At 44.9% G+C, this 57,671-nt stretch carries 48 protein-coding genes (1 of these 48 cut by a window edge); 17 read left to right on the top strand and 31 right to left on the bottom strand.

Translation table 11 applies throughout. From position 1 onward, the window contains the following. Window positions 1–108: 108 nt before the first annotated feature. Entirely contained in the window at window positions 109–936 is an 828-nt protein-coding gene (locus DVG78_RS10915) for a TerC family protein (RefSeq protein ID WP_114461112.1), read from the top strand. A gap of 93 nt (window positions 937–1,029) precedes the next feature. Here DVG78_RS10915 and DVG78_RS10920 read toward each other — a convergent pair whose 3' ends face one another. The 8 genes from DVG78_RS10920 to DVG78_RS10955 form a co-directional block, all read right to left on the bottom strand. Next, the gene (locus DVG78_RS10920) at window positions 1,030–3,459 is read right to left on the bottom strand and encodes a TonB-dependent receptor (protein WP_114461113.1); all 2,430 of its coding nucleotides are present in this window, start codon (window positions 3,457–3,459) and stop codon (window positions 1,030–1,032) included. 96 nt (window positions 3,460–3,555) lie between these two features. Next, on the bottom strand, window positions 3,556–6,510 hold the full coding sequence (locus tag DVG78_RS10925) for a TonB-dependent receptor (RefSeq protein ID WP_114461114.1): 2,955 nt from the start codon (window positions 6,508–6,510) through the stop codon (window positions 3,556–3,558). Window positions 6,511–6,756: 246 nt separating this feature from the next. Next, window positions 6,757–7,194: a hypothetical protein gene (locus DVG78_RS10930; protein ID WP_147277050.1), complete on the bottom strand. Its 438-nt coding sequence runs from the start codon at window positions 7,192–7,194 to the stop codon at window positions 6,757–6,759. A gap of 34 nt (window positions 7,195–7,228) precedes the next feature. After that, window positions 7,229–8,464, bottom strand: a complete 1,236-nt coding sequence (locus DVG78_RS10935) for a sterol desaturase family protein (RefSeq protein ID WP_114461116.1) — start codon at window positions 8,462–8,464, stop codon at window positions 7,229–7,231. A 28-nt stretch (window positions 8,465–8,492) separates the two neighbouring features. Next, complete coding sequence (locus tag DVG78_RS10940; RefSeq protein ID WP_147277051.1) at window positions 8,493–8,843, bottom strand: hypothetical protein; 351 nt, start codon at window positions 8,841–8,843, stop codon at window positions 8,493–8,495. A 133-nt stretch (window positions 8,844–8,976) separates the two neighbouring features. Continuing rightward, window positions 8,977–10,638, bottom strand: coding sequence for a 7TM diverse intracellular signaling domain-containing protein (locus tag DVG78_RS10945; RefSeq protein ID WP_229598198.1), 1,662 nt, complete (start codon window positions 10,636–10,638; stop codon window positions 8,977–8,979). A 240-nt stretch (window positions 10,639–10,878) separates the two neighbouring features. Further along, window positions 10,879–11,673, bottom strand: coding sequence for a hypothetical protein (locus DVG78_RS10950; protein WP_114461118.1), 795 nt, complete (start codon window positions 11,671–11,673; stop codon window positions 10,879–10,881). A 219-nt stretch (window positions 11,674–11,892) separates the two neighbouring features. Then, on the bottom strand, window positions 11,893–14,625 hold the full coding sequence (locus DVG78_RS10955; RefSeq protein WP_229598199.1) for a TonB-dependent receptor: 2,733 nt from the start codon (window positions 14,623–14,625) through the stop codon (window positions 11,893–11,895). A 405-nt stretch (window positions 14,626–15,030) separates the two neighbouring features. On the opposite strand from DVG78_RS10955, the gene DVG78_RS10960 reads away from it, so the two are divergent. From DVG78_RS10960 to DVG78_RS10980, 5 genes are all read left to right on the top strand, one after another. After that, window positions 15,031–17,751, top strand: a complete 2,721-nt coding sequence (locus DVG78_RS10960; RefSeq protein WP_114461120.1) for a T9SS type B sorting domain-containing protein — start codon at window positions 15,031–15,033, stop codon at window positions 17,749–17,751. A 169-nt stretch (window positions 17,752–17,920) separates the two neighbouring features. Next, complete coding sequence (locus tag DVG78_RS10965; protein ID WP_147277052.1) at window positions 17,921–18,652, top strand: hypothetical protein; 732 nt, start codon at window positions 17,921–17,923, stop codon at window positions 18,650–18,652. Between the two features lie 187 nt (window positions 18,653–18,839). Then, window positions 18,840–19,238: an inner membrane protein YiaA gene (yiaA, locus tag DVG78_RS10970; protein WP_114065354.1), complete on the top strand. Its 399-nt coding sequence runs from the start codon at window positions 18,840–18,842 to the stop codon at window positions 19,236–19,238. A 105-nt stretch (window positions 19,239–19,343) separates the two neighbouring features. Beyond that, window positions 19,344–19,736 carry a VOC family protein gene (locus DVG78_RS10975; protein WP_114461238.1) on the top strand — a complete coding sequence of 131 codons (393 nt, stop codon included), beginning with the start codon at window positions 19,344–19,346 and terminating at the stop codon, window positions 19,734–19,736. Window positions 19,737–19,834: 98 nt separating this feature from the next. Beyond that, window positions 19,835–22,333, top strand: coding sequence for a bifunctional UDP-N-acetylmuramoyl-tripeptide:D-alanyl-D-alanine ligase/alanine racemase (locus tag DVG78_RS10980; RefSeq protein WP_114461122.1), 2,499 nt, complete (start codon window positions 19,835–19,837; stop codon window positions 22,331–22,333). Window positions 22,334–22,341: 8 nt separating this feature from the next. On the opposite strand, the gene DVG78_RS10985 is transcribed toward DVG78_RS10980, so the two are convergent. Continuing rightward, a complete protein-coding gene (locus DVG78_RS10985; protein WP_147277053.1) occupies window positions 22,342–22,986 on the bottom strand; it encodes a hypothetical protein in 645 nt (214 codons plus the stop codon). A gap of 197 nt (window positions 22,987–23,183) precedes the next feature. Between DVG78_RS10985 and DVG78_RS10990 the strand changes: the two genes are divergently transcribed. Continuing rightward, window positions 23,184–24,299, top strand: coding sequence for a fatty acid desaturase family protein (locus DVG78_RS10990; protein WP_114461124.1), 1,116 nt, complete (start codon window positions 23,184–23,186; stop codon window positions 24,297–24,299). A gap of 14 nt (window positions 24,300–24,313) precedes the next feature. On the opposite strand, the gene DVG78_RS10995 is transcribed toward DVG78_RS10990, so the two are convergent. The 4 genes from DVG78_RS10995 to DVG78_RS11010 all read right to left on the bottom strand — a co-directional run bounded on the left by DVG78_RS10995 (window position 24,314) and on the right by DVG78_RS11010 (window position 27,092). After that, on the bottom strand, window positions 24,314–24,964 hold the full coding sequence (locus DVG78_RS10995; protein ID WP_114065349.1) for a response regulator transcription factor: 651 nt from the start codon (window positions 24,962–24,964) through the stop codon (window positions 24,314–24,316). 41 nt (window positions 24,965–25,005) lie between these two features. Continuing rightward, window positions 25,006–25,833 (bottom strand): sensor histidine kinase, encoded by an 828-nt coding sequence (locus tag DVG78_RS11000; RefSeq protein ID WP_114461125.1) that lies wholly within the window; start codon window positions 25,831–25,833, stop codon window positions 25,006–25,008. Window positions 25,834–26,025: 192 nt separating this feature from the next. Then, entirely contained in the window at window positions 26,026–26,676 is a 651-nt protein-coding gene (locus tag DVG78_RS11005) for a hypothetical protein (RefSeq protein WP_114461126.1), read from the bottom strand. 11 nt (window positions 26,677–26,687) lie between these two features. Then, on the bottom strand, window positions 26,688–27,092 hold the full coding sequence (locus tag DVG78_RS11010; RefSeq protein ID WP_114461127.1) for a hypothetical protein: 405 nt from the start codon (window positions 27,090–27,092) through the stop codon (window positions 26,688–26,690). A gap of 455 nt (window positions 27,093–27,547) precedes the next feature. On the opposite strand from DVG78_RS11010, the gene DVG78_RS11015 reads away from it, so the two are divergent. Then, window positions 27,548–28,198, top strand: coding sequence for a hypothetical protein (locus tag DVG78_RS11015; protein ID WP_114461128.1), 651 nt, complete (start codon window positions 27,548–27,550; stop codon window positions 28,196–28,198). 169 nt (window positions 28,199–28,367) lie between these two features. Here DVG78_RS11015 and nadC read toward each other — a convergent pair whose 3' ends face one another. The 3 genes from nadC to arfB form a co-directional block, all read right to left on the bottom strand. Beyond that, window positions 28,368–29,201 (bottom strand): carboxylating nicotinate-nucleotide diphosphorylase, encoded by an 834-nt coding sequence (gene nadC, locus DVG78_RS11020; RefSeq protein WP_114461129.1) that lies wholly within the window; start codon window positions 29,199–29,201, stop codon window positions 28,368–28,370. Window positions 29,202–29,370: 169 nt separating this feature from the next. Next, the gene (locus DVG78_RS11025; RefSeq protein WP_114461130.1) at window positions 29,371–29,913 is read right to left on the bottom strand and encodes a GNAT family N-acetyltransferase; all 543 of its coding nucleotides are present in this window, start codon (window positions 29,911–29,913) and stop codon (window positions 29,371–29,373) included. Next, the gene (gene arfB, locus DVG78_RS11030) at window positions 29,914–30,318 is read right to left on the bottom strand and encodes an alternative ribosome rescue aminoacyl-tRNA hydrolase ArfB (protein WP_114461131.1); all 405 of its coding nucleotides are present in this window, start codon (window positions 30,316–30,318) and stop codon (window positions 29,914–29,916) included. A gap of 109 nt (window positions 30,319–30,427) precedes the next feature. Here arfB and DVG78_RS11035 point away from each other — a divergent pair, with 109 nt between their 5' ends. After that, the gene (locus DVG78_RS11035; protein ID WP_199563231.1) at window positions 30,428–30,565 is read left to right on the top strand and encodes a hypothetical protein; all 138 of its coding nucleotides are present in this window, start codon (window positions 30,428–30,430) and stop codon (window positions 30,563–30,565) included. On the opposite strand, the gene DVG78_RS30220 is transcribed toward DVG78_RS11035, so the two are convergent. The 3 genes from DVG78_RS30220 to uvrB form a co-directional block, all read right to left on the bottom strand. Next, complete coding sequence (locus DVG78_RS30220; protein WP_199563232.1) at window positions 30,556–30,723, bottom strand: type II toxin-antitoxin system RelE family toxin; 168 nt, start codon at window positions 30,721–30,723, stop codon at window positions 30,556–30,558. The two genes, DVG78_RS11035 and DVG78_RS30220, sit on opposite strands and share 10 nt — an antisense overlap. A 156-nt stretch (window positions 30,724–30,879) precedes the next feature. Then, window positions 30,880–31,281 carry an acyl-CoA thioesterase gene (locus DVG78_RS11045; RefSeq protein ID WP_114461133.1) on the bottom strand — a complete coding sequence of 134 codons (402 nt, stop codon included), beginning with the start codon at window positions 31,279–31,281 and terminating at the stop codon, window positions 30,880–30,882. Window positions 31,282–31,304: 23 nt separating this feature from the next. Then, entirely contained in the window at window positions 31,305–33,323 is a 2,019-nt protein-coding gene (uvrB, locus tag DVG78_RS11050) for an excinuclease ABC subunit UvrB (RefSeq protein ID WP_114461134.1), read from the bottom strand. Window positions 33,324–33,786: 463 nt separating this feature from the next. Between uvrB and DVG78_RS11060 the strand changes: the two genes are divergently transcribed. The 3 genes from DVG78_RS11060 to DVG78_RS11070 all read left to right on the top strand — a co-directional run bounded on the left by DVG78_RS11060 (window position 33,787) and on the right by DVG78_RS11070 (window position 38,229). Further along, window positions 33,787–34,701, top strand: a complete 915-nt coding sequence (locus DVG78_RS11060; RefSeq protein ID WP_114461136.1) for a TIGR01777 family oxidoreductase — start codon at window positions 33,787–33,789, stop codon at window positions 34,699–34,701. A gap of 95 nt (window positions 34,702–34,796) precedes the next feature. Next, window positions 34,797–36,734, top strand: coding sequence for a polysaccharide biosynthesis protein (locus tag DVG78_RS11065; RefSeq protein ID WP_114461137.1), 1,938 nt, complete (start codon window positions 34,797–34,799; stop codon window positions 36,732–36,734). A gap of 10 nt (window positions 36,735–36,744) precedes the next feature. Further along, a complete protein-coding gene (locus DVG78_RS11070) occupies window positions 36,745–38,229 on the top strand; it encodes an NAD(P)H-hydrate dehydratase (protein WP_114461138.1) in 1,485 nt (494 codons plus the stop codon). Between the two features lie 33 nt (window positions 38,230–38,262). Here the strand turns inward: DVG78_RS11070 and trmD are convergent, their stop codons facing one another. The 6 genes from trmD to DVG78_RS11100 all read right to left on the bottom strand — a co-directional run bounded on the left by trmD (window position 38,263) and on the right by DVG78_RS11100 (window position 43,447). Then, complete coding sequence (gene trmD, locus DVG78_RS11075; protein WP_114461139.1) at window positions 38,263–38,937, bottom strand: tRNA (guanosine(37)-N1)-methyltransferase TrmD; 675 nt, start codon at window positions 38,935–38,937, stop codon at window positions 38,263–38,265. A gap of 2 nt (window positions 38,938–38,939) precedes the next feature. Continuing rightward, window positions 38,940–39,509 (bottom strand): ribosome maturation factor RimM, encoded by a 570-nt coding sequence (gene rimM / locus DVG78_RS11080; RefSeq protein WP_114461140.1) that lies wholly within the window; start codon window positions 39,507–39,509, stop codon window positions 38,940–38,942. Between the two features lie 70 nt (window positions 39,510–39,579). Further along, window positions 39,580–40,104 (bottom strand): 30S ribosomal protein S16, encoded by a 525-nt coding sequence (locus DVG78_RS11085; RefSeq protein ID WP_114461141.1) that lies wholly within the window; start codon window positions 40,102–40,104, stop codon window positions 39,580–39,582. Window positions 40,105–40,217: 113 nt separating this feature from the next. Beyond that, window positions 40,218–40,919, bottom strand: coding sequence for a DsbA family oxidoreductase (locus DVG78_RS11090; protein ID WP_114461142.1), 702 nt, complete (start codon window positions 40,917–40,919; stop codon window positions 40,218–40,220). 16 nt (window positions 40,920–40,935) lie between these two features. Next, window positions 40,936–42,636: a S8 family serine peptidase gene (locus tag DVG78_RS11095; RefSeq protein ID WP_114461143.1), complete on the bottom strand. Its 1,701-nt coding sequence runs from the start codon at window positions 42,634–42,636 to the stop codon at window positions 40,936–40,938. A gap of 67 nt (window positions 42,637–42,703) precedes the next feature. Continuing rightward, the gene (locus tag DVG78_RS11100) at window positions 42,704–43,447 is read right to left on the bottom strand and encodes a hypothetical protein (protein ID WP_114461144.1); all 744 of its coding nucleotides are present in this window, start codon (window positions 43,445–43,447) and stop codon (window positions 42,704–42,706) included. Between the two features lie 176 nt (window positions 43,448–43,623). On the opposite strand from DVG78_RS11100, the gene DVG78_RS11105 reads away from it, so the two are divergent. Genes DVG78_RS11105 through DVG78_RS11115 form a run of 3 tightly spaced genes read left to right on the top strand, consistent with a single transcriptional unit; the run spans window position 43,624 to window position 48,644 of the window. Beyond that, the gene (locus DVG78_RS11105) at window positions 43,624–45,810 is read left to right on the top strand and encodes a peptidase domain-containing ABC transporter (protein ID WP_114461145.1); all 2,187 of its coding nucleotides are present in this window, start codon (window positions 43,624–43,626) and stop codon (window positions 45,808–45,810) included. A 26-nt stretch (window positions 45,811–45,836) separates the two neighbouring features. Next, a complete protein-coding gene (locus DVG78_RS11110; RefSeq protein WP_114461146.1) occupies window positions 45,837–47,204 on the top strand; it encodes an HlyD family secretion protein in 1,368 nt (455 codons plus the stop codon). Window positions 47,205–47,237: 33 nt separating this feature from the next. Next, window positions 47,238–48,644: a TolC family protein gene (locus DVG78_RS11115; protein ID WP_158550005.1), complete on the top strand. Its 1,407-nt coding sequence runs from the start codon at window positions 47,238–47,240 to the stop codon at window positions 48,642–48,644. Window positions 48,645–48,813: 169 nt separating this feature from the next. On the opposite strand, the gene tamL is transcribed toward DVG78_RS11115, so the two are convergent. Then, window positions 48,814–51,552 (bottom strand): translocation and assembly module lipoprotein TamL, encoded by a 2,739-nt coding sequence (gene tamL / locus DVG78_RS11120; protein WP_114461148.1) that lies wholly within the window; start codon window positions 51,550–51,552, stop codon window positions 48,814–48,816. A 35-nt stretch (window positions 51,553–51,587) separates the two neighbouring features. On the opposite strand from tamL, the gene DVG78_RS11125 reads away from it, so the two are divergent. Further along, window positions 51,588–52,343, top strand: a complete 756-nt coding sequence (locus DVG78_RS11125) for a TrmH family RNA methyltransferase (RefSeq protein ID WP_114461149.1) — start codon at window positions 51,588–51,590, stop codon at window positions 52,341–52,343. Between the two features lie 517 nt (window positions 52,344–52,860). Beyond that, window positions 52,861–53,703, top strand: coding sequence for a ChbG/HpnK family deacetylase (locus DVG78_RS11135; protein WP_114461151.1), 843 nt, complete (start codon window positions 52,861–52,863; stop codon window positions 53,701–53,703). A 75-nt stretch (window positions 53,704–53,778) separates the two neighbouring features. Here DVG78_RS11135 and DVG78_RS11140 read toward each other — a convergent pair whose 3' ends face one another. The 5 genes in view from DVG78_RS11140 to DVG78_RS11160 are tightly spaced (at most 45 nt apart) and all read right to left on the bottom strand, a layout consistent with a single transcriptional unit that may run on beyond the window. Continuing rightward, window positions 53,779–54,984 carry an acyltransferase family protein gene (locus DVG78_RS11140; RefSeq protein ID WP_114461152.1) on the bottom strand — a complete coding sequence of 402 codons (1,206 nt, stop codon included), beginning with the start codon at window positions 54,982–54,984 and terminating at the stop codon, window positions 53,779–53,781. 39 nt (window positions 54,985–55,023) lie between these two features. After that, entirely contained in the window at window positions 55,024–56,490 is a 1,467-nt protein-coding gene (locus DVG78_RS11145) for a Kelch repeat-containing protein (protein WP_114461153.1), read from the bottom strand. 20 nt (window positions 56,491–56,510) lie between these two features. Further along, window positions 56,511–57,212 (bottom strand): hypothetical protein, encoded by a 702-nt coding sequence (locus DVG78_RS11150; RefSeq protein ID WP_114461154.1) that lies wholly within the window; start codon window positions 57,210–57,212, stop codon window positions 56,511–56,513. A 45-nt stretch (window positions 57,213–57,257) separates the two neighbouring features. Beyond that, window positions 57,258–57,578 (bottom strand): hypothetical protein, encoded by a 321-nt coding sequence (locus tag DVG78_RS11155; protein ID WP_114461155.1) that lies wholly within the window; start codon window positions 57,576–57,578, stop codon window positions 57,258–57,260. Between the two features lie 42 nt (window positions 57,579–57,620). Beyond that, window positions 57,621–57,671, bottom strand: the 3' portion of a protein-coding gene (locus tag DVG78_RS11160; protein ID WP_114461156.1) for a 3-coathanger stack domain-containing protein. 1,722 nt of this gene lie beyond the right edge of the window; 51 of the gene's 1,773 nt are visible here — the last part of the coding sequence; its start codon lies off the right edge, out of view; the stop codon is at window positions 57,621–57,623.

Genomic DNA, 57,671 nt, shown 5'->3' on the forward strand with positions numbered 1-57,671 from the left:
TATTCATGTTTAAAAATCGCCCATTTTTGCATTTCTATTGCTTTATTTGTTGTTAGTATTGCCATTATTAGCAACCTTTTCATTTATCGCTCATTTATTCATTCAACGATGGAATCATTATTTACGGCTGAAGCACTCATCAGTTTATTAACCCTGACGTTTTTAGAAATCGTTTTAGGTATTGACAACATTATCTTTATTTCCATTGCGGCCAACAAACTTTCCCGCAAAGACCAACCCAAAGCCCGCAATATAGGCTTGATTCTCGCCATGGTTTTTCGGGTCAGTTTACTTTTTGGAATTTCGTTTATTATTTCACTTTCTGAACCTTTTACCCACGTAGATGCAGGATGGTTTAAGGCCGCATTTTCGGGGCAAAGTGTTATCTTAGTGATTGGAGGAATCTTCCTGCTTTATAAAAGTACGTCAGAGATTCACCACAAACTGGAAGGAGCCAATGATGAAGTACAAAAGCCAAAAGGTAGTGCCAGCAACAAACTTACCAACGTAGTGTTGCAAATCGCCCTTATCAATGTTGTGTTTTCGATTGACTCCATTTTGACGGCCATCGGTCTCACCAACAATATTCCCGTTATGATTGTAGCCGTAATCATCTCGGTCATCATCATGATGCTTTTCTCAGGTCCCGTCGGTGACTTTGTCAACCGTCACCCATCCGTTCAAATGCTCGGGCTGGCCTTCTTGATTGCCATAGGATTTATGCTCATTGCCGAGGGCGCACACTTGGCCGAAGTTTCTATCTTTAACTCCGAAGTGGGTTCTGTCCCTAAAGGCTACCTATATTTTGCCATTGCGTTCTCGCTTTTGGTCGAAGTGCTCAACATCAATATGCGCAAAAGCGCCCAGCCCGTCAAATTGCACGATTATAAGTCGCAAGCTGAGCGCGAAGGTATATTGGGTAAACAGGAGGAATAATTCAATCCACTTTCCTGCAAAAAATCAAAAAAGGCTAATCCGATGATTAGCCTTTTTTGATTGAATTGTTCCTCCCACCAGAATACGGTTTTCTCAAAAATTAATCCGATAAAAGAACACGGGTAAAAAGCCCAGTTGGTACTCCTGCTTTACGTAAGGAGCCTGCGGTACATAGCTCAGACTCAGCAGATTCTGAATCCCGAGCACGTTGACCAAATCAACGGCGATGGTATGCGTAAGACGGTTACGGTTTATTTTATATTCTGTTTTGATGTCGAAGCGATTGTAAGGACTGAATTGCAGCGAGTTGCGGGTCGCATCGGCATAAATCACTTCCTGACTTTGGCGCGAAGCCGTAATATCTGCCGGACCGTACCAACGCCCGCCAGTGGCGGTATATTTGGCACCGATGTTCAACGATTTACGTTTTTTGAAGGTAAATTCTTTAGAAAACAACGCATTGAAAGCGTATTTTCCGTTGAAATCAGTATTTCGCCAAACCCCGTCTGACCCTTGGTATTTGGCGTCAAAAATGGAAGCTGTCACCAGAAAATAATAGTTGTTGCTGAAAAACTTCTCCAGCGTCAGCTCTACGCCGTAGTTGCGCCCTTTGCCCGCATTTTGGAGGGGATTTGGAAAAAATCGTGAGAATCCCGCACCACTGTTTAGGATAGAAAATGACGATTTTTGAATTTCTACGGGCACATCATACAAACGCTGATAATAGACTTCAGCCAACAATCGCAGGTTTTCGGCCAACATTTTACTGTATCCTGCCACAAAATGCCAGCTTTTCATCAAACCCACGTTTTTGGCGGGAAAAGCATTGTCCGCACCGGTATTTGCGGGATTATAAAAGTACAAATAGGTTGGTAATCCTTGACTGTGAAGGCCCGTTGCAAACGTAATCTTCTGACGATTAGGCAATTCCCACGAAAGTCCCGCCCGTGGTTCAATCGGAGAATAACTGTTTTTATTGATAGAACTGTAAAAACTGCTCAATCCGACGTTCAACGCAACATTTTGGGTCAGGTAATGTTTGAACTGAATGTAAGGCTGCAACTGAATAAAACCTTCGGCATCGGCGTTCCAACGTCGGCGCCAAGGTGTCAGTTGATTGGTGGTTTCATTTAAGTTTCGAACATCATCAAAGGCCGTAAAACGTATCATATCGGCATTCACTCCCACTTTCAGCGTGCTCTTAGCCCCCCATTTCTTGTTCAGGGCCGTGGCCAATGAATACTTGGTATCCGAAAATTTATAGTCCAGAATTGGTCGCAGCGAATCAATCACGTATTTTTGGTTCTGCACGAGCGGATTGCCAGCGGCGTCTTTCTGGAGGAATAGAAAATCGTGGTTGGCATCCTGTATATTGTTGGAAACCGCCAGCGTTGCCTTAAAAAACGTGCTTTTATTCAGCGGTTGGTTATACGTAATTCCACCCAGCGCCATCTTGGACGTAAAATACTGGTCACGGTCGTTTTGGCCAAAAATATTACGGTCGCTTACTTCCTGCTCACTCACTAAAATATCAATAGTACTCGTGCCGCCAATCCCCCACAAGGCCACATTCCCGCCGTTTTTGAGCGGAAAATTAAATCGGGCAAAACCGTCAGCGTACGACGGCACTGCCTGCGTACCGATGTCGATGCCTGCTTTGTTGAACAGCCAAAGGTTGGCGTAGCGCCCCGTGACCAAATAGGACGATTTCGATTTTTTGGAAAGAGGGCCTTCGGCGGTGGCTTCGGTTCCCAAAAAACCAAACTGAGCGCCAAATTCGTGTTTTTCATTGTTTCCGTTTCGTAATTTCAGGTCAAAAACCCCCGCGGTGGTGTTGCCAAATTCGGCGGGGAAAGCGCCCGTAAAAAAGTCTGAATTAGCCAGATATTTATTGTTGATAATACTCACCGGCCCACCCGACGTACCCGAAATAGCAAAGTGGTTGGGATTGGGAATGCTGACGCCTTCGAGTCGCCACAACACGCCAGAAGGGGAGTTTCCACGAATCACAATGTCATTGCGCGAATCATCGGCTCCCTGAACCCCCGCAAAATTAGAGGCCATCCGCGCGGGTTCTCCCCTGCTTCCCGCGTAGCGCTCGGTTTCCTCCACCGAAAACTGCCGCGCACTGACCATTGCCATTTCGTTGGCCGCTTCACCGCTTCGTTTGACTTTCACCACCACGGTATTGAGTTCGGTAATCGCCTCCTCCATTTCAAGGTTAAGCACCGTTTCGCGGCCCGCTTCCACCACAATGTTGTTAAGCAAAATTTCTTTGTACCCAACCAGCGTGAAGCGCAACGTTTGCCGACCAACGGCCACATTGGCCACCCGAAAAGCGCCATCTATATCAGTAACAGTTCCCACAGGTTGCGCGGCGTTGTTCATCAAAAGCGCCGTTACACCTATCAACGGAAACTTTGATTCTTTGTCCACAATTTTTCCACGAATCGTTTGGGTAGGCTGGGCAAAACCAACAAGTGAAATGATTGAGCATGTAAAGAGTAAAAGAAGATTTTTCATAAATAATGGTTTAGAGGTATCGCAAGAAGATTTTTAAACCACGCGAAGCCGCAAAAGAAGCAAAGAATTTCTAAACGGCTCCGCATGACTGAATATTTATTTGTTCAACAATTCATCAAATGTTAGAGATAAGTAAAACATTGAACCCACCTGCGGATTCCCCCAACCTGTAATATATTGCTTACCCAAAATGTTGGTGCCACCAATTTTCAGAATTGATTTCATACTCACTATCTTTTTACTGATTTGAGCATCCAGCGTACTGAAAGCAGGAATTACTATTTGGGAATTATTTTGCGGACCACGCGCCAGAACTGGCAATAGCAAATCAGCCCAATTGAACTCATTTTGCCCACGCCAAACCAGATTGAACCCCCAACCGCTACCGCCAAGATTGCGATTGCCGAAGCTCAAATTGTAGCGATATTTGGGCGTATTGAAACCTACTTCCGTGCCGTCGTCCAATACATTTACATTTTTTTCGCTACTAAACAGCTTTACCCCACCTGCATTGAGCGTATTGTTTGACAAATTGGCTCCGAGGGTAAAGTTTTTTGGAAAAGCATAATCCACCCCAATGCCAAATCCTTGGGTTTTTACGTTGCCCGTGTAGTTGGCCGACATTGAAATGACCTGCTGAATGGTAGGAGCCGCGCTGAGTAAAACCCCGCCTTTGAAGTTTTTGAGGGTGCTGTTGTAGTAATAAATATCCAACAATAATCGCTTTGAAATCAGCCCTTTGTAGCCCACCTCATACGTCAGTACCCGTTCTGGTTTAAACTCGGGGAAGGTATATTTTTGTCCCGTCAGAATATTGACGGGGGCCAGATCGCGTAGCTTATAAAAATCCCAAAGCGCGGGCAACCCGCCAATCAACAGCGATACGGGCGTGTTGAGATTGATGTATTGGTTTTGTACACTCGGAATCCGAAAACCTGTTTGATACGATACTCGAATATTATTGGATGGATTGACGGAATACACCGCCGACAAACGCGGACTCCACTGTCCAGCAAAGTTTTCGTTTTTATCATAACGCACTGATCCCGTTAACTTTAACTTGTCAGCAATGTTTTTACTAATCTGTCCGTAGGCCCCGTATTCTCTGATGTTATATTCTTCTCCGTCCGCTTTTTTCAGAAACAATGTTCCCCCCGAGTTTAAATCATACACCCGATAGTTGGCCCCTACAATGATTTCTGCCACTTTGGGGTCAAGCAATTGGTTGAAATTGTACATGGCTTCCAGGTGATACAAATTGGTTTTATCCAAAAACTTGGCCCCGCTTGGAAGTGCTCTCGCCTTCACGGTTTCGATGGCTTGGTTGAACTCCGCCGTGCCGGGCAATAACCTACCCGCATCGGCGGTGTTTCGAGCTACATTGTGCAAAGTTCCCGCCGCACCGTTGACGGTTGCCAGCGCGGTAGCATACGCGACTTGGGGTGTTTGCCCCGCTCTGAGCGCCGCCTGAAAAGCGGGGACAAAGGTTTGGAAGGCACCACCCGCGTAGGTAAGGGCATATTGCGGGTACCAAGCTTTAGCCAATCCTGCCAACCCGTCCAGAGGATTGGGAGAACTTGACTTCCACGCTTCGTTAACGTAAGTCGCCAAAATACCCGCTGCGTAGGTATCGCCCGAATTTTCTTGGGTGGTATAACCTCTCACGAAGAAATTGGAGCCTTTGATTTCAGCTTTGTATTGCCCAATGGTAAAATTCTTTAGCTGATAGCGGTCGGATGAAGTATAAACCGTAGAACCTTGCCCCCAGTTGGCTTGCAAAATTGCCTCAACGCGGTCATTGATTCGATAGTGCAGCGAGCCGTTGAGCTTCAAACTGCGGGTGTTGTAATTCACCAAATCCAGTTCGTTATAACCCGTACGCGAAACCGCCACATTGGGCAACAATACATCGTTCATCAACTGCGTAATAGGAATTCCCGTAGCGGCCGTAAACTGATTGATGCCGCCTACCAACTGCGCCAACGATGGAGGTAACTGCCCCGGGGGCACGCCCAACACGGTTTGGAAAGGTCCCCGCAAACTGGCTAACCCTGCTCCCGAAGAGTTTTCGTCGCCGTAAATGTTTACTCCGTCAAAGCCTGGATTGCTGCGTGCTCCATTGGCAGGAGTCGTGCCACGAAAACTCTGGTCACGGTTATCGTTGGCTTGCCAATCTTCAGCCGTCAGAAATCCAAAATTGACTTTAAAAGCAAAACGATTGTTGAAGGCCTTGGCATAACGAAGCGCAAAATCGTAAAACGGCGTCGTTTTCAGCGTACGATTGTCGGCGCTCATCGTACCCACTTTAGCGTAAGCACTCAATCCTTGGTACAAAAACGGGCTTTTGCTCGTCATCAAAAGGATGCCGTTGATGGCGTTGGGACCGTACAATGCAGAGGCCGCCCCGGGCAACACTTCCACGCTTTCGAGGTCCAGTTCTGAAATACCAACTATGTTTCCCACAGAGAAATTAAGTCCGGGGGCTTGGTTGTCCATGCCATCCGTCATTTGTACAATACGGGTATTGCCGTTGCCCGAAAAGCCGCGCATGTTAGGATTGCTAAACGTGAGCGATTGGGTACTTACATCTATTCCTTTCAAATTTCTTAAAGCGTCGTAAAAGTTAGCGGAAGGTGTTTCACGAATGGTGCGAATGTCCATCTTCTCCACCGTCACGGGCGACTGCAACACGCTCTGTTCCATCCGCGAAGCAGACACGACCACTTCTTGCCCCAGAAGCACTTGTTCTTTCATCAAAATCTTGAGATCCGAGCGGTCGCCTTGAATGGCAACTTCCTGCGTTTCAAAGCCTACCGACGACACCACCAACGTAAATGGAACGGGCGTGTTTGTTGTCAATGAAAAATTACCTTTCGCATCCGAAATAGTTCCAATCACTTTGCCTTTTACCTGCACACTTACCCCCACCAATCCGCCCCCTAAAGTGGCGTCGGTGATAGTTCCCACGATTTTAGTTTGGGCCAACAGTGCTCCTGCACTCACGAGCCAAGCCGCCACGAAGAAGACGGCATGTTGTACTTGTTTTTTCATGGTATTGCGATTTAAGGTTTAAAATTTGATGTGAAATACCTAGTTTAATATCTTCAAATCAATCGCTAACTTACCTACGGTGGGTTTGAGTTTATGTGCGGAGGAAAAGGTGGTGGTGGTTACTTATCCAATTTCCGTAACTGTTGCGTAATCGTATATTTTCGCCATTTTTGAGTAATACGTTCTTGAAATCTGTATTTCGGATGGTTATAAAATTAAAGAAGAATGCATTTCCATGATTCATTTTTAAGACTGACCATAGTTTAGCAGCAGATACAATAATATCCCAGCCACTGCTACTCCTCCAACAACTGCCGCGACCGCACATCCTGGCGATGCCACACCTTCTGTCGAAGAATTTGAGGGCTTAGACTGTGGCATTTTTTTAGGCTTTTTCTGGGCAGTGAGGATTGCTAAAATAACCAATACTCCTCCAATAATAACTATCGGTATGCTCCCAGAAACCAGTCCACCAATCGTTAGTACAGTACCAGCAAACGCTGACAGCACCGAGATTACTCTTGCTCGTTTTTGTTTTTTTGAATCTTTCACAACCAAGGAATCAGCGGCATAAACAACCGCTTTGGGTATCGGAATAGGCGTGGATGTGCTACTTGCCGATTGCGTCTTGGTCGTCGTCAGCCACAATACGCACAGCAGAATGAAGGATAAATATTTCATCATTTTAGGTAGTTTAGGAATGCTTAGGGCTGATTTTTTAGGATTTACTTCTGAAAAACCTTGCCGTCCAAATCATACCATAAAGATGATATACAATGCTGATAGCCATCCAGACCGGCTTATCCATGAGATTTGTAAACAAAATCAAAACGGGCGCGGTAAGCAGAATTCGGATAATTTCGGACATCAACAACCAGCGTTTTGATTCCAAAATTCCGCTCCAATTGATAATTAAATGCCACAGCAAGCCGCTTCCGATAATCTTTTGGAGGGTTGTCCAATCAGACGCAGGATTAATGATGAGCATCATCAAAGCAATGCCAAATATTGCACTCAGAATCAGGTACACTTTGGCATGAGGGAAGGCAACCGTACTAATGCGGTGTTGGTTTTGTAATGTAATCTCCTGTAAAGGCGGCTTGGGAGGCAAATTGGCAGGCCTCCATCCCAAAGGCATAAACCAAATCCTGATTTTATCCCACCAATTGGTGGCCGCTACGGCGTCTTTCCAAAGAATACTGTAATAATGAAAGTTGATTACAATCGGATTCCAAGTTTGCGCCTGCCCATACATACCATAAATCACCTTGTCGGTTTCTTCCTCAAAAGACCCAAACAAGCGATCCCAAATGATGAGAAATTCCCCGTAGTTCTTGTCCAGATATTTAAAATTGACGCCATGATGCACACGATGATGCGAAGGTGTTGTGAAGATAAACTCCACCCAACGCCACAGCTTGGGAATCAGCTCGGTATGATGCAGGAAAGAGATAAAAAGGTGAATTCCCGTCATCATGTAAATATCAAAGGGTCGAAATCCGATGATGGTGAGGGGCCAAAAGAAAAAGAAAGAAAACAGTCGTTGGGTCACACTTGCCCGCAGTGCCACAAAAAAATTCATTTCCTGCGCACTGTGGTGCGGCGAGTGGGCCGCCCAGAGGATATTGATTTCGTGCCCCCAGCGGTGCACCCAGTAAAAGATAAAATCAATGCCCAGCAGCAAAAGTAGAAAATTGGGTACGTTCATCGGGATATTGTCAATCAACCGAAAGTTTTCCCACAAGTATCCGTACAAAACGTACACTCCTGCCGCCACCAATACATTGACGGTCTGGTTGCCCAATGCGGTCCCGAAGTTGGAAATCGCCTCGGCGAAAGTAATGAGTGTTTTTTTGTAGTAAAAACATAAACCAACTTCCACTACGATAAAAAATAATGCAAGAGGGGTGAGCAGCGTATAAATATTCTGCGTAGAAACGGGTAAATCTTCCATTGCTTTGAAGGGTTGAAATGATGAAACATCAATAGAAATATAGACCGAGGCAAAGACTAACCATGCCTAAAACAATGCCTAGCCAAGACCGTTTTTTACCAAGTCGAAGCAGTTCTTTTTCGGCAAAATCGCGGTATTTTGAGGTTAACAATTGGGTTCGTTTCCTTATTCCTCCCATGCCTAATCCAATTGAAAGTAGGCCTCCAGCCATGGCCGCATGAAATAAAAACGGAATGTTGGTCAGTAAGCCAATGATGATTAAAAGCAAACTGAAAGCGCCCAATCCAAGCGACATCCCAGCAAAATTATTCTCAGATTTTGTCGTAATATCAAGGGTATATAGCCCCAGTGAAAATCGAAAAAGTCGTTGTAAAGACATACAAGCAAGGTTGAGTGTGAATGGATTAGAATAGCGACTGCGCTTTGTTAAGACAAAGATGCTGGTTGAATGAACACCCTTTCCTACCCAATTTCTCAACGGCGGGTATCAGTGTATCTTCGGCAGAAAATGGCTAGTTTTCGAGCCCCATCGCGCGCAAAAAATCAGGTTTTACCCGACGCGCAACGTCTACTTCGCTGCCATCCTGCATAAATACGATGCCTCCGTCGCCCCTTACGTACTTGGTAACGAAGTTGAGATTTATGATGTGCGACTTATGAACCTTGAAGAAATTATCGTACTCGCCCAGTTGTTGTTCAAACTCCGCCAATGAGCGCGACGCGACCATTTTCTGATGATTGAAAAAATGGACATTGGCATAACTACCCATCGCCTCTATACGTACTATGTCTGCCACCGGAAAAAGCAAAACGCCTTCGAGTGTAGCGATAGGAATCTTTTTTATTTTTTCTCGCTCATCGCGCATTAGTTTGAGTAGTTTTTGGAGGTCATTATTGGCAATGGGCTGCTGTTCCAGTTCTTTTTCCAGCAACACGGCCTGTTCGGCCATCAAGCGTTCATTTTCAGTCAACCGCTGCATAGCCAGCTCCCGGGCTTCTAGGTTTTCACGGCGGAGCGTATTGATACGATCCATCAACGCAAAAGTGAGCAGTGCCGTTTGGAATATTACGCCAATGTGGTAGCCGTAATAGGTATAAAAATGCTCAAAGGTAAGGACATTGAAGAGGGTACAAACGATGAGCAATATTTCGAAAATGTAAATACCCCAACCTAATAAATAAAATCGGGCAGGGCCGAATCCACGTCTGTAAAGCCACATTCCCGTTGCTAGATAGGACCCAAATATGAGCAAAATCATGATGTTAAAACCCACTTCTGCCTGTTGAATACCGATTAGTTTGGTCAAAACAGCCGTCGTTGCCAAAACCCCGAGCCCCTGAAAAACACGATGTAGTTTAGGCAACACTTCCCGAAGATTCAGGAATTCGACCGAAAATCCGATACTTGTCAAAAGCGTACATAACCGTATCAGGCTGGAATTGACACCATTGTTCATAAAGGGCATATCACGCCAAAGAAAATCAAACAGATAACCTTCCAAAGAAAGCAAGGTCAAGGCGGAAAAAACAACGTGCAGGGTAAAGAGAAAATAGGTTCGTTCCTTCAAGAAAAGGAACATAAAAAAACTAAAAAGCGCCGACAAAGCCAACACACCTAATACGAAGAAATTGATCGACGTTTCTCGATACATTCTTTTCATCAGCGGCCTGATGGTTCCGACCTCAATCTGAGAAATCAACCCATTCATGTCTTTGAGCCCAATGTAGAGTTTTTGGGGCTTACGGCCTAAATTCACGACGATACTATTGAGCTCAAAGTATCGGTTTTCAAAAGGTCGTAAAGCACCCGTTTCCAAAAAAAAGGTGGTATCTTCACTCACCGCATACACATCTACGTAATCAATATCTTGCGCCAACATAATGGCGTAGAGGTTTTCGTCGGTACGGTTTTTCAAATCAAACTTGAACCAGATTCGATAAGGAGAGAAACCCATATTGATGATTTTATCGGGCACCTTCGCATACCGACTGTCCGGAATATTCTCAATATCAAGATGAGAAAGTTTGTTGGTACTATCAATAAAATACCTTGCATGACCACCAATTTCAATCAATTGATGAATGTCAGTGTAGACCACCCCAGCAGATTGTGCTTTACAACAATGGTTACATACGAACCAAATAATGGCGAGGAAATAGTGTTTATTTTTCAAGCGAGCAGTAAGGTAATAATGTGAATATCAGACTACTATTGTATTTATTAGAGCTAATTTCAACCCCAAGGAATTGCTATTTATTAGCAATTTGTACGCTTCTTCACAACTCTGTACCGAAAATAACTGCCTGCTCAATTTAACACAACCCCCATCTTACCTACGGCCCACTTCGGTTTATTAACGGCGGTTTTCCATTCTATAGATTAAGCATTCTAACGTGTAAATTCATTTGGATTTTCATTGATTCGTCAATGCTTGAATAAGTATCAATAATCCTATTGCGCCGACAGTGCCCGCCAAGGTTCTTAAATAGCGGCGTCCTTCACGTTTTCGCTCGTCACGGGTCATGTCTTTGTAAGGTTTCATATTTTGATCTATGCCCCGGCCAAAAAAGTAAAACCCGCCAGCAAGCACCCCGATTGCGAGCAAAAAAACCAGTACCGCTGCCACTCCATAACCCGAACAGGCGATATTACATGATAATACCGCTCCAAGCATCGCCAATCCTACTCCCAATAAAAATAACAGGAAATAACCCACACGATGACCCGCGTTACCATCAGCCGTACTAGCAGAACGACGGGCCATTTTTTGGTACATTTTCTCCCGAAAAGACAGTTTGGTCTCACCTGAGGTACGGTTACTTACGGTTTCAGAGGTAGACGAAAGGCTACTGTACAATGCAGTGGTTCCTTCAGGATGGGCCGTCATGCGTCCCAGAATCCCTCCTGCAATGGTATAGGTCAAGAGGTTAAGACAAAAGAGACAAAAAAAAGTTTGTTTCTGAAACACAAACCGCGCTTGCGAAGTAATATCAACCAAGCGAAGTGCCGCATAACGGCGGACGAAGACTTGAAGAAGAATCAAACCCGCAATCATCCCCATAAGTACCGCAGGGGTGCATCCATTGAGCATAGCACTGCCCACCATGATACCAAGAAGAACATTGGCAATTTCAATTACGATAATCAGAGGAATGGCCTGATGCGGGTGGCGAGAAGCCCAATACGAAAGCTGATTGGTCAATTTCATCCTAAAAATGAGGTTATGGGAGATGCAGTTTTACCAAAAGTACAAAACTACCCCCCATTTCCCCAAACCGTTAAATCATAAAATCCATCGTTTTATGATAAAAAAGACCATTAATTTGGCAAGGACATCGTTTCTCTACGCTGTGCGGTTGGCAAGCGTTTAAAAAACCAATATCCTTGCCCTAATTCAACATAACTTTTTCAAACGTCAGGTCAAAACTTAAAATCCTTCAAACGTCCAACCAAGATACACAATACGTCCAATGGAAGCCGCTCCGTACACTTGCACGGCATTGGCATTCAGCAAATTAGTACCCCCAATTTTTAAATTGCTTTTTAGTTTTGGCAAACGATAATTTACCTGCGCATCTACCGTTCCGAAGGCATCAATGTAGCCTTCATCGATGGGCATAAAATACGTATAACCACTGATGTGGCGATAATTGACGGCGTAAGTCACATTTTTGAATGGCTCTCCATTGAGTCCCACATTCACTTTATGCGTTGGTGTATTAAAGCCCAAAATCAAACCGGGCACATCGTCTTCATTGATATGCGACCATGTATAATTGGCATTTAGATTGAGTTTTTTATTCCAAAAATACTCAACACTTCCCATCAGACCCTGCGTGCGCACTTGGCGGTCGGCATTGGCCCAGGTTTGAATCAAACGGCCTCGGGTACGGTCGGTGGTGGGTTTGGCAAAATCGCCGCTGGCGCTTGGCAGCGGTGCGCCCGTGGGCACTAAGCCATCTTCACGACCATAAAACCGAAGTGTACCAATAAAGTCATTGTACCACGACCGATAATAACTCAAATCAACGTATAACCCTTTGATAAGCTGTGCTTTATAGCCAATTTCCCACGTATTGACCTGCTCAGGAGTAATTTTTTTGATGGTAACGGGTTTTAAGAAATCAGGATTTGCCTGTCCATTTGGCAATGCTGAAACGGCATTTAGTCCTTGGTAGCCATTTTCCACATTTCCAGCCACCAACAGCGTTCCAAAATCAAGGTAGATAAATTGATCTAACTGCGCGGGCTGACGGTAAGCCTGCGCGTAGTTTACCCGAAAATTATGTTGGCGATTTTCTCCCAACGATACCACCGCTGAAATACGGGGAGAAAAACGACTGCCAAAATTACGGAAACGGTCAAAACGGCCTGCCGCCGCCAGTTTCAAGCGATTCTCCCATACGGCATACCGAAGTTGCCCATACGCCCCTCCATCCCAATTGACAATGCGCTCGCGACGTTGAATATCGTTGGTATTGGCAGAAATGGGCGAATTAGGCCCGTCAGAAAACAGCGTTCCTGCTGATTGCAGCAAATGCGTCCGGTACGAGGCCCCCGCTATGACATTGAGCTTGTTTATAGTCCATTCGCGCTGGGCGCTTATATCCCAAAAACGGGCCGTATTGGCAAAAGCTGCCCCCCGTACCGTTTTGGTCCCGTTTACGTCTATCAAACCTACACCGCTAACAATCTGCTCACGAAGCTGATTAAAATGAGGACTTCCTACTGGCAATTGTACCCCCGCCGCCAACTGCGACGCCAATGCTTGCGCGGCTTCGATGCTCTGTCCACCAGCAATGGCCTGCGGTAATGTATAAGCCGATGGAATACCGCCGTTTGGATTGGCGGCAAATACGTTCGGAACCGACACTCCCGCTGCAAGCCCGTTGGTACGAGCCGCCGTAAATACCTGATTCCAAAGCGCATAGTAATTAGATGCAAAGGTAGGGTAGCGGCTTCCGTTGGCTTGGGTTCCTGAAGCCATGGGAGCATTGAGAAGACCGCCCGCGAGGGAGTTTAAATCGTAGGCTTTGCCGCCGTAATCAAAAACGGTATACGCTCTTATAAACCATTTATCGGATTTTAGCTCCATCCGATGCACATCGTACTTCATTCCGCGCTGTGCGTACCGACTTGTACTTTGAAAAATACCATTACTGACCGCCAATTTATATTCATACACCGCCCGAACTTTGGCGTTGATTTGCCAATGGAGCGAAGGATTAATCCGAAAGTTTCCTGCTTTGTAGTTACCGTTATTAAATAATTTAAACGGGTTTCCTGGCGATTCTGACCAATTGGCCATTGCTGCTTCGGAGTAGCCTTGGGTATAAATGCGGTAAGCGGCATTGTTGTTGAGCGCAGTCAAAGCAGGGTTACTGACGGTGGTCCCTACGTCACCGTACCGATTCACGGCATTCCACCCGGCGGGGTTTCCTGTCGCATTATTGACTGGGTCTGAGCCTGCCAAGCCCCCCGAAGTAACGCGTTTGATGGCGGCATCATTGGATGATAAAAATTCGTCGGCCTCAAAATAATTGGCGTTGAATTTTAGGGCCACTTTATTCCCCAACACTTTAGCGTAGCGAATTTGTCCATCAATCATCGAACGGTTCCCGCCGCGCAGTGAAGCCGAAAGTCCTTGATATTTAAAAGGGTCTTTGGAATGCATCAGCAACACCCCGTTGAAGGCATTGGAGCCATAAAGCGCCGAGTTGGCTCCAAACACAATATCTGCACTTTCTAGGTCTAGCTCCCCAATTCCTACCCAGTTTCCGTAATACAACGACGCCGTGGGAGAGGTTACGTCAACGTAATCGGCCAGCTGAATCACGCGTTCGGCCTTTGAACTGTTAAAACCCCGCGTACTGAAGCTGGTAATCAACCAACTTGACTGACTCACATCGACACCTTTGAGCCGCGATAAGGATGAAATAAACTCAGAAGAAGGTTGTTTTTGCAGCTGCGTGCCTAAAATACGCTCAACCGTGACGGGTGTTTCCATGATGGGCTCGGCAGTACGTGAAGCTGAAACAATGACTTCATTGAGGTACAATGTGTCTAATTCAAGCGATTTTTTGGGTGAAGAGATTTGTGAAAATGAAAATTCAGTAATTGTTAAAATAAGTAAAATAGGACTAAAATAACGATTTGTCATCTCTTTTTGAATGGGTTTGTTTGGCTGCAAACTTAGATAGAAAGAATTACTTTCAATAAACATCCCGATAGCTTAGGCAATATTTAACCAATAAGTATATAAATTCATATACCTTTAAATTCCTACATCTCTCCCATTAAGAATGTTTCCATCCTGTTTTGCGCACTATCATATCCATTTTAAAAAAATTTATATACTCTTACGATATTTTACAGCTAAAGTGTTGCATATCTGATTATTTATATAAACTTTTGTAAAACCTTTTGGTATATTTATATATCACTTTACCCTATTTGAAAAATATATTATCATGAAAAACCTAACGAACTCGCTTCCGTTAAGCACAATTTCTGTGCATTTTCGAAGAACAAAAACGCCATTTTACACTAATAGACCTTTCACAATATGCTGAAAGGGATATTTTTTATCCCCTATTTTTTTCTTCTGAGTACCTCTTTCTTAATTGCCCAACCTAAAAAGTGGGCAGCTAACTGGTATTTTGGGTACAATGCTGGAATCAGCTTTAGCAATGGCGCACCACAGCCATTATCAGGGGGAGTTATAAGCACGTGGGAAGGCTGCGCAAATATCAGCGACAACGAAGGAAATTTGTTGTTTTATACCGATGGAAGCACAATCCGGAACAAAAAACACCTGGTCATGCCTGGAGCCGTAGATTTGGGGGGGCACAGTTCCACTACCCAATCGTCGACTATCGTTCCGCTGCCCGAAGAGAACAACATTTACTATGTTTTTTCGATTGATTTTTCGGGAGGCGAGAAAACATTGCAATATGCTATTGTAGATATGCAATTAAATGAAGGATTAGGAGGCCTTGTTTCTAAAAACAATGTCCTCTTAACCAACTCATCAGAAGGATTGACGGTTATTAAACATTGTAATTCTATAGATTATTGGATTTTAGCAAATGAACTGGGTACCAATTCATTCAAAGCATTTAAATTGACAAATGAAGGCCTGAATCGTAAATTCGTTGAAAGTAAAATTGGTGCCCGAAAAGGCCCAGCGGGGCATTTAAAAGCTTCTCCCAATGGCCAAAAAATCGCCGTTGCACTGTTCAGTGATTCGTTTGAACTCTTTGATTTTAACCCAAATACGGGCGTCTTATCAAATCCAATGCTGATACGTCATCCTGAATTTCACCCCACGTATGGGTTGGAGTTTTCGGCCGACAACCGCTATCTCTACATGGCGGGAACCCTTGTGGATGGAAAACAAATCTATCAGTTTGACCTCACGGCTGGTTCGGCTTCGGCTGTACTGCAATCAAAGACATCAATCGGAAAAATCGCGGATTCCTACTTCGGCGCGTTACAACTGGGGCCTGACAATAAAATTTATGTAGCCATCAACGGACACAATCATCTGGCTGTCATCAACAATCCAAACCTCAAAGGCACGGAGTGCGGATTTGTCAGAGATGGGGTTAGTTTAGGTGGCAAAAAAAGCGGAATTGGCCTTCCTAATTTCATTTCTGCGCCTTTCAATGTTCAACCAAGAGTTTTTATATCCCGAACTATAGGAAAAACTTGCAAGGATATTACTTTGAAGGCCGACATCGCTCCCAACGTCGGCAATTGGCATTATCAGTGGTTTTTGGATGGAAAACCAATCCAAAAAGCTACCCAAACCAGCCTTGCACTAACTCAATATGGTAGCTATCAGGTCATTATAAATGAAATAGGCAGTTGCCACAACGATACTATCAGCTCCGAGGAACTTGATGTTGAATTTTTAAATGCAAATCCTGAATTTACCATCGCCAATTGCAACAACGTATTGCTGAAAGCCAACGCCAATGCACCATTTCAATGGGTAGGCAATGATATTCCAAGTGAACAGGAATCGCAAGATACATTGACGATTGCAGGCTATGGCGTTCAAACCTATCGGTTGAAAATGTTTTATTCAGATAACACTTCTTGTTTTGTTCAGAAAGAACTTCGTGTCGTATTTCCGCCTACGCAATCCTACAAACTTGAAAAAAACTCGCTTGTCTCCTGCGACACCGTGACACTTAATGCCCCCATCAGCCCAAATTGGGATACATACCGGTGGAAACTCCTCGACAATTCGACCGTCAGTGCCCACAAAATAACCGTACGCCAAAGCGGGCAATACATTGTTTTCGTAGAAAACAAGCAAACGCAGTGCGTGACCAAAGACACCGTCAATGTTATTATTCACCAATCACCCACCATAAAAAACAATGAAAGTTTTTGCCTTTCGGCGGCCACATTGGAACTTCAGGCAGGGGCAAACGACGAAAGTCTGATGTATGATTGGGCTCCCAATCCCTCCAAAAACGCATCATTGGTCGTTGATAAAGCAGGTAGCTATCATGTTAGGGTTACCACTCCCCAAGGCTGTAGCTCGTCGCGCTCCATCAATGTTGTCGAATTGCAAAAAGTAACCTTGGGCAGCAACATCACCCTTTGCGAAGGCGACCCCATCGAATTATCACCCACCATCACCAATGCCCCAAACCCCGTCTCCTACCGCTGGTCCTCGGGGGAAAATGCCCGAACGATTAAACCCACTAAGTCAGGCACATACACCTTAACTACAAGGCAATCGGTATGCGAAACCGTTGATTCTGTCAAGGTTATTATCCATCCTTTACCCCAAATAAAAGCAAATGAAACCGTATGTTTGGACAAGGAAATTGAAGCGGGTGGACTTGACAAAGATTTAACCTATCACTGGCTACATTCGGCAGAAACTACGCCTGTAATTACCATTTCGGCATTGGGAGTTTACAAGGTAAAAATAACAAATTCACTGGGTTGCACCGCTACCCGAACCATCAGCATCAACGCCTATTGCCCTCCGCACGTCTATGCTCCCGATGCCTTCACTCCCAACGGAGACGGCATCAATGATGTTTTCTCCCTGTTTGTTGCCAGCGGTCAACCCGTTTGCTTGGACATCTATAACCGATGGGGTCAACTTATCAAAAGAAATGAAAACGAAAGCCCGGGCTGGGATGGGCAAGTAGATGGCACACTTTCGCCAGAAGGTTCCTATCCTTATGTATTTCGTTACAAGATTCGCAACGACAATTCGATTCATGAATACCGAGGGGTGGTCATTCTTCAACGATAAATACAAGGTAATATGTAGCGCACAAAAACCCTTCTCTTTCATTTTGATAACTTTCTCCGCATTGTGTTTTTAGATTCTTTACTTTTGTAATTAAACAAACACAAAACGTTTGGCTACTGAGTGACGACAGTTTCACTGATTTCATTCAATAGATATGCAGGTAATCAACATGAAAAACTCAAAACCTCGCCCAAAAAACTTAATAAATTCGTCGGTCATCACCATTATTGTTATTTCAGTTGCCGTATGTATTCTATTGGTTGTTAGGAGCATATACATCCCTTCCTCACCCGCTGATTCCGCGGCCGACACCGCAGCGGTTGAATCAGACAACAAAGATGCAGCCCTAATTGACACCACCGCTTCGATCAAAGCGCCCAATATCACCGCCGAGCGCGCTGCTGAAAGAGCTTTTTATAAGAAAAAGTTTGCCAAAATGGCCGACAATTTCACTTTTGCAAAAGATGACTTTCAGGATAAAGGCTGGTATACACACAAGAATTTTGGCAAAAAAGCCGCTGGACGCAAAACCCTAAAAGCCCACGTCCGCGAAGATGGATTTATCTACTTAGAGTCGCAATTTTACGGGAATGATTGGATTTTTCACAACCATATCAAAGTAAAAGTGGGAAGTCTGTATTTAAGCAGTCCAAAAATTGAATCCTACAATAAAAACAATAAGCAGCAATACGCAGGCGATACCTTTTGGGAAAATGTATACTACCGCGAAACAGGCGACAATGGCATTATTCAAGCCATTGCCGACTCCACTTCCAAACCCGTAAAAGTGCGTTTTGAAGGCCGAAAATTCAACCGCGACATCGTTCTGACCGCCGAAGAAAAGCAGTCTATTAAAGATAGTTACGAACTTTCGGTGGTGCTAAAAAAAATAAATCCGTAGCCCCGTCCTCCTTCTCATCTTCTCAATCCTACCGTTTGGGGCAATTGTATTTTAAGGTATATTTTCAGAATAGACCTTAAAATAAGTAGAACGTCAGAAAATCAGGCGTTTAGTTGGGCATTTTAAGTTTTTCTTCAAACTTCGTCCCACGAATTTTACGTAAAGAAAAAACAAAATGACAACAGCCATGTATCAAAAACCGTCAAGTGCTTTTATCGGTGCCTCTTGGGTGGCATTGGGCGCAGGAATGTTAGGGTATCTCATCGGTCTTTGGAGAGCTGAGATGCTACTTAACGAAAAAGGATATTATTTTACAATTCTTATGTACGGATTATTCTCCGCCGTTTCGGTGCAAAAATGCGTCCGCGACCGTTTGGAGGGTGTCCCCGTCACCGATATTTACTACGGCATCAGTTGGTTTTCCACCATTTTGGCCGTTACGCTTTTGGCCGTCGGGCTTTGGAATGCCACCATGCTGCCCAGCGAAAAGGGCTTCTATGCCTTCGCTTTTTTGCTGAGTATGTTTGGCGCCATCGCCGTGCAGAAAAACACGCGCGACAGTCAGGATTTTAAAAAACAAGGTTAGAAAATGGAGCACTGTGCGAAGTTTTTTTAGCTTCGCACAGTCTTACCGTTGACCCTTTTCATGGACGATTGCGGTAATAGAACAACAAGCTCCACCACTATACCCATGAGAATCGGACATCTTACATTATTGGTCAACGACTACGACGAAGCCATCTTTTTCTATACCCAAAAATTAGGTTTTACCCTCCTTGAAGACATCCAGCTCACACCCGAAAAACGCTGGGTAATCGTTGCCCCTTCTGATGCCCAAGGCGCTGGCTTACTGCTGGCCAAAGCCGCTACCGATGAGCAAAAACAACACATTGGAAACCAAACTGGTGGGCGTGTATTCCTCTTTTTATACACCGATGACTTTTGGCAAACCTACAAAAATATGAAAGCACAAGGGGTTGTATTTTTGGAAGAACCACGCTCGGAGTTGTACGGATGGGTGGTGGTATTTCAGGATTTGTACGGCAATAAATGGGACCTTTTGGAAAGTAAAAGCAATGCTTAAAAAGGCTATTTGTCAAAGTTGTTCTTCATGACATTCTGAGAATAAAGCGAATAACTTCGACCAGAAACATTATTTTTGGCGGAAATTTTAGAATTAAAATGACCGCCACGATTTTTCAAAATACCCCGATTGATACCAACGCCGCTTATTTGCTCACCGACAGCAGGCAGTTGGTTTTTCCACAACAAACGATTTTTTTTGCCATCAACGGCGCCCGCCACGACGGTCATCAATTTGTAGCCGAACTGTACAAAAAAGGCGTTCGCCAATTTGTGATTGAACAAAAAAGCCTCGACGATAAGCTCTTATCCACCATTGAGTCTTTTGAAAACGCCCGAATTTGGAGCGTTGAAAACAGTTTAAAAGCGTTGCAAGACGTGGCAAAACGTCACCGCGCTCAATTCGACATACCAGTCATTGGCATTACGGGCAGCAACGGCAAAACCATCGTCAAAGAATGGCTTGGGCAACTCCTCAGTGCCGATTATCGAACCGTAAAAAGCCCTAAAAGCTATAACTCACAAATCGGCGTGCCGCTCTCGGTATGGCAAATGAATGATACCCATTCCTTGGGGATTTTTGAAGCGGGGATTTCGCAGATTCACGAAATGAAGGCGCTTCAGGAAATCATACAGCCCAGCATTGGCATTTTCACCAACATCGGTTCTGCGCACGACGAAGGTTTTAGAAGTCGGAAACAAAAAGTAACCGAAAAGCTGCGTCTTTTTACCCAATGCCAACAACTCATTTATCGCGCCGATTACACCGATATTGACGAAGAGATTAACCTTATTTTAAAATCTGTTAATCCAAAATGCGAGCTAATCAGCTGGGGTTCAGGCGAAAACTGCTTGATTCAGGCCGAGTGGCACCAAGATACCGAACAAACCTACGTGGTGCTAAAATCAGCCATTGAAACCTACGACAACCAACTTTTTGCCGTTCCTTTTACCGACGAAGCATCGGTCGAAAACGCCATACATTGCTTGATTCTACTGCTTACGCTGGGCATTCCATCGGCCGAAATCAGGCAACGAATAGGTCGTTTACGCCCCATTTCAATGCGTCTCGAGCTGAAGGAAGGGATTAATAATTGCTATTTAATTGATGATACCTACAACAACGACCTTGTAGGATTGACGATTGCGCTCAATTTTTTGAGCCAACAAGAACAGCGTACCCAAAAAGTGGCGATTTTGTCTGATTTGCTGCAAACAGGCCAAAAAGAAGACGAACTGTACACGCAAATCAACACTTTATTGCACGAAAAAGGTGTTCAAAAACTCATTGCTATCGGCGAAGCCTTTGAACGAAATGCCCAATTCATACAGGTGGAAGCCCAATATTTTACCACCACCAATGACTTTCTTGCCAAATTATCTACCCACTCCTTCCGAGATTCGTTGGTACTTATCAAAGGAGCCCGGCCCTTTCAGTTTGAACGGATTGTGCATCGTTTACAGCAAAAAGTACACGGTACTGTATTGGAAATCAACTTAGATGCCCTCACGCATAACCTTAACTTTTACCGAAATCGCGTCGGCAACGACACGCGCATTATGGTCATGGTCAAGGCGTTTGCTTACGGCAGCGGCAGCGCCGAGGTAGCGCAATTATTGCAGTTTCACCGGGTTGATTATTTGGCCGTGGCCTACACCGATGAAGGGGTTCAACTGCGCCAAAATGGCATCGAACTGCCCATTATGGTCATGAATCCATCGCCATCTACGTTTGAAAAACTCATTGAATATCAACTCGAACCTGAGATTTATAGCCACAAAATCTTGGACGAATGGCTAAGTTTTCAGCATTCAGGCCCAACCACGGAAGAGGAAATTAAAGAAGAAACGCAGGAGGTGCTGATTCACATCAAGCTCGATACAGGCATGCACCGGCTGGGTTTTACGGAAGTCGATTTACCGTTGCTCATTCATAAATTACAACAATCTCCGACCTTAAAAGTCGCTTCAGTTTTCAGCCACTTGGCGGGAGCAGATGAAGCCATTCATAATGAATTTACCCGTTTACAGTACGAGCGTTTTGTTTCGGGGGCCGCACTGCTTGAACAGGCGTTGGGTTATCGACCGCTTCGCCATATTCTCAATTCGGCGGGCATCGTGCGGTTTCCCGATTATAAACTGGATATGGTGCGGTTGGGAATCGGACTCTATGGGGTCGAAGTAAATCGGCTAGAACAACGGGCCTTGCAGCAAATCGGCACCTTCAAAACCGTGGTTTCTCAGGTGAAACACCTCCCCGCGGGCGAGACAATCGGCTACAGCCGCAACGGAATATTAGAAAAAGCCTCCTCCATCGCGACCATTGCCATTGGCTACGCCGACGGCTTTGACCGCCGTTTTAGCAAGGGAGTCGGCAAAGTACTTATCAACGGCGCTTTGTGCCCGGTAGTGGGCAATGTGTGCATGGACATGACCATGGTAGACGCAACGGGCGTTACGGTTCAGGAAGGCGATGAAGTCATTATTTTTGGGAATGACCTGCCAATCGTACAATTGGCAGATCAAATCGGGACCATTTCTTACGAACTTTTGACGGGCATCAGTGAGCGAGTCAAACGCGTTTTTTACAAAGAATAACCCAAGATTTATTGTTTGGTAGGGACTTTGGCTTTTGCGTCTTCAAACGTCTTTTTCTTTGTTTCCAAATCCGTCTGAGAAGTTGCTACGTCTTTTACGTTCACTTCTAGGTCTTTACGCAAAGAAGCGAGTTCTTTTTCGGTTTTTTCAATGTCTTTTTTAAGACTTTCGCCTTTGCGCGTCAGTTTGCTAAAGTTCTTTTCAGATTCTTTCATGGCTTCTTCGGCTACCCGGGCGTCGTCGTAGAGAATGGCATCTTCGGCAAATTTTTTCAGAAACGTTTCGGCTTCGGCGTATCCTTTGGTGCCCTGCGTCACGTACGAGCCATTGCCCAAATCGAGGTAAATAAACACCTGAGAGAGCCCCTTTTTGGAACTCACCTGACTCGCCAAATTGATGGGCGAAGATGAAATACTTGAGATACTCGCACTCGGTGCCCGGTACACCCCGCCCCGTGAGCTGCTTACCTTGCCGTACTGTTTGAGGTAGTCTTCCCAATATTTACCAAGATACTTTTCTTCGATTTTTGTCGTTACATATAAGCCTTCAAAACTTGATTTATCAATTTCACGCTTATCAGGCAAAACGGTCTGTGCTTCGCAAGTATACCCCCAAAAAACGCTCAGAGTTGCAATCAAAAAAATCTTTTTCATTTTTTTACCAGTTAAAATTACCAATCTTACAATGTTAGCATTTGACATTACGAACACAATTTAGTCCGCAATGTTACAAATAACAATGACATTTCACCGAATTCTAAAGGTCTATTTTATTAATCGTTAGAAATTTTAGCCTGTCGTCTTTATTTTTACACCACTTATGCCAGTCAGTTCACCTAACCTTATGAAAAGTGAAACAAAAAACACAAATTAGATTCGTAAACAAAGACAAAAACCAATTCTTCCCTACGTTAAAGAAAAGAGTCGATGCCTATTTTCAGGACCGCCAACTCTCAAAAAACGCCAACAGCACGCTGATTATAAAAACAGCCGTTCTGACGGCAATGTATCTACTTCCTTTTATCGTTTTGTTGTGGTTGCAACCTCCCCTTGGCATCAGCCTTGCGCTGTGGTTTATTATGGGGCTGGGATTAGCGGGGCTGGGAATGAGCGTAATGCACGACGCCAACCACGGTGCGTATTCAGAAAACCCCAAAACAAACTACTGGATTGGTAATATTTACCTCAATATGCTGGGTGGTTCTACCTTCAATTGGAACCTGCAACACAATGTGTTACACCACATGTACACCAACGTGGTTCACGTCGATGAGGACATCAATGATAAGTTGGTGCTAAAATTTTCGCCCCACACACCCGTCAAATCCTTCCATCAGCTTCAGTGGGTATATGCCTTTTTTTTCTACGGAATTTTAACGCTGTATTGGGTGTTGGCCAAAGACTATATTCAGTTTATTGGCTTCACCAGAAGCGGCGTAAATAAGGGAACCAAAGCAGAAAATGCCATGACGTTGCTCAGAATCACGCTGGTAAAAGTCATCTATTTTGCCATTATTATCGGCGTACCCACGTTGGTATTTCATTTGCCATTGGGCGAAGTAATCCTTGGATTTTTGGTGATGCACTTTGTAGGCGGCGTGATTCTAACCACGGTATTTCAACTTGCCCACGCGGTAGAAGGAACGAGTCATCCGCTTCCTAACGAAAAAGGCATCATCGAAAACGATTGGGCCATTCACCAGTTGAATACGACCGTCAATTTTTCGCGCCATAACAAATGGCTTTCGTGGTACGTAGGCGGGTTGAATTTTCAGGTAGAGCACCACCTTTTCCCCAAAATTGCGCACGTTCACTACCCAGAATTGGCTCCGATTGTCAAAGAAACCGCCGAAGAATTTGGGATTCCCTATTTAGAAAATCCGTCGTTTGGGGTGGCTTTGCGCTCACACATTGCCAATCTGCACCAACTCGGACGCCTTCCCGACCTCAACGAAGCCATTGGATAGCGTCTTTGCTGGGGCTAAAGCAAATCGTTTTTGAACGCGTATGCCACCAGCCCCGCCGTATTTTTGGTGCCCGTTTTTTCTAGCAACCGCAACCGGTGGCCTTCCACAGTACGGGGGCTCACGAATAGCTTCTCGCTGATTTCTAACGTTGAAAGTCCTTCGCAGAGCAGTTGTAATACTTCCATTTCGCGCGGAGAGATTTGCACTTTGCTGTTAAACAGCGGCGCCGGAGGCGTAGCCCGCGTGATTACTTTTCGGTGCAGGGCTTTGGATACAAAATCGCTGTAATAAAAACCATCGGACATCACGCGGCGAATGGCGTTTTCGACTTCTCCCGGCTCAGAGTCTTTCAGGAGATAGCCGTTGACGCCCTTTTCAAGCAGGTGAATAATGAAACGGTCTTCTTCGTGCATGGAAACGATAATCACCTTGACGTGCGGAAACTGCGACTGAATGTGCTCGGTCGTTTCGACCCCATCCATTACGGGCATCTGAAGGTCCAGCAGGGCAATGTCGGGCGTGACGCGGGCCAGCAAATCCAACAATTCTTTGCCATTGGCGGCCTCCCCAATCAACTCAAAATCACCGATTTGATTCAACATAGCCGTCATCCCTTTTCTGAAAAGGTTATGATCATCTGCTATTACGAGTTTAATCTTTTCCATCCGATTTTTACACTTTGTATTTATCTGCTACCGTCGTCTTATTATGCTTTTTCTACGTCTCGTTTTTTTGCTTTCTCAAACAGCACCAACTGCCTAAGTTCTACCACCGCCCGACAACCTTTTTGGGGGCCAGTTTCGTAGTTAATCTTTCCGTTGATAACCCGCAACCGCCCTTCAATGCTGTCTAGCCCCAACCCCGGCGAAGGACGCGTGTGGGCCTCCTGCAAATTAAACCCGTGGCCGTTGTCTTCCACAACCAAGCCAAAAGTTTCGGGCGGCAACGACAGCTGAACGTGAACGTTGGTTCCGCCTGAATGTTTGAGCGCGTTGTTGATAAGTTCCTGCGCCACCCGGTACAGCATCAGTTCTACTTTCGGCTCCAGACGTATATTTTCGTCTCCCGAGTAGCCAAACGTAATCCGAACCGTATGGCTGCCGATGCTTTTGGCCGCAAATTCCTGCAACGCTGCCGGCAGCCCAAAGCGCTCCAGCGTAGTAGGCACGAGTTCGCGACTGATGCGCCGCACGTGGCTGATGGTTTCGTCGAGGGCTTCTCGTACCTGCTTGGCGAGCCGCTCGGCTTGGTCTTTGGAACCCAGCTGCCCGTATAAAGCATTGAATGTCAACTTTGTAACCGACAACAACGCCCCAATATCATCGTGCAAATCTTGGGCGATGCGGCGGCGCTCGGCTTCGGTTGAGGCCATAGAAACCTCCAGAAGCTTACGTTGAAATTCGGCTTCCATGTCTTTGACGCGCATCTGTTGTTCAATCTGCTTGCGTTGATAATACATCACAAACAGCACAATGAACATTGCCATAATCAGCATGATGCCCGTCCCGATAATAATGACATAGGGATATTCCATATCCGGGCTAGATGACTGTAATATGAGCCGCTCAAAAATACGTAGAAAAACTCGGGACGCTTTATTTTTTTAGTTAACGGCACAAAAAAACCGAGCGAATGACTCGGCACGGTGTGAGATTAAACGTCGGCAAGGTTGCATTATAATTAACAAAACCTCGCCGACGATGAATACTCGTTTCAGCTAAAATTATCAAACGGTTTTCCCGGGCTTCATGTACCAAATGGAAAAGCTGATAAAAATATTAAAAATAATGGCCAATATGGCATCAATCATCCAGTACTGCTGCCGCATTTGAATGGTACTGTTAAAAGTGACTTCCATAAACAAATAAGAAAAAATAGTACCTGCGAAATACAACAATGCACCCGTGCTAAACCAAAAATAAGAATATTTAGTAAGCGTGGGAACTTGCAGATATTGAATAAGTTGATAAAAATAGAGAAGAGTCAAAATAATCACTAAACACCCAATAGTATTATATGAAAAGCGATTAAAGTTTCCCGTTGCAACATCAAAAAGGGATTGATAATCAATCAATGATATGATTACAGAAACTGTTATTCCGAAAATAGCAAATAGTTTGAATGTACTATTCTTAAATAAAATAGTGTATATAATAGTTAAAATAATACCTTGAATTAGATTACACCAGTTATAAATGTACATATTATGGATACTTAACTCACCCATTATATAAGTTAGTGCGTTTTTAAGAAATATTATTATCGCAAAGCTACATATAAGTTTTTGAGTAATATCCAATTTTAACCTTCCATTTATAAGCATTATTATTATTGGAATAACAGCACTAAAATCAGCAGCAACGGCAATTTTAAACATTCTCTTAAAATTTATGGATTACAAAAACCAGGACACGGATAGCCCCCTCCAGCACCGCCATCTCCTGGGGTTCCATCCTTCTCACCCGAAGCACTTTTGATAGCTTTAAACTGAAAATCTCGTCCGTTGCCTTTTTCGTCAATCTTTACGGGCACCAAAAACAGGCGGCGCATCATGGCTGTGCCTGCGGGATCAATTTCTCCGTTGGTTTCGGGAGCTACACCGTAGTAAATACGCAGGCCGTCGCAGCCAGTGTCGAGGAGTTGTTGTAAAATCTCGCGGCTAAAGTATTCTGCCTGTCGGTTTTCATCTGGATTTTTGGGCTCGTGGGCTAAGGGCTGATGTTTTTTTTTGAATTCGCCACGGTACTTGTCGATTTCTGCTTTTGAAAAAAAGCGTCCTGCAATTTTTGGCATGTTGGTAAAAGGGATTAAAAAAGTGAAACAATGCCGCAAGCTAAAGAAGGGGTAATAGATATGCAAACCGTTGGATAATTGAAGAAACTAAATTTGTATTTTTTGAAAAACAGGTATTTCTACGCTAAAATATTTCAGCCTCAGGCACGACATTTGTAACGGGTTTGGTTGAATCGGCATCTCAATGATGCAAGATTTTTTCTCATAGGTTAGGTTAGAAAAAAAAGCCGGAGGCAGTTGCCTCCGGCTTTTTTAGTTTTTTACAAAAAATAACTCATCAAACTTTTGAGATTCAATAATAAACATATTCTTTTGCGCATTAAGTTATTATCAAATCCACCAAAATTAGCCCTAAAATGAGATTTAAAGCATTTTTATCCTTATTAGTATATCTTTATTTGTCATTTTTTTCTAAAACATCATACGCTCAGTTGTTTAATCCAATCCAAACCAGAATGGATGTGGGAGTTGCTTGGAAAGATAAGTCATTAAATATCGGTTTTCTTTATAATCAATACCTCAAACTGGATAGAAAAGGCATTTTCCAAGTAGGTTGGGGAGTGAGAGGTTCTCATCTGAAAACCAATACGTTAGACTACACAACTGCCCCATCAGAACTAACCCGGGGAAAGTCTGGATTGGCCATCAATGCGCCTATAATTATGAAGAATATTGATACACTTCAACTCAAAACATCCATCACCTCCTTTAATTTCAATGTAGGTTTTCAATTATCGTTATTCAACCGATTGGACCTAGGTGCCAACGCCGACATTTTAGGCTTAGCACTTGGCTCTCGCCGTTCCGGCTTTTATTTGGGTTCGTCGGGTTTCAATAAAGTAGATTCTTTAAATCTCCACCGAACGTACCAAGAAGCTCGCCCCACTGGCTTGGCGATTCAACTTCCCCAAGACCATGTAAAAGGCACGCTAAACAGTGAGTTATTTGCCCGTTTGCGTATTACAGAACGAGTTGCAGTCAAGGTGAGTTACCTACTAGCAGTGAGCGAATATAAAACAAACAATATTCTCGTAGACGACAATAGACGTTTTCGATTACGCTCCAAAATGCTCTACGTCGGACTTAGCTTTCCAATCAACCAGTAGGCATTATTTTTCACTAAACTCCAAACTATCGACCTGAATTTCAGCTTATTATATTCTTTTTCTTTCAATTCAAGGAAAATATATTCCCTCCAACATAAAGTCAAAGAGGGAGGATTCTTATCAATAAGTCTTGATAAAATCCTCCCTCTTTAGGTTATATGAATACCAATCAATACGCCTTTAGGCTCAAGTCAAGGCTTTTAATTTGATGGGTAAGTGCGCCGCATGAAATGTAATCAACGCCCGTTTCGGCAACGGCGCGAATCGTATCTTCCCGGATACCACCCGAGGCTTCGGTAGGGTACTTCCCTCCTACCCGCTCTACGGCAGTACGGAGGTTTTCGAGGCTAAAATTATCGAGCATAATGCGCTGAATTCGTCCCACTCGCAGGGCTTCTTCGAGTTCGGCGAGGCTTCGTACTTCAATTTCGATTTGCAGTTTTCGTCCCGTACGAGCCAGATAATCATTGGCTTGCGTAATGGCCGCCTCAATGCCCCCCGCATAGTCCACATGATTGTCTTTGATTAAAATCATGTCATAAAGCGCGTACCGGTGATTGACCGCTCCCCCGATTTTCACGGCCATTTTCTCAAAAATCCGAAAATTAGGGGTGGTTTTACGGGTATCAAGGAGTTTGGTTGGCAATCCATCCAACATATTTACGAGCGAACGTGTATAAGTGGCTATGCCGCTCATACGTTGCATCGTATTGAGTACCAAGCGCTCCGCCTTTAAAATAGCCTGTGCATCGCCGCTAACGGTCAAAACAATATCTCCTTTTTGAATGGCCTGTCCGTCGTGCATCAAAAGTTCCACCTGCAACAACGGATCAACCTCTTCAAAAATGATTTTGGCGACCTCGACTCCCGCCACAATGCCGTCTTCTTTGACCAATAGTCGGGCGCGGCGCTCAGCGTCGCGGGGGATGGTAGAAAGAGAAGTGTGGTCGCCGTCGCCCACATCCTCTGAAATTGCTAAACGAATGTAATCACGAATATCCATGCCGCAAGATAAGTTTTTGTTTAGTATACCCCAAACCCACGCGGTCATCTGATGAATGCCCAACCACCTTGTCAAGCCGCTATCGCTCTTCCTTTGAGTAAAAAGAGGTAAAAATTTCCCCTATGAGTTGTGAAATAAATTCCACAAAAAATCTGCTAAAAAAAGTTTGCTATATTTTTTTGGCAAGAATCACCATTCCCCGAAGTTCTGATTTCAAACGACTAAACTCAATGTCGTCGAGTCGGGAAGGCGCAAGCAGCGAAAATCCCGCTTTTTTGTAACTTTCAATGGCTTTTTGCGAAGAGTCCATCGCCATCAACCAAACTTGCTCAAAGTGGGATTGGCGGGCTTTTTCAAATACCCAACGCATGGTTTTCTGGCCCAACCCCAAGCCCGTATATGATTTTAGGAAATAGATTTTTTCAAGATAAAGACACTGCTGGGGGTTTTGGTCAAGCGGCGCTTTATTCTTGACGAGTTTGAGCAGACCGGCATCTTCCCCGTTGACCCGAATACAAAAATAAGATACATCAGGATTGGCTAAATCAAGGGCGAGTTGTGTTTCATTAAAACATTTATGCAAGTACCAATCTATGCCCTCGGTGTTGTACCACAGATGCGTATAGTGCGGCAAATACGTCTGATAACCAAGGCGTTTTATTCGTAAAATATCCGTTAACGGCTGTACTTCAAAATTAAAATCACTCATCATTTATTCCGATATTTTCCGACGCATGGCTTTTACTTCAGCGTCGCGCTGTTTGGTCTGCAATCGTTTTTCTTTGGACGCGGCCGTGGGTTTGGAGGCTTTGCGCGGCTTGGGCTTTTCAAAACTCTTGCGAATCAGGGCGTCAAACTTCTTCACCACTTTTTCTTTATTGCCCAACTGCGAACGTTCGGTTTGATGATACAGCACCAATACGCCTTCGTTGGTCAATTTGTTGGCAAGTTTTTCCAATAAAACGGCTTTTTCTTCTTCCGACAAAAGCAATGAGTTGGCGACGTCGAAACGCAACTCAACTTTTGTTTCGACTTTATTTACATTCTGCCCGCCTTTTCCTCCGCTGCGTGCGGTTTGAAACAAGAGTTCGGGGTGGAGAATTTCAGGATTTATCATACTTTTATGTAATAACTCTACTTATCTTTGTCTAGAATACGCCTACATTATGAGCAGTGTACAATTTATTACAGACGAAAAGGAAAAAAAAACGGGTGTTTTTTTAACCATGAAACAATATCAAAAATTAATGCATGAATTAGAAGAATTAGCAGAAATCAAAGCATACGACCGAGCTAAAAAAAATGCTGGGCAAAAACGAACTTTCGAACATTTTATCAAAGAATTGGCAACCCCTCAATCGTAAATTTCCCGGCGGTGTCCAATCTCTATTACCTGTACAATAAGTTTTTTGTCAAAAATCTCATAAATCACCCGGTAGTCACCCGTTCGAATTCGATACGCCTCTCTTCCTTTCAGCTTTTTATATCCAAAGGGTCGAGGGTCTTCTCCTACATGCCACAATTGCCTCACGCAGGTTATTCCAATGCTTCTGGTCTATTTTCTTAAATTGTCTTTCTGCATATTGCGTAATTTCTACTTCATATTTCGGCATATACCCTTGTATTTTGCCGAAAGTTCATAAAGAAATTTCAGGGGTGCAAATACAATGCACTCACCTCACCCCAAAAAGCAATCTAACAGCGCCCCTTCGATTCGTTTGATGCGGTGGGTTTTGCGGTCGAGCGGCACCCAAACGCTCATGGCCTTGACCAATAACCGATTATCACTGACCCGATAAATCTCGTAATGCCGGTCCCAAGTGGCGGCGGTGTATTGGCCTACCCACGTTTTGATGAGGAGGGTATCTCCCAGTACGGCCTGCCGCAAATAATCTATTTCATGACGCCGCACCATCCAAACTACCTCATCTTGAAGGGCTTTCGAGGCTACATGCTGCCAATGGCTCATGGCTGCTTCTTGCACGTATTGCAGATAAACGGCGTTATTGACGTGATTAAGTTCGTCAATATCAGCGGCTGAAACAACCATCGTTAGTGCGAAAGCGGCGTTAGGTGACATCGGGGAATCGTAAGTTCGAAATATTAGTTCTTCAATTTTTCTCTTAGCTGCAACATCTCGTCACGATAACGGGCTGCCTCCAAAAAGTTGAGTTCTTTGGCCGCAATTTCCATCTTACGCTGGGTTTCGGCAATCAGTTTTTCAATTTCAGGCTTGCCCAAATATTGAATAACGGGGTCGGCCGCAATACGAATCTCGTCTGGCTCCACATAAAACCGTTTTCCAGCCCCTCTGGAATCCGCCACCGAAGTCTGCTCCATGATGGCTTCTCGGCTCTTGAAGATGGTCTTGGGTGTGATGCCGTGCTCTTCATTATAAGCCAATTGAATGGCCCGACGGCGGTTGGTTTCGTCAATCGCTTTTTGCATCGAGCCCGTCATCCGGTCGGCATACATCAGCACTTTACCGTTTTCGTTCCGCGCCGCGCGGCCAATGGTCTGAATCAACGAACGAATATCACGAAGAAACCCTTCTTTGTCGGCATCCATAATAGCCACCAAAGATACTTCAGGCAGGTCTAGCCCTTCGCGCAGTAGGTTTACGCCGACCAACACATCAAACGCTCCCAAGCGCAAATCCCGCAGGATTTCAACCCGTTCGAGGGTTTTTACCTCGGAGTGAATGTAGCGTCCCTTCACTCCCACGCGTTCCAAATATTTGCTCAATTCTTCAGCCATTCGTTTGGTGAGCGTTGTCACCAATACACGTTCGTTTCGTTTGACTCTCTTATCAATTTCTTCCAACAAATCATCAATTTGGTTGATGCTCGGCCGCACTTCAATCTCGGGGTCAAGCAGTCCCGTTGGTCGAATAATCTGCTCTACCACCACGCCGTCCGTTCGGCGCAATTCGTAATCAGCGGGGGTCGCACTTACAAACACCGACTGTCCGGCCAATTCTTCAAATTCCTGAAAAGTAAGTGGACGATTGTCTAACGCGCTTGGCAATCGAAATCCAAAGTCGACCAAAGATTCTTTGCGCGAGCGGTCGCCGCCCCACATGGCCCTGATTTGGGGCATGGTCACGTGGCTTTCGTCCACCACGAGCAGAAAATCTTCTGGGAAATAATCAATCAAACAAAAAGGGCGTTCGCCAGGCTTACGACGGTCAAAGTAGCGCGAATAGTTTTCGATGCCCGAGCAGTACCCAAGTTCGCGCATCATTTCCATATCAAACTCCGTACGCTCCCTGATGCGCTGGGCCTCCATGTGTCGGCCTTCCAACTCAAAATAGCGCACTTGAGCCACCAAATCATCCTGAATTTCGTGAATGGCGTTCAACAGCACCTCTCGACCCGTCACAAATAAATTGGCGGGAAAAATAGCCACCATTTTTTCGGACGAAATTTTCTTGCCGTTGGTGGGATTAATGCGTTGAATTTCCTCAATCTCATCACCAAAGAATATAACGCGATACGCAAAATCAGCGTAGCTGGGATAAATATCAACGGTATCTCCTTTAACCCTAAAATTTCCCCGGGCAAACTCTGCCTCGGTGCGGCTGTAAAGAATTTCAACCAATCGAAACAAAAACTGATTTCGACTCATGATTTCACCCACCCCAACGCGCAATATACTTTTTCGGTATTCTTCGGGATTACCTGCGCCATAAATACACGACACCGACGCCACCACAAGCACATCACGCCGCCCCGACATCAAAGACGAAACCGTAGAGAGACGTAACTTATCAATCTCCTGATTGATAGCCATGTCTTTCTCGATGTAGGTATTAGTGGTTGAAATGTACGCTTCTGGCTGGTAGTAGTCGTAGTAACTGATAAAGTATTCGACGGCATTATCGGGAAAAAACTGTTTGAATTCTCCGTACAGCTGAGCAGCAAGGGTTTTATTGTGGCTCAACACCAAGGTCGGTCGGTCCAATTGGGCTACCACATTGGCTACGGTAAAGGTTTTTCCCGAACCCGTTACCCCCAACAGGGTTTGGGCCCGCTCTCCCTCGCGTATTCCTTCTACTAATTTGGCAATGGCCTGCGGTTGGTCTCCCGTGGGTTGATAATCAGAAATGAGTCTAAATGACATAAGAAGGCTGTTAAGTCCATAATTAGCAACAAACTAACTTATTTTAAAAGTTCGCTCTAATTACTTCCTCCCCATAAAAAAACATGGCCTCACTCCAAAGAAGTGAGGCTAATGCCAAATTACCCTACTCTATTATATTATACAACGAATTAAACAAGGATAATGCCAAACTATATAAATGGCGAAAAAATATGTCCTACAATTATTTTTTACAAAAAGAAAAAACAATACAACTACCCTCAAAGCACTCTATAATAATCAATTACAGTTTAAAACAATATACTAACACTATACCTGCTCAAAATATTCATGCTTTTTATTTCATCAATTACGTGAGAATAAGACCTCCAATGCAAGTCCCGCGCTTATTTCACGGTATTTTTTTCGGGTCTGAACCACTTTTTGAGCGTATATTTAGTTTATAGGTTAGTACTCTTTTCAACTCATGTAAAAAAGGCACAAGATGTCAAAAACTGTTTTAATTACGGGAGGCACCGGAATGATTGGAAGCCGCCTTACCACACTTTTACTGGAAAAGGGGTATGAAGTCTCTTACCTAAGTCGCAAAAAAGAACCGGTCACCCATGTGAAGGTGTATAAATGGGACGTTGCCAAAGGAATAATTGAGGAAGAGGCCTTGGCCAAAGCTGATTATTTGATTCACTTGGCGGGAGCAGGAATTGCCGACCAACGTTGGACGCCCGCGCGGCAACAAGAAATCATCACGAGTCGTACCCAAAGCATTGAGCTCATTGCCCGTCATTTGCAAGGACGTCCCTATAAGTTAAAAGCCTTTGTATCTTCTTCAGCAACGGGTTTTTACGGGGCAAATACTGGCGATATTCGTTTAACGGAAGAAACCCACTCTGGCACAGATTTTTTATCTCATGTAACTCGGTCGTGGGAAAACGCCTCTGAGCTCATCCATAATGTAGGCATCAGAACCACTAAATTGCGGGTGGGTGTAGTGTTGAGTACGCAAGGAGGCGCATTGCCAAAAATCGCCGCCCCCATTCGCTGGGGAGTCGGCTCACCGCTTGGTAGCGGCAAGCAATGGGTTTCATGGATTCACATTGAGGATTTATGTAAAATGTACATTGAAGCCCTAGAGAATGAAAAATGGAGCGGTATTTACAATGCAGTAGCCCCAACTCCTGTGACGAATGAAGACTTAACAAGTCAAATAGCCGCAGTATTGAAACGCCCCCTATGGCTTCCAAACGTTCCTTCTTTCGCTTTAAAAATTTTGTTTGGCCAAATGGCAGATGTAGTACTCGGAAGCAATTACGTAGTTAACGATAGAATTGCAAAAACAACCGATTTTACCTACTCATTTGAATCCGTTTCAGCGGCCCTGCAAGACTTGCTTAAATCCTAAAAAGGCAAAGAACTATAGTACAGTTTTGAAATGTTTTTTTAACTTTGACAAATAAATTTTACCCTATTTCAAGTAAAATTGCAGTTTTACATCCAATGATTGAGCATTTACTGACTAGATATTCTACCCGCTTCGTATCACGACATTTGATATTAGCCATTGATATAGCAGTCGTTATTGTGGCTTTTTTTATTGCCTGTACCCTCCGATTCAACCTCGAAATATCTGCCGTAAACTGGTCGCTCTATAAATACTACCTGTTGGTTTTGCTGGCCAACAGAATCATTTTTTTCTTCTATTTTCGGTCGTACACGGGTATTGTTCGCCACACCAGCATTGCTGATACGTCCCTGATTTTTAAGGCCATTACAATAAGTAGTCTGTTGACCCTGATAATCTCGGTGGCCTTGTCTCGCACTACCGACAATAATCTTTTTTACATTCCAATTTCCATCCTTAGCATTGAGTATTTCATCTCATTGTTTTTGATGATTGCGAGTCGTTTATTGGTAAAAAATATTTATAAAACACTGATTGTCAATGCCCCAGGAGAAAAAGTAAACGTTCTGATTTATGGTGCGGGAGAGCTGGGAATTTTAATCAAAAACACCCTACTCCGCAACCGCCACAAAAAATATAACATCCTCGGATTCATTGATGACAATCCGTCATTAAGCTTTAAATCACTTGAGGGAGTCGTGGTTTATTCCGAATCAGACGCCGTCAATCAGTTCATCGAAGGCCATAATCCAGAAGATATTGAAGTGATTTTGGCCATCAACGACATTAAACCACAGCGTAAAAACCAAATCATTGAGCGTTTTTTAAAGCAGGACATCATCGTCAAAGTAGCCCCCTCTATTTATGACAAACTGGGTGATTATCAACTAAAAACGGAAGAAATTCGGAATATCCGCATCGAAGATTTGCTCGAACGCGATCCGATTCAGATTGATAACCAAAACATAAGTCGCCAATTGGCTGGAAGAGTGGCGTTGGTAACGGGCGCGGCGGGCTCTATTGGGAGTGAAATCATTCGTCAACTGATTCGTTTTCAGCCCAAAACCCTCATTTTACTCGACCAATCCGAATCGGGGCTTTATGATTTGGATAATGAATTGAAGCAACAATTTAGAAAATATTTAGGCGACGGAACAAGGGTTATTTTACAAGTAGCTGACGCAACGGATGAAATCCGGATGCGGCATATTTTTAGTCAGTATCATCCTCATTTTGTTTTTCACGCGGCCGCTTACAAGCACGTTCCGCTGATGGAAGACCATCCATACGAGGCGATTAAAGTAAATGTTTTCGGAACAAAAATTCTGGCAGATTTGGCCGTCGAAACGGGCGTCAATAAATTTGTTATGATTTCGACCGACAAGGCGGTAAACCCCACCAATGTTATGGGCGCAACCAAACGTTTGGCCGAATTATACGTTCAAAGTCTCAACAATCGTTTCCCCAACAGTACGCGTTTTATCACCACCCGTTTTGGAAATGTACTCGGCTCCAACGGTTCGGTGGTTCCGCTGTTTCAGAAACAAATTCAGGCAGGCGGGCCAATTACCGTCACCCACCCCGATGTTATCCGCTATTTTATGACCATCCCCGAAGCCTGTCAATTGGTGTTGGAAGCGGGAAGCATGGGCAAAGGCGGCGAAATTTTCGTATTTGACATGGGAGAACCCGTTAGAATTGCCGACTTAGCCCAAAAAATGATTAAGCTCTCCGGTTTACGCCTTGAGAAAGACATCCAAATCACGTATACTGGCCTGCGGCCTGGCGAGAAACTTTACGAAGAGCTACTGAGCGACAAAGAGCGCACCGTTGCCACCTACCACCCCAAAATTCAGATTGCAAAGGTATATTCTTCCCCTTTTACCGAAATTACGGCCTCACTCCAAGACCTACGAAAAGCGCTCAGAGAAGGCGACAAAGCCCTGATGGTTACGCACTTAAAAACAATTGTGCCAGAATTCATCAGCAACAACTCGATGTACGAAGAATTGGATGGATTAGAACTCAGTTAAACAACGAGCAATGAAAGTCTTTTCCGTAAATCAAATACGTGCATGGGATGCATTTACCAATGCTCACGAGCCCATTCATTCCATTGATTTAATGGAACGTGCCTCCGTTGCGTTTATAAAGTGGTTTTGTGCCCACTTTGATGATCAGCGCCCGGTCAATATCATCTGTGGAATGGGCAATAATGGAGGAGATGGTTTGGCCATCGCCCGAATATTGATTCAAAAATGTTACGCTGTTAGGGTCTACATTGTAAAACATACCGAAAGGGGCACACCCGATTTTGCCCAAAATCTGCAACGACTTCATCCACAAACCACCATTCAATGGATTGAACAGGAGGCAGAAATTCCAACCTTTTCCCCCAACTCTTTTGTCATTGATGCGCTGTTGGGTTCGGGCCTGTCCCGACCCGCCACGGGACTCATCGCCAAAGTCATTCAGCAAGTCAATGATTCGGAAGCAACGACTATTTCTGTCGACATCGCTAGTGGTCTTTTTGCCGATACTCCCAATGCCCCCTCAGACGTCATCATCAAGCCTGCCTACACGGTTGCTTTTCAGTGCCCAAAATTGGCTTTTTTTCAGCCTCAATGCGCCGAGTACGTCGGCGAATGGCATCTTGTTTCGATTGGCCTTTCAGAAAGCTACGAAGCCCAAACGCCAACGCCTTATTTTTACACAACGGCCGCTACCCTTTCGCCCCTTATTAAAGCCCGTAAAAAGTATTCGCACAAAGGTTCTTTTGGGCACGCTTTGTTGATTGGCGGGAGTTACGGCAAAATGGGCTCGATTGTTCTGTCAGCAAAGGCCTGTCTCCGCTCGGGGGCTGGACTCCTGACGGTACAGGCACCGCGTTGTGGTTACGACATTCTTCAAACAAGCCTCCCCGAAGCCATGGTCCTACCCGACTGGCATTGGATGGTCAATACAACGGTTCCTGATATTGAACCTTATTCCGCCATCGGAATTGGCCCAGGATTGGGGCAGGACCCACAAACACTCTTGATGTTACAGGGGCTTTTAAGTTCCCTTTCTTCGCCCATTGTTTTGGACGCAGACGCCCTTAATTTGCTCAGCAAACACCCTGATTTACTGCATTTTATACCAAAAAATTCCATCTTAACCCCACATCCCAAGGAGTTTCAAAGGTTGCTGAATGAGCAATGGAAAGATGATTTTGAAAAAATAGCCCTGTTGCGCGCATTTGCCCAAAAACATCAACTCATCGTCTGTCTGAAAGGCGCTCATACCGCAGTAGCATTGCCCAATGGAAGCGTTCATTTTAATTCGACTGGCAACCCAGGCATGGCAACGGGTGGCAGCGGGGATGTATTGACGGGAATTATTACGGGCTTACTCGCTCAAGGAATGCCTCCCGCCGATGCGGCTATTTTTGGCGTATTTCAGCACGGCAATGCAGGCGACCGCGCCGCACAAAAATGCACGCAACCCGCGCTTATTGCGTCTGATATTATTAATGAGATGGGGTGGTAACCAAGAAAATCGGAGTTAACCCCTGCTAAAAGTTCAATCTAATAAATCGGGCCTACGGGTGCGGGTGCGCTCCAGAGATTGTTGAAAACGCCAATCTGAAATTTTGGCCTCATGGCCCGAAAGAAGAATGTCGGGGACTTTCCAACCCTCAAATTCGGCAGGGCGGGTATATACCGGTGGGGCCAGTAAATTATCCTGAAATGAATCCGTTAGGGCCGAAGTTTCGTCATTTAATACCCCTGGAATAAGCCGAATAATGGAATCAGCAACGACGCAGGCGGCAAGCTCTCCTCCCGATAGTACATAGTCGCCAATGCTGATTTCTTTGGTAATGAAGTGTTCACGAAGACGCTCATCGACGCCTTTGTAATGTCCACACAAAATGATAAGGTTCTGGGTCATCGACAGCCGATTGGCCATTTTTTGCTCATAGCGTTCCCCGTCGGGAGTCATGTAAATGACTTCGTCGTACGTGCGTTCTGCCTGTAACTGACGGATACATTTGGCAATCGGTTCAATCATCAACACCATGCCTGCCCCCCCGCCAAAGGCATAATCATCCACCTGACGCTGTTTGTTGGTTGAATAATCGCGCAGGTCGTGTACGTGTACCTGTGCGTGGTTGGCGTCTTGGGCGCGTTTTAGGATAGAATGAGCAAAAAAGCTATCCAACAAACGCGGCAAACAAGTGATGATATCAATGCGCATAATTATTCTTGTTCGTCTTCCTGTCCGTCTTCGGGCGTGGTGGTTTCTTCGGTGTATACTTCCAACAATCCTTCGGGCAACGCTACATGCAGGTTTTTTTGTTCACGATCCACTCTCAAAACAATGTCATCATTGACAGGAATCAGTACTTCATTTCCGTTATAACTCATCGCGATCAAGTCCTGGGTTGACATCGTATATACCGTCGTGACGGTTCCGAGCGCGCCCAATTTTTCATCCACCACTTTAAATCCAATGATTTCGTGGTAATAGAATTGGCTTCCGTCCAACTCATCCAAGGTCTCTTCGGGCAGAAACAACGCGCAGTTAATCAGCGGCATAGCGGCTTCGATGGAATTAATATCCTCAAACTTCACGATGGCCTTACTGCCCTTCTGAACGTTGATGTTTTTGATAAAATAAGGGACAAGCTGTCCTTTTATTTCTACAAACACCGAATCCAGTTCGTCGTAATCTTCTGGAAAATCAACATCCAGAAAAATGACCACCTCACCGCGCGTGCCGTGGGTACGGGTGATGTGTCCTAATTGAAAACAATCGTTGTACTGCATAATTTTGTATTAAAAAAAATGGTATGAACCTATCAAAAGAGGCTCATACCATTTATGAAAGCTTTCACAATTATTCAGCAGCTTCTTCGGCAGGGGCAGCAGCTTCTTCAGCGGCAGGTTCTGCAGCAGGAGCTTCTTCCACTACGTTTTTCTTAGCAATAGCAGCAGCGCGAGCTTCATTTACTTTACGTTCAGCTTCCAATTGAGCTGATTTTGTAACTGCTTGTTTTTTGTCTAAGCCATCTTTTTTGGCTTCAACTCTTCCAAGCTTCTCTTGTTTCCAAGCTTCGAAACGTTCGTCAGCTACTTCCTGGGTAATAGCGCCTTTGATTACACCTACTTGCAAGTGTTTACGCATCAATACACCTTCGTGGCTCAGAATAGAACGGGTTGTGTCAGTAGGCTGAGCACCGTTAAGGAGCCATTTTACCGCTTTGTCCACGTTCAAAACAATCTTAGTTGGATTCGAGATTGGATTGTATGTACCCAATTTCTCAATAAAGCGACCATCACGTGGTGCTTTAGCATCAGCTACAACGATATCATACATAGCTGCTTTTTTGCGTCCACGACGCGCTAAACGAATTCTTACCATGGTATTTGCATTGGTTTACTTATGAAGGATCACGTCCTTCGGATGAAACGTGGCGCAAAAGTACGGTTTTTTTATAAAAAATAAAATAGGCACTTCCCATAAAATCAGAAAAATCAGCACACACCTGTCTCAATATCACAGGCTTCGCCCGCAGCAACGGGGGCCTGAATCGGCGCTTTTAGGGCGATTTCGGGCAGGGCTTCCAAAAACAGCTCGGTAGGCTGCGCCCCCGAAACGGCATATTTATCGTTGATGATGTAATACGGCACCCCACTTACCCCCATCAATCGATTTTGATACAATTGCTTATCGAGTTCTTCGGTCCCTACGTTGCCCACCAATACCTCACGCACTTTTTCGGCATCCAAGCCAATACCCGTGGCAAGTTGTAGGACCGTTTCAGTCTGGGTCAAATCTACTGTATCTTCAAAATAGGCCTTAAAAAATGTTTCGACCATTTCCAATTGTTTGCCTTGTTGTTGGGCGTAGCCAATCAAACGGTGCAACGTATGGGTATTGGGAGATACCGTTTGATTTTCTAAATCAAAACGCAAGCCTTCAGCCGCTGCCACACCCGAAACCTGTTGAATAATTTGATTGTAACGGTCTTCGCTACCAAACTTTGCGACCAAACGCTCTTTGGTGTTTTCGCCTTCGGCAGGGGTATCGGGCGAAAGTTGAAAGGGTAAATAACGGAGTTCAAAAGTGTAGTCGTCTTTCAGTTGCTCAACGGCTTTTTCGAGGCGACGCTTTCCAATATAGCACCAAGGACATACTACATCAGATACAATGTCTATTTTAAGATGCGGTTTCATTCGGCAATTTTTGTGTTTATTTAATTACCTTCAAAACCCTCTCACGTTGATTATCGTTCATTTTTAAGAAATAGGCCCCATTTGCCAATGGTGGAAAAGTAATTTTTGCCGTGGCCTCATTTGCCAAAACCAACTGTTGATACACCACCCGACCCGCCGCATCTAGCAGCTGAACCGACACGTTTTTTCCCGCATAAAGCGCCCCCCAATAAATGTTTACTTCAGAGGAAGCACCCAACGGATTGGGATAAATATGAGCATCAACGGGCTTTATCCAATCCGCAATAGCCGTGACAGGGTATCTTTCTTTGGCCACCTGAACCGCGCTTTCAAAAGTGGGTATGCCGTACCCAAATTGGGGCGTCGGAGCACTGAAACGATCTCCTGCTCGGCGAATACAATCTACCACTTGCATGGCCGTTAGATACGGTTGCGATTGCCAAAAAGCCGTGACTAACCCCGCAATCAGCGGCGCAGAATACGAAGTACCGTTGCCCGCTGTGACGGTTCCGCTCTGGTTTGATAGCGTCGTGGCCTGACCTCGGGCGCTGACATCGGGCTTAACGCGGCCATCGGCCGATGGCCCCAACGAACTGAAAGCTGCCAAACCTTTTAAGCTGTTAACGGCCCCAATCGCCAGCACCGAATCACCGTCGGAGGGCGCGCCGATGTATTTCCAAGGGCTGCTGCCCTCATTGCCAGCCGATGCCACCACCACCATGCCAACGCCTGCGGCCCAATCTGCCGCTCTCGTTACGAGCGCATTCCGACCATTCATATCGGCATAGGTGTAATTATCGGCGGGGTTATCAAATTCAGTATAGCCCAACGAAGTATTAATAACATCTACGCCCAAACTATCGGCGTATTCGGCCGCAAAAAGCCAATTAGCTTCTTCCAGATGCGATTCTGAGGCAGCATCTTCTGAGCGTAGCAACACATACGACGCACTGTAAGCAGGCCCAATCAATGACCCCGGCAAATAGCTCGCCATGATACTAAATACGTTGTTACCGTGCGAATCATCCTCGTACACGCTCGTTTCTTTGGCAACAAAGTCGTAAGTAGCCACTACCCTTTTGTCATCAAAAATCGGCTTCAGGGCAGGGTTTGTATTTGAATTTCTGAAGCCGCCATCCAGAATCGCCACCAACATTCCAGCACCACTGTACCCTCGGTCGTGCATGGTATGGACACCCAACATTTCTATTTGATTTTGAGAAGAACCATAGTCCAGACTTTCTTGTCCAAATTTTTGATGGGTGGTGGTGGTTTGATTCTCCGCCGAAAGACGGGCATTTATCAGTGCTCTACCAAACTCCAAGCCACTCACAAAAGGCAATGCACGGATGGCCGTAAGCTGCGCGGCATTGGCCTCGACCAGTACGGCATTCAACCAACGCGAGGTATACCAAATTTTGGCACCGGTTTGCCGAATTTGAGCTACGTAAGAAGCACTAACGGGCAAATCGCGGGTGCTAACGGGTATATTCTGCCGTAGACGCCGTTCAATGGCGCGTTGGCTCAAAAAAGCTTCGGGTTTGGTTAACGTAAACGTAGTCCCTGTTTTGTCTTTCAATAATACAAGGTACTTGGCCTGCTGCGCTTGTGCCGCCGACATCAACAGGTAAGCCGCCATTAGTAACCCATAAAAAAAGGCCGTTGGCGGTGCAAACTCCCCCAATCCACCCTTACTGCGTTGTAAACTAAAATTCATAGCTGTTCCTGATTACCATTTGGATGAAAACTCTTTACATCATTACGTACAAAACCGCTCTTTTGTTTTATTCTTTGCCCGCAGTTTTAAACCGAAAATATTGCCGGGTACCAAAGTCAATTTTTGCCTTTCCGACACAAGCCGGCGAAGACGAGCAAAATTGCAATTGAATCCGTTCACGATATACCAATCCAACCTCGGCAGCGTATACCTCCACGCGTTTGTCCTGATTTACCAAGGTCGAATCATTTTGCTGAATAACCGTAGCCGTCTGGTCAAAAGTCGTGGTTCCTGAGGTATAAGGTTTATTGATGTTTTTCAGTTCGTAATTATCCTCCCCCGCATTGTTGTAAAGATTGCCGTTCCATACGTTCATTTCAGCGGGAGGAAACAACATCTTTACGTAATCTTTGCCGTTTTCGTTGCGCACGGCATGGTCGGTCAACAACCGCAACGTAATCGTAGAATCAGCTTGCCAACGTTGACCCTCGGCACCACGACGAAAACGAGCAATCCGATAGGCCGCTTGTCCCGTGGGGTCGGTATAGCGTTCGGCCACGACTTCTTTCAATTGATACTGCCGTACGGACACGCTCCCGTCGAGCGCGTATGCTTCTTCACTGACGTCGTATTCAACAAAACGGCCCAATTCAGATGGGAAAAACGCAGCACCCGTTGGCTGATTCAGGCAATCATCACATTTCTGACGTGTACATCCTGCCAGAAACACAAATAACATAAAATAGCTACCAGCGTATTTCAGAAGCACATTATTGGACCTAAAAAATGTAAAATATGACAAAATATACATATAATGGGTTATTATTGCTTTACTAAAAACCTAAAATTAGAATTAAATTAGAATTGAAAAAAATCGGAACAAATATAGCGTCTTAATGCTTTTTAGTTCAACAGCATACTGGATAATCGATAAAAGGTAAAATCAATTATTGCAAATGCCTATTTTTTTCACTACCCACTCGTACCATGAATTCACAATACATTAAGCAAATAGTTGAGCAATTGGTTTTGGCAACTGGCCAACCCGTAGTGGCTCAAAAAGCCAAAGTAGATTTAGTGGAACAGTCCAACACCTATACTGCCAGAGACATTGACCGTTTTATTGAAGCACTTAGCAACTCGGCGCGTTTAAGTGATTTAACCATCATCGTCAACAGTTGCCCCGTTGACCAATTTGACGAATTAATCAACAGCTCGGCGTATCCAGTTCTCTATTTTGAACAACTAAACTTAGGACTCACACCCATCATTGGCGGGAGCGATTCTCAAGGCAAAAAAATAGCTTGGTCGCCAGTGATTACCTATGAGCCCTCCGAGCAAATAAGCTGTAAAAACCCGCTCCTGTTCAGGAATCACCCCGACCCCAGCAAAAACGGGCAGGTAGTTTACATTACCACCTTTCCGATGCAGCCGTTGGTCAGCGACGACAGCTCATTGCGCCAAGCCGAAAAAGAAGTTTTATCACCGCTTCAACGCCTCACCCGCCTACTTCGAAACGAACGAAAAGACATTGGCTATATTTATTTTTACGCAGTTGTAGTAGGGCTTATCAGCCTCATTCTGCCGTTGGGCGTGCAGGCCATTTTCAGTTTGGTTTCGAGTGGTTCTATCTTTAGTTCTGTATATGTACTGATGGGTTTGGTGGTGTTGGGATTGATAGGCAGCGGTATTATGCAAATCATTCAGGTAACGCTGGTAGAAACCCTCCAAATGCGCATCTTTGCCAAAGCGGCTTTTGAATTTACCTACCGTGTTCCTCGCCTCAATTCTGAAGGACTCTCACAGGATAACCCGACGGAATTAATGAACCGTTTTTTCGACGTACTGACGGTTCAGAAGGCGCTGCCCAAATTTTTAATTGACCTCACTGGCGCAGTACTTCAGATTATTTTCGGGCTCTTGTTGTTGTCGTTTTATCACCCTTTCTTTATCGCTTTCAGCTTCTTTGTTATTTTTGTCTTCTTTACCATTGTTCGTCTCAATGGTCGTAAAGGACTGGAAACCAGCATCAAAGAATCCAAATATAAATACCGCGTAGTGGCTTGGCTGGAAGGAATGGCTGGAACGCTGTTCTCCTTCAAAACAGCAGGCGCCACCAATCTACCCATTCAACGAATGGACGGGTTAGTAACCAACTACCTCACTTACCGGACCAAACACTTCAAAATCCTTCAAGGGTTTTATTATTACGCGCTGATTTTCAAAGTGTTGGTTATTGGTGGTTTGTTGGTATTAGGAACCTACCTGTTGGTTAACCGTCAAATTTCACTTGGACAGTTTGTGGCCTCCGAAATCGTGATTGTGTTGCTGACGGGAGCGGTTGAAAAGCTCTTTTTAAGCATTGACGTGGTCTTTGATTTGCTAACTGCGGTGGATAAACTCGGCTACGTTAGTGATCTTCCTCTTGAAAAAGATGGCGGTCTTACCTTCAAAACGCCCAAGGAAGAAATGGCCTTGAAAGCCCGCAATCTGAGCTATACCTACGCTGGTTCAGCCAAAGCGGCGCTGAAAAATATCAATCTGGATGTCAAAGCCGGGGAGCGAATTTGCATCACGGGTCAGAATGGTTCTGGTAAGCATACCCTACTCAAAGTCCTTTCTGGAATCCTGAATAGCTACGAAGGCAGTGTGATGTACAACGGCATTTCCTTGCGTGATTTAGACATGAATCTCCTCCGTACCCACGTAAGTATGAATTTCCCTAATCAAGAGATTTTTGACGGAACCATTCTCGAAAACCTCACCATGGGTCGGGGAGGAATCACGCTTGAACAATTGCAGGCAGTGCTCGACAAATTGCATTTAACCGATGAAATTTCATCCCTTCCAGAGGGACTCAGTACGCCCATTATTTCGGGCGGACGGCGCTTTTCCCTTAGTTTTGTCACCAAAATTGCCTTGGCACGTTGTTTGTTAACCCAACCGAAACTGATGCTTTATACCGACGCTCTCCGAGAAATTGAACGCAACGAACGCCTCCGTATCATTGATTTACTGACCGATTCTTCCAATAGTTGGACATTGTTGGTCTTGTCAAACGAACCTGAGTTTATGGGAGCCTGCGACCGGGTCATTGTGATGAACGAAGGAGAAATCATTGCCGAAGGCCCTTACAAGAATGTACTCAAACACCTCTCTTTGCCGGAAAAATAAGTGGTTTGATTTATAAACAGAACACGATGCTGAACTTATCAAAGCAACGGGTCAATATACCCGCCATAGAAAAAGAAGTAAATTCACTCAACACCCTCCATTCACCCAAAACGGCACGAATCGTTTACCGATGGATTTTGGGCATTGTCATTGCCTTACTATTGGTCATGTTTTTGCCATGGCAACAAAACATCAACGGAAAAGGCTATGTAACGGCCCTCACGCCGCAAGACCGACCTCAAAATGTACAAAATGCCGTAGCTGGACAAATAGCCCTCTGGAATGTGAGGGAGGGCGATTACGTCAAAAAGGGAGACACTATTTTGGTCATAACAGAAATAAAAGACGACTATTTTGACCCGCAGGTTCTGACACGTACCCAAGAACAGATTCAGGCAAAAACCGACGGAATCGCTGCGTATAAAGCCAAAATAGAAGCAACCGACAACCAAATTACGGCCCTACGCCAAGGATTGCAGTTTAGCTTAGAAAAGGCCCGCAATAAAGTCATTCAATCCCAATTGAAAGTCCGCAGCGACAGCGCCGACATGGTGGCCGTTAATCGCAATTTTCAAATTGCCAAAGAGCGCCTCGACCGGGCAGAGGTAATGTACAAAGAAGGAACCATTTCGTTGGTTGACCTCGAAACCCGACGCCTCAAGCTCCAAGAAGACCAAGCCAAAATGGTGGCCCAAACCCAAAAACTCAGTATTGCCCGCAATGAATTAATCAACGCCCGTATTGAGTTGAGCTCGGTAGAAGCCGATTACCGCAAAGACATTGCCAAGGCATTTTCGGACCGCAGTACGGCACTTTCGAGCGTGGCCGATGGCGAGTCGGAGCTTTCAAAACTTCAGAATAAGTACGAAAATATCCGCATCCGGCGCGACCAGTACGTGGTTCGCTCACCCCAAGACGGCTACATCATAAAGACCCTCAAAGCGGGACTCGGCGAAACCATCAAAGAAGGCGAGTCGATTGTGACCCTCCAACCTCGGCAACCCGAATTGGCGGTGGAACTGTACGTCAAAGCCATGGATTTATCATTGATTGCTCCCGGCCGCCACGTACGCTTAGAGTTTGACGGTTGGCCCGCGTTGCAATTTTCAGGTTGGCCGGGTACTTCAGTGGGTACTTTTGGTGGGTCAGTGGCCGTTGTAGACCGGGTAAACAGCAAAAACGGTCAATATCGTCTATTAATCAAAACCAATCAGCGAGGAAATGAAAACGAAAAATGGCCCGAGCAACTCCGCATTGGTTCGGGTGTAAACGGCTTTGTCATGCTTCAAGATGTGCCTATTTGGTGGGAAATCTGGCGTCAACTCAATGGCTTCCCGCCTGATTATCTGGCCGATATTTTACCCGAAGAGGGCGAAAAAGAAGCAAAAAAATAGTTAGTTCTTAAGTGAACAAACAAACCGATGTTTATGAAAAAAACAATCATTCTGCTAATCGTAATGAATACCGCTGTATGGGCGCAAACCGACACGGCAAAGGTATTTTCGTACCGCGATTTTTACGATTTAGTTCTCAAAAACCACCCCGTGTTGCGCCAAGCTAACTCCCTCTCGGGGCAAGCTAGGGCGGAGTTGTTGATGGCAAAAGGAGGGTTCGACCCTAAATTGGACATTAATTTTGACCGTAAATATTTTGAGAATAAAGCCTATTTCAACTTTTGGGATAACCAACTGAAAGTACCTCTGTACTGGGGGGGAATGGATGTCAAGGCGGGTTTTGAACGAAACGTGGGGGATGTGCTCGGAACCGACATCCGCACCCCACTCGACGGCCTCACCTATGTAGGGATAAACGTACCCATCCTGCAACGGTTTGTCATTGACGAACGCCGCGCCACGCTCCAAAATGCCCGCATTTTTCAGAATATCGCCGAAGCTGAACGCGTCAAAATGATTAACAAATTAATCCTTACCGTAGCAAAAGAATATTGGGAATGGTATTTTAGTTATCGTAACCAGTTACTTATCAAAGAGTTTTATGAGCTGGCAGCGCAACGCTTCCAGCTCGTAAGCAAACGTGTAATGCAAGGCGACCTTCCTGCCATTGATACCGCCGATGCCCAAGTAACGCTACTCGACCGGCGTGTGATGTTTGAACAAGCCACGGTCGAACTTCAAAATGCCCGCCTCAGGCTTTCAAACCACCTCTGGGACACCAACGGCTCCCCGCTAGAATTGCCCGAAACAGCCGTACCACAATTAAGCGCGGGCCAAGTGATTGATGCCACAACCCTCGCCAATCTACTCGAAACCGCCCGACTTCGCCACCCTGAAATTCAGAAGCTTGATTTAAAAGCGCAACAACTCACCATTGACGAACGTCTGGGCCGCGAAATGCTAAAACCCCGCTTTGACGTCGGCTTATCTTCTCTCAATTACGCTCACCGTTTTATTACAGGTTCCAAAATTCCCGATACGGGGGCATTTCCAGCTTTTTATAAAATAAACGTTGATTTTTCATTGCCTTTGCTGTTTCGGAAAGAGCGAGGAAAACTCGAAATTATTCGCGTAAAACAGTTCCAGAACACACTGGAAATCCAGCAGTTGCGTCGAGAAATCAATAACGAAGTTCAGGCGGCCTACAACGACGTAAAGAATTTGGAAGGGCAAATTATCCAGCAACAAATCGCGGTGCAACGCCAAGCGCAAGTGCTGCGCGCAGAAGAACAACGCTTCAGCATCGGCGAGAGCCAGTTGTTTTTGGTGAACCAACGCGAATCCAAGCTTAACGAGCTGAAAGTCAAGCTTGAATCTATGAAAACAAAGTACGAAAAAGCCAAAGCAACGCTATCATTCGCGGCAGGAACAATTGAATAAGGAAAAAGTGTAAGGGTGAAAGAGGTTGCGAAATAGAATATTGGGCCTAATAATTATAAGCCAAAAATGTCAGGAGTTTAGTTTTGAAAAAACTTTACAGTACTTTCAGCCAAATATTTTCGGACTTCTTTACCCGTTTTCCATTATCCATTTTTCCGTTATCCGTCCCTTAAAAAGGATACCCAATTCCGATATTAAATACGGGATAATTGGGGCTGGAACGGCGAAACGAAAATTTAGGAAGCAGGTATCGCTCATCGATGGTGGTGGTTTGTCCAAGGGCATTGGTCACCACAAATCGCCGGCTGGGATCATAGACCTTGATTCCCATGTCGAGACGAAAGATAAAATACGAAAGGTCGTACCGCAGTCCAACGCCCGTTCCGACGGCAAACTCTTTGTAAAAACGATTGAATTGAAACACCCCGTTTAAGGTATTTTGATTGGGACTCGTGCCCTTGTCGAGCCGCATACGCCACACATTTCCCACATCCAAAAACAGCGCGTAGTTTACATCGCCCACAAACCGAAATAAGTGGCCCCGTAGTTCTACATTTGCCTCCATGAGTACGTCCCCGAGTTGTTCAAAGCGGTACTCATAACCACTGTACTGCGTCACGCCAGGCTGAAGGGTGGTCGTTTCTCCATTCCGAAAAATCGGGCTACCCGTTTGTAAGTCAACGTTTGGATAGGCAGAACCCAGCCCTAAGCGCCGGGGAGGCCACGCGCGCAGGCTGTTGCTCCCGCCGCCCGTCAGCGATTTTTCATAGGGAGCCACCCGACGGTCATTGTAGTTGAAAATCAACCCCGAATTGACACGGTACACCAACGTACTTTTGGAACCTAGGGGGTTATACTTTCGGTATTCTACGTTGGTTTTCAGGAACTTGTACAATTCAAATCCATCCAATCCCAACGATACTTTTTGCGGCTCCAAGAGACTTAAAGCCGTTCCTCCCGACTCGGCAAACAGGCGCAGATAATGCGCACGTCGGTTTTGCCCGATGATGTTATTGTTAAAAACGTAGGAGAAATTGACACTCGAAATCACCGCCGACTGAAAGCTGAATTTGAGCGGATTACCGCCGTATTGATACAGAGAATCCAACAATTCACCAAATTCACGGCTTTGTTTACTCTGCAAAATACTCAAATCTACGGCAGTCAGACTCAGGTATTCAAATTCGCTTTTTTTCCAATTATACCGCAAACTCGCCTGAAAACCACTCCGGATAAAATCGGGGTCAGACCCGAGAAAATCGCGGTTGGTATAATTATATCCCAGACTGACAATGGTACGCGGGGTTTTGCGGTTAAAGCCAGCGGCCATTTTGCCAGGGAATAAAAATCGGGGAAAAATCAACGCCGTATTGACCCCCATTTCTAAGGTACGTACCAAATTGGCATTATTGTTTAGGCCAAAATTGGCATCCAATGCTCCGCGAAGCGATACCTCAAAGTTTTCAAGTCGTCCAAAAATATTACGCACCCGAAAAGTGCCGTTCAGAAATGGCCCCGGCAAATTCTGCACTACATTCACCCCACCTTCTCCCGTTACCTGATATTTATCGTGCGGAATCACCCGAATAAGCGTTTTTATATTACCATTGGTGGTATCGGTATCAATATTGATAAACTGAAACTGATCCAAAACACTCAATTGACGCGAGGTCTCATCCCAATCTTTTTGTCGGTAAATATTTCCCGGACGAATCAGAATCTTTTCGTTGAGCACCCGGGGAGCATAATAATGTTTCGGCGTAAAAGAATACTGAATGCCCCTATAAACTACGGTGTCGCGCATTACAGAAGGCGCCTCTCCCGGCAGGCTCTCCACCCTAAATCCCACGGGATTGAACGTGTATCGTGTATGTTTGTCGTGATTACGGGGATAATTTATCTGTAATCCCTTCACGTCTACGATGTGAAAAAGCGAATCGGTGGCTAGATTATGACCCGTCGTATCCACCAAAAATCCGCCGTTGCGTTTGCCAGTGGCACTTTGTACAGGCCGCAGGTAGTTGCGGTCAAATCCAAAATAACCGTTGTTGCGCATCAATTGCTCCACTCGGGTTATTTCACTTACCACGTCACTGTACTTAAAATTGTTGCCAGATTTAAGGTAAGAAGCAGTTTTGGTAGCCGACAATAAACTGTCAATTTCAGCATCTTTGTGCGTCAAAATATCCACATTTCTAAGCACGTGCGGCAGCCCTTCGGCAATGCTGTATGTGGTGCGAATTCGACCGAAAAGGGTGTCGGTCATAAAGTCAACGTTGGCATCACGGTAGCCTTCATTGACCAAATATCCTTTGATTTTAACGGCATTATTGCGGGCATTTTTTTCGGAAAAATAAACAGGGGCCTCCCCAAACGTGCGCATTCCCCAGTTCCCCTCTTCAATCCGAAGGCGGTATTTATTCACCACGCGATTGTATTTGCGGCGCAGCGCCGACAGTTTGCGGGAGTCGTCGGCGTAGCGGGTAAACTGACGTTCATAGTAGCGACTCAGGGTATCAAATTTAATACGTTGCGTATCGCGGTCGTATCGTTTGTCCAACGCCTGATAAATCCAAAGGGAGACTGTCGCACCCGGAATTCCGAGAAATCTTTTGTTGGGACGTTGCGGCAAAAGTGGATCCAAGGCTTCGGTTTTCACCACCGAGTTGCCTTTGAAAAGTTGATTTCCCAGCAAATATTCGTCTTTTTTAGGGGTGCTTTTGTTGGAGCAAGCCGCCAAAAAGAAACATAAACCGACAAAAAAAACACCGTTAAAAACAGAGGAGCAACCAACAACTGGCCTCGGTTTGTGATACTGAATCGTATCTTTGCAGCTTGAAAATTCGGCCATACGTCCCGCAGAAGGGTAAAATCTTTTCAGAACTGTAAAAATGGCTTTATGACGCATTCAGAATCCCTTTTGAAAATTGATATATCACGCAAATGTTATCCAAAAATCTCACAAAATACCTTCACTCACTGCAATTAAAGAAATTCAGACTGGAACACAACGCTTTTTTGGTAGAAGGTGCCAAAAGTGTATTGGAACTCTTAACCGCTGATTTTCAGACCGAACTGGTGGTGGTTACCGAGCAATTTTACAAAGAAAATACGCAAAAATTAGAGAAACAACCTTTTCGTCTCGAAATCGCCACCGCCGACGAACTCGCCCGGGCGGGTACACTCCAAACCAATGATGCGGCCTTGGCCGTTGTAAAAACGAAAGACAATGATTTTTTGTATGCCGAAAAAGGAGAATACGTGCTCATCCTCGACGACATCCGGGACCCTGGCAACCTCGGCACTATCATCCGCATTGCCGATTGGTACGGCATCACCAAAATCGTTTGTTCACAAACCACCACCGACTGGTACAATCCCAAAGTCATTGCCGCAAGCAAAGGTTCTTTTACGCGCGTGAGAGGGTATTATGCGGAGTTAACTGCGTATTTGGAGAAGGTAAGGAATATGGAACACGGAACACAGATTTACGGAACTTTTTTAGAAGGCAAAAACATCCACCAAACCACATTTGGCGATACGGGCTACATCGTGATGGGCAACGAGTCCAACGGCATCGGGCCGACGGTCGAACAATTCGTCATCCACAAAATTACGATTCCGCGCTTTGGCGGCGCAGAATCGTTGAATGTCGGCATTGCCGCGGCGGTAGTGCTGGATAATTGGCGGAGGGGTTAAGCCATTGTTTAGGGGCAAAAGCTACATCACAATATTTGCCAAAATTTACTTTGATAGTGCAGTTTTTGAATTTTAAACACAAAAAAATAAATATACCCAAAAGTTATTTTTCAGTAAGTGTAATCTTAGCGTATATTGCGTAACAATTACGTTTTGTTACTATTCTACCCCTACAATGAAGCTTATTGAAAAAATAGTCAGGGTTCTTCTGGGGATCATTTTGGGCCTCTGCTTGCTGGTTATATCCCCGCTATTTATACCTTATTTTTTAATCAAAGGATACCACTTCGCCAAAAAAACATACCTTACGTACAAGCTTTCGCAGCAACAAAAGAAGGAAAACCTCGAAACACGCAAGTTGTAGCTTCATTGCACCCGTACGCCGAATTATTTATTTTTTTAAGCACTTTCACTGGTTTGACAAAGGTCCTCATTAAGCGCTTCGCCTTGAGGATTCAGTATATTTCAATGCTGAATTCCTTCAACATAAAGAATAACTATAGCCCCTGTCAACCGCATGAAATACCTCCTTTTTTTTAGCTTTTTTATTCAGATTTCGATGGCTCAAACCTTCAATGAAATCCGACTCATCATCCGTTCTGACGATATTGGCTTTTGCCACACGGCCAACGAAGCCTGCATAAAAGTGTATACCGACGGTATCAGCCGTTCGGTAGAAATTTTGGCTACCGCACCGTGGTTTATGGAGGCCGTCAAAATGCTCAAAACCCAACCCAACTACGACGTGGGCGTACATCTCTGCCTCACCAGTGAATGGGAAAACCTCAAATGGCGGCCTCTGACCCATGCCCCAAGCCTCACCGACGCCGATGGTTATTTCCCCCAGTTTATTTGGGAAAACAAAACCCTGAAAAACAGCGCTTACCTACTCCAAAAACCCATCAACATCGCGGAAGTAGAGCGTGAATTTAGGGCGCAAATTGAGTTGGTCAAAAAATACCTGCCGTGGGCCAGTCACCTCTCCGCGCACATGGGTTGCACAAACGCCAACGCCGAGGTGAAAGCACTCACCGAGCGGCTTTCGGCGGAGTATAAATTACCGATTCAGATGCCGCAGGGCACACTACCCATCAAAGGGTTTGGGGGCGCGACCAAATCGCCCGAGCAAAAAGAGCAAGACTTAGTGGCCATTTTGAAAGCACTTACACCAGGCACTCATTTTTTGGTTGAGCATCCCGGCTACGACAGCGGCGACATGAAAGGCGTGGGCCATACGGGCTACGAAAACGTGGCCTACGACCGCGAGGGCGTTACGCGGGCGTTCACAAGCGCCGCCGTCAAAAAGGTAATTGCGGAGCGCAACATCAAGCTCATCAGTATCAAAGAAGCCCTGAAATAAACATAGTTAGTTCTGCCTCAAACAAAACTCATTTGTCTGAGGCAGAACTAAATACAATCTCGTTTTAAATTTGAATTAGGCCTGGTTGACCGCTGGCACTGCATTTTTACCATATCTTCCGTTGATCCAATTGCGAGCAGGTACTTCCACGAAGCGGTACGTCAGGTACGAAACCAACAAGGTAAAGGCAATAAATATCACGCAAATTATCCAGCCCGTTAGCATATCCATTTGGGGGGGCGGCCCAGCAGGTGCGTTGGGATTCGGAGGGTTCAAAAAACCCATAATTGTGACTATCGTATATGCGATGGGTTGATGCACCAGATAAATCGAAAATGACCAATCCCCGATTCGTTGCATGGGTTTTGTCCCGAAAAATGCATTCATGTTTTGACTGCCGTAGGCCGCCGAAAGTAAAATGAGTGGAAAAAACGCCACCGAAAACACATCAGGGACGGCAAAATGCAAACACAAACCCAACCCCAGGGTTAGCAAAATCAGGGTATAACCATTGGCCATCAGCCGTTTAGCAGCCCCTTCAACGTAAAATTGATAAACCATCATCCCTAATACAAACCCAAACAAACACCGCAGGAAACCGTATTGATACGATACATTAATGCTTAAATCGGCTGGATTGACGGCCACAAAAGGAATAGAAGCGGGAACTGTGACAATGTGGACTATCAAAAATGTAATGACCCAATACCCCGCAAAGCAGGTAGCCACCACTAAACTCCTCCCCACGGATTTGAGCCCCCTGAAAGGCTTGACCAAAAAAGGAAACAGCATATACATCCACCATTCGGTGCTGATAGACCATGAGGCGTTGTTCCACGTAAACCATTCATTAACGTTCATGCTGTGCAGCAGCAATAAATGGCTCGGAATAGCCAACCAATCGTTGCTGATAACGCTCATCGGACTGGTATCTACCCCTCCTGCCAACAAAAAGAGCCCATAAAGCAAAATACAATAGAGCAAAGTGAACAAATGCAAGGGATACACTCGTGCAAAACGGGCTATTGTGAACCATTTAAAATCACCTCTTTGTACCGACTCATTGAACCATTTTCCATAAACATGATACATGACAAATCCGCTCAATACAAAGAAAAAATCCACCATCAGATACATTCGGTTGATTAGAAACGAGTCATCGAATTTGAGAAGGATATTTCCACCACCAAGAAATAAATCAACGTGAAAAATGACGGTGAGCAAAGCGGCAATGCCGCGCAAAGGCGTGAGGTTGGCAAGGTAGGTTGTAGAGGTTTTCATGCATTCCTTGGTTAATAATTAGGATATGAATTAGTATAATCAATTCTTTTGATATAGGTAGAGAGCTTTAGGAGTGGGTGACTGAACGTCTTTTTTCATCAAATGCCCAGGGCTTAAACCAAATATTACCATGTCTTCCTCCGTCCAAACAGCGGTGTGCTTTGCGTAAGAAAAACCCCCTAAAGTAATTGGGTCATTACTCCATGTATCGGTTACTGGATCATATATCCCACCATCATTTAATACCGTATTGCCATTTCCTATCCCACCAAAAATTATCATTTTTGAGCCCGTCCATATCGCCGTATGATACCCTCGGGGGGACGGCTTGTTGACAGAATTTGCGGTAGCCCAGGTATCTGTCTGGGGGGTGTATATATAACATGCATTAGAATAAGGCCCAATTCCGCCACCAAAAACAATCATTTTTGCGCCTGTCCATACGGCAGTATGCCCAAATAATCCTGTTGGAGCATTGCTCATTTGAAACCATAAATTATTGAATGGGTTATAAATTCCTCCTGAGGCATAGGTATTGTCTAAATAATTATTAGCACCTCCCCAGACAATTACATTTGAGCCAGTCCAAACGCACGAATGCCACTCCCTTGGTGAGGGTGCATTGACTGTACTTATTGAAGACCAAGCGTTTAAAGAAGGATTGTATAGTTTACCATCACCGATTGTCTCATAGTTGTAGTTCTCTCCTCCCCAAATCATCATTTTATCACCCGTCCAAACAGGACTGAATCGTCGTCTTGCGGAGGGAGCATTGACAGACGCCATCGTACTCCAAGTATTTGTATTTGGTGAATAAATGGCACCATCATTCACCAATCCTCCCGAAGATATACCTCCCCAAACGAGTATATCTGTTCCTGTCCAAATAGAAGTAGCATGATACCCCCTGGCAGTCGGGGCGTTCGTACTGCTTATTGGTGTCCAAGAATCTGTGTTCACGTTGTATAATTTCCCGTTGCCAACATAACTGCTTGAAAGTGTTTCATAGCCCCCCCATATAAACATGCCGCTTCCCGTCCAAACACCAACGTGACCTTCACGAGCCGAAGGGGCATTGAGCGCATTTAATTGCCTAACCCAGCCATAAGACCCGGTGGACAATTGGTTAAATGACGAGGTGGTGATGCCTTTGAGCGAATAACCCGCATTTTGTAAAGCTATATTGGTTTTAGTCTCACTGAATAGGACAGTTCCCGAAGGAATCACTTCGGGTGCTACCCAAGTCGTTCCGTTGTGATATTGCAACTTACCCGTAATGGCATTAAAAACCATCATGCCCGATTGGGCTACGGCAGGCAGTACAGTCACAACGGGTATCGTGATAGCGTGGTTGGTGCCACCACTTGGCGGAAACCCCTGATTCATTTTGTTTTGTACATTCACCATCGCACCATTGGCCGGGGTGGGCTCAATGGTGATGGATTGGGAAAGGGATTTTTCCTTCGCCAAAATCAAACAAGAAATAAGTAAAAAAGCCTTTTTCATCCTTAACAGGGGTTTATTTTCTAAAAAAATACACTGGCAAACCAACCTCCAAATGCCTGCCACCAACCCGACATCTGATAGTTCCAAACAAGGTGTAACGCTACCAAACCACCCAAAATGACCGCAAACGGCTTAATCGAACGACCCTTAACATAGTCTAACACTAGGAAGACGACTGCTACCAATTCGGTAAAATACATGGTATAAATAATGGCAACGGGAAAAGGAATGCCGCCGTAAATAATCATAGCCCGGCCAATGCCCGGCCCAATCATCAGGAGAGATGTGCCAATCATATAGCGCATGTGGTAAGCCGACCGATGCCGATACACCATGGCCAGCGCATAAAATGAGCCAAAAACCACAATATTAGGAATATCAAGCGCAAGCCCTCCGATAACGACCTCTTTGGCCATTTGTGAAATGTTACGCAGGTACTGGACTTTCGTTACCCAAAAGATAGAAAACAAAACTAACGGTAATAGCACATACGAGACCTTCCCGAGTTGGCGATGCCATTCTGGCTTTTTGTATTTAATCAACAACGGCTGCACAATGAGCATTCCAAACCACGCCATGAGCATAGCTCCGTGGAAATGATGCGCGGTAGAAAGGCCTTCAAAAGTGGGAAATTTGACGGTGTAGGTCTGGTGAAAACCCACCAGTACACACAATAAAATACCCACAAAAAAGTAGCTGATGTTTTTGTACGACGTTTCCATGAGGTAAAGTGGTTTAAAAAATTCAGTATGAATAAGGTATATCGGTCATCTGATTTTGACCTCTACCCCTTTGTTTTCAAGATTGATTTGCTTATTGATGGCTTTGATGTTTTGCTGAATGCTTTTGCCCAATTCTGGGCTTAACTGCTTGGTAAGTTCACTGATAGCCGACAGGATAGCAATGTCCGTCACCAAATCTTTACTGATAAGTTCCGCTTTTATAACCTCCGAAAAATGTGGATTCAATAAGACAAAATCCTTTCTTTTGGGGATAACGGGACCTTGCAAGGGCGGCAAGTCTTTGCTGTAATATAATTCGATACAGTACCGCGGGTTTTCTTTAGGAAAACAGATAACAGTTTGCATGGTTGTAGTATTTTAATTGTTGAAAATAACTTGATTGTAAACCTATTGACACCCACCGATATACGCCGTAAAAACAGTACCCTTGTCTGCTCT

It is taken from the genome of Runella aurantiaca (genome assembly GCF_003339505.1).
Taxonomy (GTDB): Bacteria; Bacteroidota; Bacteroidia; order Cytophagales; family Spirosomataceae; genus Runella; species Runella aurantiaca.

Coding starts and splice junctions, on each gene's coding strand:
- nadC (WP_114461129.1), bottom strand. CDS start 29,201: ATGGATATTCGTGATTACATTCGTTTAGCAATTTCAGAGGATGTGGGC.
- DVG78_RS11035 (WP_199563231.1), top strand. CDS start 30,428: ATGAAACAATATCAAAAATTAATGCATGAATTAGAAGAATTAGCAGAA.
- DVG78_RS10920 (WP_114461113.1), bottom strand. CDS start 3,459: ATGAAAAATCTTCTTTTACTCTTTACATGCTCAATCATTTCACTTGTT.
- DVG78_RS10985 (WP_147277053.1), bottom strand. CDS start 22,986: ATGAAAAAGATTTTTTTGATTGCAACTCTGAGCGTTTTTTGGGGGTAT.
- trmD (WP_114461139.1), bottom strand. CDS start 38,937: ATGCGCATTGATATCATCACTTGTTTGCCGCGTTTGTTGGATAGCTTT.
- DVG78_RS10955 (WP_229598199.1), bottom strand. CDS start 14,625: ATGACAAATCGTTATTTTAGTCCTATTTTACTTATTTTAACAATTACT.
- DVG78_RS10915 (WP_114461112.1), top strand. CDS start 109: ATGGAATCATTATTTACGGCTGAAGCACTCATCAGTTTATTAACCCTG.
- DVG78_RS11060 (WP_114461136.1), top strand. CDS start 33,787: ATGTCAAAAACTGTTTTAATTACGGGAGGCACCGGAATGATTGGAAGC.
- DVG78_RS11000 (WP_114461125.1), bottom strand. CDS start 25,833: ATGGAATATCCCTATGTCATTATTATCGGGACGGGCATCATGCTGATT.
- DVG78_RS11085 (WP_114461141.1), bottom strand. CDS start 40,104: ATGGTAAGAATTCGTTTAGCGCGTCGTGGACGCAAAAAAGCAGCTATG.
- DVG78_RS11070 (WP_114461138.1), top strand. CDS start 36,745: ATGAAAGTCTTTTCCGTAAATCAAATACGTGCATGGGATGCATTTACC.
- DVG78_RS10935 (WP_114461116.1), bottom strand. CDS start 8,464: ATGGAAGATTTACCCGTTTCTACGCAGAATATTTATACGCTGCTCACC.
- DVG78_RS11015 (WP_114461128.1), top strand. CDS start 27,548: ATGGATGTGGGAGTTGCTTGGAAAGATAAGTCATTAAATATCGGTTTT.
- tamL (WP_114461148.1), bottom strand. CDS start 51,552: ATGCGTCATAAAGCCATTTTTACAGTTCTGAAAAGATTTTACCCTTCT.
- DVG78_RS11005 (WP_114461126.1), bottom strand. CDS start 26,676: ATGTTTAAAATTGCCGTTGCTGCTGATTTTAGTGCTGTTATTCCAATA.
- DVG78_RS10965 (WP_147277052.1), top strand. CDS start 17,921: ATGAAAAACTCAAAACCTCGCCCAAAAAACTTAATAAATTCGTCGGTC.
- uvrB (WP_114461134.1), bottom strand. CDS start 33,323: ATGTCATTTAGACTCATTTCTGATTATCAACCCACGGGAGACCAACCG.
- DVG78_RS10925 (WP_114461114.1), bottom strand. CDS start 6,510: ATGAAAAAACAAGTACAACATGCCGTCTTCTTCGTGGCGGCTTGGCTC.
- DVG78_RS11090 (WP_114461142.1), bottom strand. CDS start 40,919: ATGAAACCGCATCTTAAAATAGACATTGTATCTGATGTAGTATGTCCT.
- DVG78_RS10980 (WP_114461122.1), top strand. CDS start 19,835: ATGACCGCCACGATTTTTCAAAATACCCCGATTGATACCAACGCCGCT.
- DVG78_RS11155 (WP_114461155.1), bottom strand. CDS start 57,578: ATGCAAACTGTTATCTGTTTTCCTAAAGAAAACCCGCGGTACTGTATC.
- DVG78_RS11140 (WP_114461152.1), bottom strand. CDS start 54,984: ATGAAAACCTCTACAACCTACCTTGCCAACCTCACGCCTTTGCGCGGC.
- DVG78_RS11135 (WP_114461151.1), top strand. CDS start 52,861: ATGAAATACCTCCTTTTTTTTAGCTTTTTTATTCAGATTTCGATGGCT.
- DVG78_RS11010 (WP_114461127.1), bottom strand. CDS start 27,092: ATGCCAAAAATTGCAGGACGCTTTTTTTCAAAAGCAGAAATCGACAAG.
- DVG78_RS10995 (WP_114065349.1), bottom strand. CDS start 24,964: ATGGAAAAGATTAAACTCGTAATAGCAGATGATCATAACCTTTTCAGA.
- DVG78_RS11115 (WP_158550005.1), top strand. CDS start 47,238: ATGAAAAAAACAATCATTCTGCTAATCGTAATGAATACCGCTGTATGG.
- DVG78_RS10930 (WP_147277050.1), bottom strand. CDS start 7,194: ATGATGAAATATTTATCCTTCATTCTGCTGTGCGTATTGTGGCTGACG.
- DVG78_RS11045 (WP_114461133.1), bottom strand. CDS start 31,281: ATGTCACCTAACGCCGCTTTCGCACTAACGATGGTTGTTTCAGCCGCT.
- DVG78_RS11100 (WP_114461144.1), bottom strand. CDS start 43,447: ATGTATATTTTGTCATATTTTACATTTTTTAGGTCCAATAATGTGCTT.
- DVG78_RS11110 (WP_114461146.1), top strand. CDS start 45,837: ATGCTGAACTTATCAAAGCAACGGGTCAATATACCCGCCATAGAAAAA.
- rimM (WP_114461140.1), bottom strand. CDS start 39,509: ATGCAGTACAACGATTGTTTTCAATTAGGACACATCACCCGTACCCAC.
- DVG78_RS10975 (WP_114461238.1), top strand. CDS start 19,344: ATGAGAATCGGACATCTTACATTATTGGTCAACGACTACGACGAAGCC.
- DVG78_RS10940 (WP_147277051.1), bottom strand. CDS start 8,843: ATGTCTTTACAACGACTTTTTCGATTTTCACTGGGGCTATATACCCTT.
- arfB (WP_114461131.1), bottom strand. CDS start 30,318: ATGATAAATCCTGAAATTCTCCACCCCGAACTCTTGTTTCAAACCGCA.
- DVG78_RS11105 (WP_114461145.1), top strand. CDS start 43,624: ATGAATTCACAATACATTAAGCAAATAGTTGAGCAATTGGTTTTGGCA.
- DVG78_RS11025 (WP_114461130.1), bottom strand. CDS start 29,913: ATGATGAGTGATTTTAATTTTGAAGTACAGCCGTTAACGGATATTTTA.
- DVG78_RS11150 (WP_114461154.1), bottom strand. CDS start 57,212: ATGGAAACGTCGTACAAAAACATCAGCTACTTTTTTGTGGGTATTTTA.
- DVG78_RS11095 (WP_114461143.1), bottom strand. CDS start 42,636: ATGAATTTTAGTTTACAACGCAGTAAGGGTGGATTGGGGGAGTTTGCA.
- DVG78_RS10950 (WP_114461118.1), bottom strand. CDS start 11,673: ATGAAATTGACCAATCAGCTTTCGTATTGGGCTTCTCGCCACCCGCAT.
- yiaA (WP_114065354.1), top strand. CDS start 18,840: ATGTATCAAAAACCGTCAAGTGCTTTTATCGGTGCCTCTTGGGTGGCA.
- DVG78_RS11065 (WP_114461137.1), top strand. CDS start 34,797: ATGATTGAGCATTTACTGACTAGATATTCTACCCGCTTCGTATCACGA.
- DVG78_RS11145 (WP_114461153.1), bottom strand. CDS start 56,490: ATGAAAAAGGCTTTTTTACTTATTTCTTGTTTGATTTTGGCGAAGGAA.
- DVG78_RS11125 (WP_114461149.1), top strand. CDS start 51,588: ATGTTATCCAAAAATCTCACAAAATACCTTCACTCACTGCAATTAAAG.
- DVG78_RS10960 (WP_114461120.1), top strand. CDS start 15,031: ATGCTGAAAGGGATATTTTTTATCCCCTATTTTTTTCTTCTGAGTACC.